This is a genomic window from Virgibacillus oceani, from assembly GCF_041521345.1.
Classification (GTDB): domain Bacteria; phylum Bacillota; class Bacilli; order Bacillales; family Amphibacillaceae; genus Virgibacillus_N; species Virgibacillus_N oceani_A.
The window spans coordinates 1-57671 of record NZ_JBGOHB010000001.1; the positions used below are offsets into that span (position 1 = coordinate 1).

Annotated in this window: 56 protein-coding genes (1 of these 56 running past the window's edge); 3 read left to right on the forward strand and 53 right to left on the reverse strand. The window is 38.8% G+C overall.

Going from position 1 to position 57671, the window contains the following annotated elements; genetic code table 11:
• Positions 1 to 273: 273 nt before the first annotated feature.
• The 26 genes from flgC to smc all read right to left on the reverse strand — a co-directional run bounded on the left by flgC (position 274) and on the right by smc (position 26054).
• Positions 274 to 723: a flagellar basal body rod protein FlgC gene (flgC, locus tag ACDX78_RS00005; RefSeq protein WP_486024289.1), complete on the reverse strand. Its 450-nt coding sequence runs from the start codon at positions 721 to 723 to the stop codon at positions 274 to 276.
• A 2-nt stretch (positions 724 to 725) separates the two neighbouring features.
• Positions 726 to 1121, reverse strand: a complete 396-nt coding sequence (gene flgB / locus ACDX78_RS00010) for a flagellar basal body rod protein FlgB (RefSeq protein ID WP_486024290.1) — start codon at positions 1119 to 1121, stop codon at positions 726 to 728.
• Between the two features lie 489 nt (positions 1122 to 1610).
• Positions 1611 to 2390 (reverse strand): GTP-sensing pleiotropic transcriptional regulator CodY, encoded by a 780-nt coding sequence (gene codY, locus ACDX78_RS00015; RefSeq protein WP_486024292.1) that lies wholly within the window; start codon positions 2388 to 2390, stop codon positions 1611 to 1613.
• 27 nt (positions 2391 to 2417) lie between these two features.
• Positions 2418 to 3812 (reverse strand): ATP-dependent protease ATPase subunit HslU, encoded by a 1395-nt coding sequence (hslU, locus tag ACDX78_RS00020; protein ID WP_486024294.1) that lies wholly within the window; start codon positions 3810 to 3812, stop codon positions 2418 to 2420.
• Between the two features lie 20 nt (positions 3813 to 3832).
• Positions 3833 to 4378 carry an ATP-dependent protease subunit HslV gene (gene hslV, locus ACDX78_RS00025; protein ID WP_486024295.1) on the reverse strand — a complete coding sequence of 182 codons (546 nt, stop codon included), beginning with the start codon at positions 4376 to 4378 and terminating at the stop codon, positions 3833 to 3835.
• Between the two features lie 16 nt (positions 4379 to 4394).
• A complete protein-coding gene (gene xerC / locus ACDX78_RS00030) occupies positions 4395 to 5303 on the reverse strand; it encodes a tyrosine recombinase XerC (protein WP_486024297.1) in 909 nt (302 codons plus the stop codon).
• Positions 5304 to 5584: 281 nt separating this feature from the next.
• Positions 5585 to 5896 (reverse strand): hypothetical protein, encoded by a 312-nt coding sequence (locus ACDX78_RS00035; RefSeq protein WP_486024299.1) that lies wholly within the window; start codon positions 5894 to 5896, stop codon positions 5585 to 5587.
• A 228-nt stretch (positions 5897 to 6124) separates the two neighbouring features.
• Positions 6125 to 8203 carry a type I DNA topoisomerase gene (gene topA / locus ACDX78_RS00040; protein ID WP_486024301.1) on the reverse strand — a complete coding sequence of 693 codons (2079 nt, stop codon included), beginning with the start codon at positions 8201 to 8203 and terminating at the stop codon, positions 6125 to 6127.
• A gap of 333 nt (positions 8204 to 8536) precedes the next feature.
• Entirely contained in the window at positions 8537 to 9427 is an 891-nt protein-coding gene (dprA, locus tag ACDX78_RS00045; RefSeq protein WP_486024302.1) for a DNA-processing protein DprA, read from the reverse strand.
• Positions 9428 to 9513: 86 nt separating this feature from the next.
• Positions 9514 to 10416 (reverse strand): succinate--CoA ligase subunit alpha, encoded by a 903-nt coding sequence (gene sucD, locus ACDX78_RS00050; RefSeq protein WP_486024303.1) that lies wholly within the window; start codon positions 10414 to 10416, stop codon positions 9514 to 9516.
• Positions 10417 to 10552: 136 nt separating this feature from the next.
• A complete protein-coding gene (gene sucC / locus ACDX78_RS00055) occupies positions 10553 to 11713 on the reverse strand; it encodes an ADP-forming succinate--CoA ligase subunit beta (RefSeq protein WP_486024304.1) in 1161 nt (386 codons plus the stop codon).
• A 219-nt stretch (positions 11714 to 11932) separates the two neighbouring features.
• The gene (locus ACDX78_RS00060; protein ID WP_486024306.1) at positions 11933 to 12202 is read right to left on the reverse strand and encodes an EscU/YscU/HrcU family type III secretion system export apparatus switch protein; all 270 of its coding nucleotides are present in this window, start codon (positions 12200 to 12202) and stop codon (positions 11933 to 11935) included.
• A complete protein-coding gene (locus ACDX78_RS00065) occupies positions 12199 to 13941 on the reverse strand; it encodes a hypothetical protein (RefSeq protein WP_486024308.1) in 1743 nt (580 codons plus the stop codon). Before ACDX78_RS00065 ends, ACDX78_RS00060 begins: the two co-directional genes overlap by 4 nt.
• A gap of 18 nt (positions 13942 to 13959) precedes the next feature.
• Positions 13960 to 14727 (reverse strand): ribonuclease HII, encoded by a 768-nt coding sequence (locus ACDX78_RS00070; protein ID WP_486024309.1) that lies wholly within the window; start codon positions 14725 to 14727, stop codon positions 13960 to 13962.
• Positions 14728 to 14995: 268 nt separating this feature from the next.
• Positions 14996 to 15844, reverse strand: a complete 849-nt coding sequence (gene ylqF, locus ACDX78_RS00075; protein ID WP_486024310.1) for a ribosome biogenesis GTPase YlqF — start codon at positions 15842 to 15844, stop codon at positions 14996 to 14998.
• Positions 15845 to 15851: 7 nt separating this feature from the next.
• Positions 15852 to 16409 (reverse strand): signal peptidase I, encoded by a 558-nt coding sequence (gene lepB, locus ACDX78_RS00080; protein WP_486024312.1) that lies wholly within the window; start codon positions 16407 to 16409, stop codon positions 15852 to 15854.
• Between the two features lie 292 nt (positions 16410 to 16701).
• Complete coding sequence (gene rplS / locus ACDX78_RS00085; RefSeq protein ID WP_486024313.1) at positions 16702 to 17046, reverse strand: 50S ribosomal protein L19; 345 nt, start codon at positions 17044 to 17046, stop codon at positions 16702 to 16704.
• A gap of 125 nt (positions 17047 to 17171) precedes the next feature.
• The gene (gene trmD, locus ACDX78_RS00090; protein ID WP_486024314.1) at positions 17172 to 17912 is read right to left on the reverse strand and encodes a tRNA (guanosine(37)-N1)-methyltransferase TrmD; all 741 of its coding nucleotides are present in this window, start codon (positions 17910 to 17912) and stop codon (positions 17172 to 17174) included.
• Entirely contained in the window at positions 17912 to 18427 is a 516-nt protein-coding gene (gene rimM / locus ACDX78_RS00095) for a ribosome maturation factor RimM (protein WP_486024315.1), read from the reverse strand. The genes trmD and rimM overlap by 1 nt, the downstream gene beginning before the upstream one ends.
• Positions 18428 to 18441: 14 nt before the next feature.
• On the reverse strand, positions 18442 to 18828 hold the full coding sequence (locus ACDX78_RS00100; protein WP_486024316.1) for a YlqD family protein: 387 nt from the start codon (positions 18826 to 18828) through the stop codon (positions 18442 to 18444).
• An 87-nt stretch (positions 18829 to 18915) separates the two neighbouring features.
• Positions 18916 to 19143 carry a KH domain-containing protein gene (locus ACDX78_RS00105; RefSeq protein WP_486024317.1) on the reverse strand — a complete coding sequence of 76 codons (228 nt, stop codon included), beginning with the start codon at positions 19141 to 19143 and terminating at the stop codon, positions 18916 to 18918.
• A 21-nt stretch (positions 19144 to 19164) separates the two neighbouring features.
• The gene (gene rpsP, locus ACDX78_RS00110) at positions 19165 to 19431 is read right to left on the reverse strand and encodes a 30S ribosomal protein S16 (protein ID WP_486024319.1); all 267 of its coding nucleotides are present in this window, start codon (positions 19429 to 19431) and stop codon (positions 19165 to 19167) included.
• A 281-nt stretch (positions 19432 to 19712) separates the two neighbouring features.
• On the reverse strand, positions 19713 to 21056 hold the full coding sequence (gene ffh / locus ACDX78_RS00115; protein WP_486024321.1) for a signal recognition particle protein: 1344 nt from the start codon (positions 21054 to 21056) through the stop codon (positions 19713 to 19715).
• A gap of 13 nt (positions 21057 to 21069) precedes the next feature.
• Positions 21070 to 21393: a putative DNA-binding protein gene (locus tag ACDX78_RS00120; RefSeq protein ID WP_486024323.1), complete on the reverse strand. Its 324-nt coding sequence runs from the start codon at positions 21391 to 21393 to the stop codon at positions 21070 to 21072.
• A gap of 78 nt (positions 21394 to 21471) precedes the next feature.
• Entirely contained in the window at positions 21472 to 22467 is a 996-nt protein-coding gene (gene ftsY / locus ACDX78_RS00125) for a signal recognition particle-docking protein FtsY (RefSeq protein ID WP_486024324.1), read from the reverse strand.
• A 17-nt stretch (positions 22468 to 22484) separates the two neighbouring features.
• Entirely contained in the window at positions 22485 to 26054 is a 3570-nt protein-coding gene (smc, locus tag ACDX78_RS00130; protein WP_486024325.1) for a chromosome segregation protein SMC, read from the reverse strand.
• Positions 26055 to 26322: 268 nt separating this feature from the next.
• On the opposite strand from smc, the gene ACDX78_RS00135 reads away from it, so the two are divergent.
• Entirely contained in the window at positions 26323 to 26544 is a 222-nt protein-coding gene (locus tag ACDX78_RS00135) for a DUF1128 domain-containing protein (RefSeq protein WP_486024326.1), read from the forward strand.
• A gap of 63 nt (positions 26545 to 26607) precedes the next feature.
• Here the strand turns inward: ACDX78_RS00135 and rnc are convergent, their stop codons facing one another.
• From rnc to ACDX78_RS00190, 11 genes are all read right to left on the reverse strand, one after another.
• Positions 26608 to 27300 (reverse strand): ribonuclease III, encoded by a 693-nt coding sequence (gene rnc / locus ACDX78_RS00140; protein WP_486024327.1) that lies wholly within the window; start codon positions 27298 to 27300, stop codon positions 26608 to 26610.
• A 63-nt stretch (positions 27301 to 27363) separates the two neighbouring features.
• Positions 27364 to 27600, reverse strand: coding sequence for an acyl carrier protein (gene acpP / locus ACDX78_RS00145; protein WP_486024328.1), 237 nt, complete (start codon positions 27598 to 27600; stop codon positions 27364 to 27366).
• Positions 27601 to 27671: 71 nt separating this feature from the next.
• Positions 27672 to 28412: a 3-oxoacyl-[acyl-carrier-protein] reductase gene (fabG, locus tag ACDX78_RS00150; RefSeq protein WP_486024330.1), complete on the reverse strand. Its 741-nt coding sequence runs from the start codon at positions 28410 to 28412 to the stop codon at positions 27672 to 27674.
• Complete coding sequence (gene fabD, locus ACDX78_RS00155; protein ID WP_486024331.1) at positions 28412 to 29350, reverse strand: ACP S-malonyltransferase; 939 nt, start codon at positions 29348 to 29350, stop codon at positions 28412 to 28414. The genes fabG and fabD overlap by 1 nt, the downstream gene beginning before the upstream one ends.
• Positions 29347 to 30348, reverse strand: a complete 1002-nt coding sequence (plsX, locus tag ACDX78_RS00160) for a phosphate acyltransferase PlsX (protein WP_486024333.1) — start codon at positions 30346 to 30348, stop codon at positions 29347 to 29349. The genes fabD and plsX overlap by 4 nt, the downstream gene beginning before the upstream one ends.
• Positions 30345 to 30926, reverse strand: a complete 582-nt coding sequence (gene fapR, locus ACDX78_RS00165; protein WP_486024334.1) for a transcription factor FapR — start codon at positions 30924 to 30926, stop codon at positions 30345 to 30347. Before fapR ends, plsX begins: the two co-directional genes overlap by 4 nt.
• A gap of 171 nt (positions 30927 to 31097) precedes the next feature.
• Complete coding sequence (gene recG / locus ACDX78_RS00170) at positions 31098 to 33131, reverse strand: ATP-dependent DNA helicase RecG (protein ID WP_486024335.1); 2034 nt, start codon at positions 33129 to 33131, stop codon at positions 31098 to 31100.
• Positions 33132 to 33145: 14 nt separating this feature from the next.
• Positions 33146 to 34021 carry an L-serine ammonia-lyase, iron-sulfur-dependent, subunit alpha gene (sdaAA, locus tag ACDX78_RS00175; RefSeq protein WP_486024337.1) on the reverse strand — a complete coding sequence of 292 codons (876 nt, stop codon included), beginning with the start codon at positions 34019 to 34021 and terminating at the stop codon, positions 33146 to 33148.
• 25 nt (positions 34022 to 34046) lie between these two features.
• On the reverse strand, positions 34047 to 34709 hold the full coding sequence (sdaAB, locus tag ACDX78_RS00180; RefSeq protein WP_486024338.1) for an L-serine ammonia-lyase, iron-sulfur-dependent subunit beta: 663 nt from the start codon (positions 34707 to 34709) through the stop codon (positions 34047 to 34049).
• A 260-nt stretch (positions 34710 to 34969) separates the two neighbouring features.
• On the reverse strand, positions 34970 to 36631 hold the full coding sequence (locus ACDX78_RS00185; protein ID WP_486024339.1) for a DAK2 domain-containing protein: 1662 nt from the start codon (positions 36629 to 36631) through the stop codon (positions 34970 to 34972).
• A 37-nt stretch (positions 36632 to 36668) separates the two neighbouring features.
• The gene (locus tag ACDX78_RS00190; protein WP_486024340.1) at positions 36669 to 37031 is read right to left on the reverse strand and encodes an Asp23/Gls24 family envelope stress response protein; all 363 of its coding nucleotides are present in this window, start codon (positions 37029 to 37031) and stop codon (positions 36669 to 36671) included.
• Between the two features lie 350 nt (positions 37032 to 37381).
• Between ACDX78_RS00190 and rpmB the strand changes: the two genes are divergently transcribed.
• Complete coding sequence (rpmB, locus tag ACDX78_RS00195; RefSeq protein WP_461181049.1) at positions 37382 to 37570, forward strand: 50S ribosomal protein L28; 189 nt, start codon at positions 37382 to 37384, stop codon at positions 37568 to 37570.
• A 183-nt stretch (positions 37571 to 37753) separates the two neighbouring features.
• Here rpmB and spoVM read toward each other — a convergent pair whose 3' ends face one another.
• The 15 genes from spoVM to ACDX78_RS00270 all read right to left on the reverse strand — a co-directional run bounded on the left by spoVM (position 37754) and on the right by ACDX78_RS00270 (position 55291).
• Positions 37754 to 37861, reverse strand: coding sequence for a stage V sporulation protein SpoVM (gene spoVM / locus ACDX78_RS00200; RefSeq protein WP_486024341.1), 108 nt, complete (start codon positions 37859 to 37861; stop codon positions 37754 to 37756).
• Positions 37862 to 37875: 14 nt separating this feature from the next.
• Complete coding sequence (locus ACDX78_RS00205; RefSeq protein WP_486024342.1) at positions 37876 to 38523, reverse strand: thiamine diphosphokinase; 648 nt, start codon at positions 38521 to 38523, stop codon at positions 37876 to 37878.
• Positions 38524 to 38531: 8 nt separating this feature from the next.
• Positions 38532 to 39191, reverse strand: coding sequence for a ribulose-phosphate 3-epimerase (rpe, locus tag ACDX78_RS00210; RefSeq protein WP_486024344.1), 660 nt, complete (start codon positions 39189 to 39191; stop codon positions 38532 to 38534).
• 4 nt (positions 39192 to 39195) lie between these two features.
• The gene (rsgA, locus tag ACDX78_RS00215; RefSeq protein ID WP_486024345.1) at positions 39196 to 40077 is read right to left on the reverse strand and encodes a ribosome small subunit-dependent GTPase A; all 882 of its coding nucleotides are present in this window, start codon (positions 40075 to 40077) and stop codon (positions 39196 to 39198) included.
• Positions 40078 to 42102 (reverse strand): Stk1 family PASTA domain-containing Ser/Thr kinase, encoded by a 2025-nt coding sequence (gene pknB / locus ACDX78_RS00220; RefSeq protein WP_486024346.1) that lies wholly within the window; start codon positions 42100 to 42102, stop codon positions 40078 to 40080.
• The gene (locus tag ACDX78_RS00225) at positions 42096 to 42857 is read right to left on the reverse strand and encodes a Stp1/IreP family PP2C-type Ser/Thr phosphatase (RefSeq protein WP_486024347.1); all 762 of its coding nucleotides are present in this window, start codon (positions 42855 to 42857) and stop codon (positions 42096 to 42098) included. The genes pknB and ACDX78_RS00225 overlap by 7 nt, the downstream gene beginning before the upstream one ends.
• Positions 42858 to 42933: 76 nt before the next feature.
• Positions 42934 to 44283: a 16S rRNA (cytosine(967)-C(5))-methyltransferase RsmB gene (gene rsmB / locus ACDX78_RS00230; protein WP_486024349.1), complete on the reverse strand. Its 1350-nt coding sequence runs from the start codon at positions 44281 to 44283 to the stop codon at positions 42934 to 42936.
• A complete protein-coding gene (gene fmt / locus ACDX78_RS00235; RefSeq protein WP_486024351.1) occupies positions 44284 to 45225 on the reverse strand; it encodes a methionyl-tRNA formyltransferase in 942 nt (313 codons plus the stop codon).
• A gap of 32 nt (positions 45226 to 45257) precedes the next feature.
• A complete protein-coding gene (gene priA / locus ACDX78_RS00240) occupies positions 45258 to 47666 on the reverse strand; it encodes a primosomal protein N' (RefSeq protein WP_486024353.1) in 2409 nt (802 codons plus the stop codon).
• The gene (coaBC, locus tag ACDX78_RS00245) at positions 47663 to 48877 is read right to left on the reverse strand and encodes a bifunctional phosphopantothenoylcysteine decarboxylase/phosphopantothenate--cysteine ligase CoaBC (RefSeq protein WP_486024354.1); all 1215 of its coding nucleotides are present in this window, start codon (positions 48875 to 48877) and stop codon (positions 47663 to 47665) included. Before coaBC ends, priA begins: the two co-directional genes overlap by 4 nt.
• Before the next feature lie 187 nt (positions 48878 to 49064).
• The gene (gene rpoZ / locus ACDX78_RS00250) at positions 49065 to 49265 is read right to left on the reverse strand and encodes a DNA-directed RNA polymerase subunit omega (RefSeq protein WP_486024356.1); all 201 of its coding nucleotides are present in this window, start codon (positions 49263 to 49265) and stop codon (positions 49065 to 49067) included.
• A gap of 127 nt (positions 49266 to 49392) precedes the next feature.
• Positions 49393 to 49656 carry an extracellular matrix/biofilm regulator RemA gene (gene remA, locus ACDX78_RS00255; RefSeq protein WP_486024357.1) on the reverse strand — a complete coding sequence of 88 codons (264 nt, stop codon included), beginning with the start codon at positions 49654 to 49656 and terminating at the stop codon, positions 49393 to 49395.
• 75 nt (positions 49657 to 49731) lie between these two features.
• Positions 49732 to 50613, reverse strand: coding sequence for a YicC/YloC family endoribonuclease (locus ACDX78_RS00260; protein WP_486024359.1), 882 nt, complete (start codon positions 50611 to 50613; stop codon positions 49732 to 49734).
• A 496-nt stretch (positions 50614 to 51109) separates the two neighbouring features.
• Positions 51110 to 52024 (reverse strand): nuclease-related domain-containing protein, encoded by a 915-nt coding sequence (locus ACDX78_RS00265; protein ID WP_486024360.1) that lies wholly within the window; start codon positions 52022 to 52024, stop codon positions 51110 to 51112.
• A 612-nt stretch (positions 52025 to 52636) separates the two neighbouring features.
• On the reverse strand, positions 52637 to 55291 hold the full coding sequence (locus tag ACDX78_RS00270; protein ID WP_486024362.1) for a calcium-translocating P-type ATPase, SERCA-type: 2655 nt from the start codon (positions 55289 to 55291) through the stop codon (positions 52637 to 52639).
• A gap of 142 nt (positions 55292 to 55433) precedes the next feature.
• Here ACDX78_RS00270 and ACDX78_RS00275 point away from each other — a divergent pair, with 142 nt between their 5' ends.
• The gene (locus tag ACDX78_RS00275) at positions 55434 to 57143 is read left to right on the forward strand and encodes an Rqc2 family fibronectin-binding protein (RefSeq protein ID WP_486024364.1); all 1710 of its coding nucleotides are present in this window, start codon (positions 55434 to 55436) and stop codon (positions 57141 to 57143) included.
• Positions 57144 to 57420: 277 nt separating this feature from the next.
• On the opposite strand, the gene ACDX78_RS00280 is transcribed toward ACDX78_RS00275, so the two are convergent.
• Positions 57421 to 57671, reverse strand: partial view of an organic hydroperoxide resistance protein gene (locus tag ACDX78_RS00280; protein ID WP_486024366.1) — the 3' portion only. Its footprint extends 181 nt past the window's final position; only the last 251 of its 432 coding nucleotides appear in the window; its start codon lies beyond the right edge, outside the window; it ends in the stop codon at positions 57421 to 57423.

The window sequence follows — 57671 nt, forward strand, 5'->3', positions numbered from 1 at the left end:
AACGATTTTTGAATATCTTTTTTGCCTGGTCTGAACATGGGATAACCTCCAACAAGTTATTCTATACCTATTATAACGAATTGTTCAGTCTAGTTGGTGGGATTTTTGACCTTTTTGGGTGAGAACCTTCTATTGCATTTTTTAACGTATTTGCAAATTTTTTCTGTGCCTCTCCGGGTGAAATTTCAGGTTTAAGATTTTCTTGTACGGGTATAGTTTGTTGAGGTATGGCATTTATTGAATTAATCATGTTTAAAAATACTCCTTGCTAAATTATTTTCCGATTTCCAATGCTTTCATCAGCATTCCTTTGCTGGCATTTAATGATGTTATATTTGCTTCATATGATCTAGTAGCACTCATTAAGTCGACCATTTCCTTTAAAGGATCTACATTTGGCAGCTGAACATAACCAGCTTCATCTGCATCGGGATGATTTGGGTTGTATACAGATTTAAAAGGGGTTTCATCCTCTTCAATCCCGGTAACTCGAACTCCCGATCCTGTAGTTTGACTGGACGCCTGCTGCAAAAAGGATTTAAATGAATTTTCGGTTGGCGATACAGCAACCATTTTTCTGCGATATGGTTCAAGCTCTCCTTCTTCATTCATGGTGGCTCGTGTCGTTTGTGCATTGGCAATATTAGATGACACCACATCCATCCGCAGCCGCTCAGCTGTTAAGGCACTTGCGCTGGAATTAATCGCGTTAAACATCGTCATATTTAGTTCCCTCCCCTAATCACTGTTTGGATACTGCCAAATTTCCCATTTATTCGGTCGACCAATGCCTGATAATGAACTTGATTCTTGGCCAGTTCTGCCATTTCCTTATCTATGTCCACATTATTTCCATTGTGGTTATAAGACATACTCTGCTGAGCACTTACGTGATACGGCGTGCTGGACGTACCCGAAAACGGAAGATGATTGTCATGGGTTCTTTTTGCTTCCCCGGTCTGAGCTATCTCATTATGTAATACGTCTTTAAACACTACCTCTTTCGCTTTATAATTTGGTGTATCCACGTTAGCAATATTGTTGGCTATCGTCTGATTTTTTGCTGATGCAAACGCCAGTGAATTTTCCAGCTTTTGTATCGTCCCACCGAACATGTTCATCGAAAACCTTCCCTCCTTTCTTTAATATTAGTTTACAATTGGTTTACAACGTTCAGTAAATAAAACACTCTACGAACATTCTATGTTAATTCACTAACAAAGTCTATTGTTTTTCGACACTTTTAACACAACGTTCAAATAACAGTTAAATAGTCCTAGGTCTTTAATACTATAAAAATAGCATTAAATGGATATACAAGCGGATTTCAACCAATTATTTTATGAAATTTGTAGACAAAAGTCGAAATAAAGCGATATGTAATTACAACTTACCAGGACAATATGCCCAGCATAAACCAATAAGAAAAGCCGGAACTAACCGGCTTTTCTTTTGCATAGATAATGTTATTTAGCCTCTTCGGTTTCCAGCGAACAGGGATAGCAGCCTTTGGTACATGAGAATACCTTACTATCCAGTTCTTTTATGTCAGGCTGCATGTTTAGCGCAGTTCATATGTCGCTAACCGGCGCTCACGGCTTTATTCTTATTTATCTTGAACGCAGCTTTTCGAGTTCCACTAGAAACTTATCATTTAGCACTTTAATGTACGTTCCCTTCATACCAAGTGAACGAGACTCGATTACGCCGGCACTTTCCAGTTTCCTTAATGCATTTACTATAACTGATCTGGTAATGCCGACTCTGTCTGCTATTTTACTTGCAACAAGAAGTCCTTCATGTCCATTTAGTTCTTCAAAAATATGATCGATCGCTTCCAACTCACTGTAGGACAGAGAGCTGATCGCCATTTGTACTACTGCTTTACTTCTTGCTTCCATTTCAATCTCTTGTGTTTTCTCGTTTAAAATTTCCATGCCCACTACTGTTGCACCATATTCCGCTAACAGCAGGTCATCATCATTAAAACTGTCCGCTACACGTCCCAATACGAGTGTGCCCAAGCGGTCACCTCCGCCGATGATTGGAACCACGGTAGTTAGAGCATCTTTAAACAAGTCGCGATTTTCAACCGGAAATACGGTGTGAGGGCTATCGATATCCAGATTCGCTGTCGTTTCATGGATATTAAATAGGCCTTCAATATATTCTTCAGGGAACTGCCTTTCCTCAAGCATCGCTTTCATTCGCTCATTTTCAATTTCCTGGTTGATGGCAAACCCTAATAATTTACCTCTTCTGCTCACAATATACACATTTCCGTCAATTACATCCCTGAGTGATGCAGACATATCATTAAAGTTCACCGATTTTCCTGTAGCTTTCTGAAGCATTGCGTTAATTTTTCTTGCACGAGTTAATAGTTCCATAAATAATCCTCCATTCAAATATTAAATTTAAAGTATAAAGTGACTTAAGTCTTTATTTGTAACAATACTGCTCAATTTATCATCTACATACTGGGGGGTAATTTCAATCATTTCCATATTAATGTCCGGTGCTTCAAAAGACAAATCTTCGAGCAGTTTTTCCAGAATGGTATGGAGTCTTCTTGCCCCGATATTATCCGTATCCTGGTTTACCTCATAAGCAATTTCTGCCAGCCTTTCTACAGCTTTGTCGGTAAAAACAACATTTATACCTTCTGTGTTTAACAATGCTTTATATTGTTTGATCAATGCATTAGACGGCTCATTCAATATCCGCTTGAAATCTTCCACTGATAACTTTTCCAATTCTACCCGAATCGGAAATCTCCCTTGCAGCTCCGGGATCAAATCGGATGGTTTTGCCATATGAAAAGCTCCGGCAGCGATAAAAAGCATATGATCCGTTTTAACAGAGCCATGTTTCGTAACAACAGTGGAGCCTTCCACAATAGGAAGAATATCCCGTTGCACGCCTTCTCTGGAAACATTTGCGCCCGAATCCTGCTTTCCAGCTACTTTGTCAATTTCATCAATAAAAAGGATTCCGGACTCTTCCGCCCTTTTTATTGCATCTTGTGACACTTCTTCCATATCCACCATTCTTGCCGCTTCTTGCTGTGTTAATACTTTTCTGGCTTCGCTGACCGCCAGTCTGCGTTCTTTTTTCTTCTTTGGCATAAACTGACCGAATGCATCCTGCATGTTCATTCCCATTTGTTCCATTCCTGAACCTTGCAGCATATCAAACATGGAAGGAGGGACTTCTTCAATTTCAATAGTAACCATGTGATCTTCCAGCTCTCCTAAAGCAAGCTGATGTTCCACACGTTTACGTTTGTTTTTTATTTCTTCATCTTTTTCCGTTTCTTTATCATTGCCTTCATCATCTGTTCCCTGTGGAAAAAGCATTTCAAAAGGATTTTTCATGGAAGTTTCTTTCTTTACCTGAGGTACAAGCAGCCGAACAAGCTTTTTATTCGCTTCAACCTCTGCTTTATGCATTACCTCGTTCATTTTTTCTTCCTTCACCATCCTTATTGACATTTCAACAAGATCACGAACCATTGACTCCACATCACGGCCAACGTATCCAACTTCAGTAAATTTTGTCGCTTCTACTTTGATAAACGGAGCTCGAACCAGCTTTGCCATCCTCCTGGCAATTTCTGTTTTACCTACCCCTGTCGGACCAATCATAAGTATGTTTTTCGGAACAATTTCATCCTTTAATGACTCATCCATCTGCATCCTGCGGTACCGATTTCTAAGTGCTACTGCCACTGATCGTTTCGCAGATTTTTGGCCAATGATATATTTGTCCAGCTGATTCACAATTTGTTTTGGTGTGTAATCCAATCCCATCTTCTGTTCAGGTCCCCCCTTTAATCAAGCGCCTCTAAAGTAATTTGGTCATTGGTGTAAACACATATTTCCCCTGCAATCTCTAATGCTGACTTGGCAATTTCCCTGGCAGATAAATCGTCAGTATGTTTAAGGAGCGCCCGTCCGGCACTTAATGCATAATTCCCTCCGGAACCAATTGCAAGTATGCCATCATCCGGTTCAATGACCTCCCCGGTTCCAGAAACCAAAAACATTTCATTTTTATTCATAACAATTAGCATCGCTTCTAATTTACGGAGTACTTTATCGCTTCTCCATTCCTTAGCTAACTCCACTGCAGCTCTGGCCAGATTACCATTATAAGTTTCAAGTTTCCCCTCAAATTTTTCAAACAGCGTAAATGCATCTGCAACAGAACCGGCAATCCCGGCGAGTACCTGACCTTTAAAAAGCGTCCGTACTTTCTTTGCCTTATGCTTCATCACAACAGCATTGCCAAGTGTCACCTGACCGTCCCCGCTCATAGCGCACTGTCCGTTGTGTTTAACAGCAAATATAGTTGTTGCATGCATCTCATTTGACATTACCATCACCTCTTTTTCATGATTTTGCTCTCGGATGGCTGTTCATATAAACATTTCGTAAATGGCTTTTGGTTACATGTGTATAAACTTGTGTAGTTGAAATGCTTTCATGACCCAGCAGCTCCTGTACGCTTCTGAGATCTGCACCTTCGTTCAGTAAATGGGTGGCAAAGGTGTGCCGCAGTTTATGTGGGTGGACGTTTACTGTCAATGCCGCTTTTTCAACAATCTTGTTTAAAATCAGCCGAATACCTCTAACGGATATGGGATCTCCTTTATAATTCAAAAAAACAGATACAGAAGTTTGATTGCTCTTTTCCAGCAGTTTTTTCCGCCCGTCATTTATGTAGGTATTTAATGCATTTTCCGCAAATTTTCCAAAAGGGATATACCTTTCCTTTTGCCCTTTACCTTTAACAAATACGGTACCAATGGAAAAATCAATATCATTCAATTGTAACCCCTGGCACTCACTAACCCGCATACCTGTCGCATAAAGTATTTCCAGCATCGCCTGATCCCGCTGACCTAATGGGTCAGTGAGATCATTAACACCGAAAAGCTCTTCCAGTTCTTCTTTGTATAAAAAGTTAGGTATGGATTTTTCAGTTTTCGGCAGTTTAATATGAAGAAATGGATTGTTCTCAATCATTTCTTCCCTCTCCAAAAATTTATAAAAGGTGCGTAACGTGGAGACCTTTCTGGATACAGACCGTCTACTGAGCTGCTGTTCATATAAATCAGTAAGATATACCCTTACTGTTTGCTGATCTATACTTTGTAACTCAGTAATGGTTTCCCGGGCTAAAAATTCGAAGTAATTATCCAAATCATTCAGATAATATTTAACAGTATAGGGCGAAGCGTTTTTTTCTATTTGTAAGTACTCTGTAAATGCTTCCCTGTACGAGCTGAAATTATTCAAATTTTCACCCCATTTAATTAGCGAATAAAGCATAACATATATAAAATTAAAATGCAATAAATTTAACTAAATTGCAACAAAATTCTAAATAGAAGGCTTCATCTCTATAACGAAATCATGCTTTTTGAATCAATGCATATTTTGTCAAGTGAATCTCTTTTCCAATGGGTAATTATAACCTTTATGAAATTCATTCGTCAACAGAATACAATTCGATTTGTTTAGAAGATTTTATACGGTGACTATTTTGTGAAATCATTATTGTTATGGTCAAATTTTCATTAAATTATTCCTAATTCTTCAATTTTAGATTTTGTGTCTGCTGTGCCTAATGCGTGTATCCTTTCATAAATACCAATTAAAAACTGATCATAACTTTCCCTTTCTTCATCTGCACCCCATTCATCAAATGGTTTACCAATATACTCAATAGCAGCCTCTGCATTTTTATCTTTTTTGCGAAATAATTCCTTTAATTCTTTAATTTCATTTTCACTCGCAGTAATTTCATATTCAATATACCCATCGGGCACGGATTCTTCTCGAATGTCCTGTGTATCTATAGTTACGAAATAATGTTTCTTATCTGCCAACATGAAAACCTCCTCTATCGACGTATGTTCCCCCTTATCTATTTATTCAAACATAAAAACGAAAGCAAAAATATGTCATATTAGTAAGAATCACTGCACCATTGCCGGCATTCATCGAGGCTATCACAATAAATGTGAGTAAATGGAATTAATCTGCTGGCTATGCCTTCTTATATTTTTGTCTAATAAAAAGGATGCAGTAAAAAACTGCCCTACGATCAGGCAGTTTTACGTTTGCGGATTTTCTTTATACTCACAGTTTATACATTCTACTTGCGTTTCTTTCTTTCTTTTCTTTTCTACAAGCAATGAATCACATTTAGGACACGGCCGAGATACGGGTTTATCCCATGAGACGAATTCACATTCTGGATACCGGTCACATCCGTAGAATTTGCGGTTCTTTTTGGACTTTCTTTCCACCACATTTCCTTCTTTGCAATTTGGGCATTTTACGCCAATTTCTTTTAGGATTGGCTTGGTATTTCTGCATTCAGGGAAATTGGAACAAGCCAAAAACTTTCCGTAACGTCCCATTTTATAAACCATTTCATGTCCGCAATTCTCACAATCAATACCTGCGGGTTCATCCCTTATTTCCACTTTTTCCATTTCTTCTTCTGCTGTTTCCAACCGTTTCTCAAAACCTTGATAAAAATCATCTATAATAGTGACCCATTCTGTTTTGCCTTCTTCTACAGCATCCAGGTCACCTTCCATTTTAGCAGTAAAATCAGCATCTATAATTTCAGGGAAAAACTCTTCCACCAATTCCAATACAACGTTTCCAAGTTCTGTAGGTGTAAACCGCTTGTTATCAATGGTTACGTAGCCTCTTCGCTGAATAGTATCCAAAGTTGGTGCATACGTAGACGGACGGCCGATTCCCAGTTCTTCAAGTGTTCTTACGAGCCGTGCTTCTGTATATCTCGGAGGCGGCTGTGTGAAATGCTGATTTGGGGTGATTTCATTTGCTTTCACCTCCATACCTTCCGCTAATTCAGGCAGCAGTTTATCATTTTCTTTTTTATTGTCATCGCTGCCTTCCACATACACCTTCATAAAACCTTTAAATTTAATTTTTGAGCCATTCGCCCGAAATTCCACATCGTTATTTACTAAATGAACAGTCATTGTATCCATGACAGCAGGTGCCATCTGACTTGCCATAAAGCGTTCCCAAATTAATTTGTACAATCTTAACTGATCTCGTGATAATACGTCTTTTAAAACTTTTGGCTCTCTCATTGCGGAAGTTGGACGAATTGCCTCATGCGCATCTTGTGTTCCTTCTTTTTTCTTTGATTTATTTTGGCCACCTAGATAATCTTTGCCATATTTTTCGGTAATAATTCCCCTTGCTTCCTCTTTTGCCGTTTCGGAAATACGAGTGGAATCTGTACGCATATAGGTGATTAAACCGGTAATACCTCCTGATTTTTTCCCTAAGTCAATTCCTTCATACAGCTGCTGTGCAATCATCATTGTTTTCCTTGCCCGGAAATTAAGTTTTCTTGCTGCTTCCTGTTGCAAAGAGGAGGTAATGAAAGGTAGCGCAGGATTTCGCTTACGTTCTCTTTTATTTACTTTTTGGACTTTAAAATCTTTGCCATGTAACTTATTTAATACTTTATTCACATCTTCTTCGGTTTGAAGTTCGTGTTTTTTTCCGTTTAAACCATAGAAACTGCCTTCAAATTCATCGTTTCCTTTTTGGAACTGTCCTTCGACCGACCAATATTCCTGAGGCTGAAAGTTTTCGATTTCTTTTTCCCTGTCGATGATCATTTTCACGGCTACGGATTGAACTCGTCCAGCACTTAAGCCTTTTTTAACTTTCTTCCATAGCAAAGGACTTATATTATAGCCGACAAGCCGGTCAAGTATCCTTCTTGCCTGCTGTGCATCTACAAGATCTTTATCTATGGAGCGTGGATGTTTAAACGATTCCTTAATCGCATCCTTGGTTATTTCATTAAAAACTACCCGGCATTCTGAATCTTCATCTATATTTAGGCTGTATGCTAAATGCCATGCGATTGCTTCTCCTTCTCTATCAGGGTCAGCCGCCAAATAGATCTTTTTTGCCTTTTTAGCTGCTGACCTGAGTTCTTTTAATACGTCACCTTTGCCTCGAATGGTAATATATTTTGGCTTATAGTTATTTTCAGTATCAACACCCGTTTGACTTTTTGGCAAGTCGCGTACATGACCCATAGAAGCTTTTACTTTATATTTTTTACCTAAATAACGTTCAATTGTTTTTGCTTTCGCAGGTGATTCTACGATTACTAGATAATCTGACATTCTTTTTGTCCTCCCAAAATGAGGTGGTCTGTATTTAATTCGGAAATCTTCACTAATATTAAATATATAATATCCTTTTGTCAAACATACTGTCATCATCATATGTTTAACAGATGGCGATATTCCTATAAGAATCGAATCTTTTTTCACCTTTATCGCAGTGTAACTGGCTGGCCGACAAAAGCGCCACGTCCTGGGACTACGGGACAGTAGTTCCTCGTCCCCTCATAAAGAATTGTGGCAACGTCTGCATGACCTACGTCCTGTAGGCATAAACCCCACTGCATGAAGTTTCACTTTATGACACGCTGAAGTTCTATCTTTCCCATTCGATTAGTTGACATGTATTTGACGAAAATAGACACCTCCTGCTTCCCAGTCCTCTACAATATCTGAGGCATGCTGAACGAGTTTGGCGCCTTCCTGAATCATATCATTGCAGCCGATGGTCTGGGGAATTAGCGGAGAGCCGGGAACAGCATAAACCTCCCTGCCCTGATCCAATGCCTGGTCCACGGTAATTAACGTGCCGCTCTTTTTTGTTGCTTCAATAACAAGGGTGCCAAAACTGAGACCGCTGATGATTCGATTCCTTTCGGGGAAATGGTGTCTTTTTGGAGGAAGAGATGGTGGGTATTCCGACATAGCAAGACCATTTTTCACAATTTCCTGGAAGAGCAATGTATTATCCGTCGGGTAAATATGATGAAACCCCCCTCCAAGAACGGCAATTGTCTTTCCTTCCCTCAGCAGCGATATTTGATGCGCATAACTGTCAATTCCACTGGCCATTCCGCTCACAATTACCCAATCTGTATCTGCCAATGGCTGTATAACATATTTTGTTTTTTCCATTGCTTCTTTGGATGGTTTTCGTGTACCAATCACGCTAAGCGAAGGGCTATGTGTTAAAAGACTGGTATCTCCCAGCATATATAAAACGATTGGCGGATCTTTAATTACTTTTAATTGGGGTGGATAATACTCGTCCATTAGGGTAATAATGGTATATTTTTTAGTATCTTCCATTACGCTTTGTATCAGCTGTTGATTTCGCAAATCATTATAAATGGATAAAGCAGTTTTCATGGGAATGGATAAGGTATTAGTAATTGTTTGCGGGGAAAAACTGTAGATTTTTTTTAATGAGGGATCTTGATGGATGACTTTTCGGAGCCTTTTGCGCGACATGCCTTGACATCTGGATAAATGAATTAATCGCATATGATTTTCCTGCAGTGTAATCACTTCCTTTATTTTATTGGGTATAAGAAACCTGGTACAGACCAGGAAACTTATACCCAAATTTATTAATGCGTTTTACACTTTTCTTTCAAACCGTGTTTTTCCAATGTTTTTATCATTGTTTCACCCATTACTGCCGGGGTTTCTGCAACATCAATGCCGCATTCTTTCATGATGCGTATTTTCTCTTCTGCTGTGCCTTTCCCACCAGAAATAATCGCACCGGCATGACCCATTCTTTTTCCTGGAGGCGCAGTAGCCCCCCCAATGAAGCCTACTACAGGTTTATTCATATTTGCTTTCACCCACTCAGCTGCTTCTTCTTCAGCAGTTCCGCCGATTTCCCCGATCATAATAACCGCTTCTGTTTCCGGATCTTCATTAAAAGCAGTAAGTGCATCGATAAAGTCTGTGCCGTTAACAGGGTCTCCGCCAATTCCCACAGCAGTTGTTTGCCCATATCCTGCCTCAGTCAGTTGATGTACTGCTTCATATGTTAATGTTCCGGAACGGGAAACAACACCAATATGACCTTTTTTATGAATATAACCAGGCATAATACCAATCTTACTTTCATCAGCTGTAATAACACCAGGGCAGTTAGGTCCTACCAGGCGAGTTTTCTTCCCTTCCATGTAACGCTTCACTTTGACCATATCCATGACAGGAATATGCTCTGTGATACAAATAGCGAGATCAAGCTCTGCATCTACTGCCTCCAATATGGCATCTGCTGCAAATGGTGCGGGTACATAGATAACAGACGCGGTTGCCCCGGTCTCCTCTACTGCATCTTTAACTGTATTAAATACCGGAACACCTTCTACTTCTGTCCCGCCTTTTTTCGGGGTTACCCCACCAACGATTTTCGTTCCGTATTCAAGCATTTGTTTTGTATGGAATCTGGCTGTACCGCCAGTGATACCCTGGACAATTACTTTTGTATCTTTATTTACATATACACTCATTGTCTACCGTCCTTTCCTCATGTAACTGCTAAACGAAAAGTCTGCAGTGTTCTGATTGTTCGGCTTGTATAAGCCAAACCTAGAGTTGTTTCAATCATGCATTCTTAGAATTCTGAAAGAGTTTTACAGAAAAGGATTACTTCACTAAGGAAACAATTTTTTCTGCACCATCAGCCATGGATCCGGCGGAAGTAATGTTTAATCCGGAGTCATCCAAAATCTTCTTCCCTAAATCAACGTTTGTTCCTTCAAGACGAACCACGAGCGGAATTTCCAATCCTACCTGTTTTGTTGCTTCCACAACACCTTCTGCAATAACATCACATTTCATAATTCCACCGAAAATATTAACAAATATGCCTTTTACATGGGAATCAGATAAAATGATTTTAAATGCTTCGGTAACTTTTTCAGCTGTCGCACCGCCGCCAACATCTAGAAAGTTAGCAGGATCCCCGCCATAATGCTTAATAATATCCATTGTGGACATAGCAAGACCAGCACCATTTACCATACAGCCGATATTACCATTTAGTGAAATATAGCTCAGGTCATGTTTTGATGCTTCAATTTCTTTCTCATCTTCTTCATCAAGGTCGCGCAATTCCATGACATCTTTTTGACGGAATAATGCGTTATCGTCAAAGTTTAATTTGGCATCCAATGCTAATACTTCTCCATCACCTGTTGTTACAAGCGGGTTAATTTCCGCAATGGAGCAATCTTTTTCGACAAAAGCCTGATACAGGCCAGTCATAAATTTAACTGCTTTACTTAATAGTTCATCAGGAATATTTATATTAAAAGCCAGTCTTCTTGCCTGATAACCGGATAGACCTACGACCGGATCGATTACTTCCTTGAAGATTTTCTCAGGGGTAGCTTCTGCCACCTCTTCAATTTCCGTTCCGCCTTCTTCAGAGGCCATCAGGACGACCCGGGAAGTAGCCCTGTCCAATACGAGTCCAACATAATATTCTTTTTGAATATCACACCCTTCTTCTATGAGTAGCCGTTTTACTTCTTTTCCTTCAGGCCCTGTTTGGTGTGTTACTAATGTTTTTCCTAGAATTTCTTCCGCGTATGTACGCACTTCATCAAGACTTTTCGCTATTTTTACTCCACCTGCATTACCGCGGCCGCCTGCATGAATTTGTGCTTTTACTACTGTAACCGAACTTCCCAATTTTTTTGCAGCCTCTACAGCTTCATCTACTGTATAGGCAACATAGCCATCAGGAACGTTTACGCCATAGCTTCTTAAAATATCTTTTCCTTGATATTCATGAATGTTCATCACTAGTCCTCCTAACAATTTTACTGCATATCCATTGTATTAAAAAAAAGCAAATACCACAAGAATAATAGAATTTCTCTCTCACATTATTGTCGAATTTTATTGTTTCAGCACCGAATTATGATTATTATCAAGGGTGTTCTTTTGGGGGAAATCAGCTTATCATATCCAGTTCCCATCTATCACATAGGATATATTACTTATCCGTGATTTCTCCTTTTACTTTTCCATTTGCTGGTCTGCCTGGTATATAAAAGCAAACACTTCAGCTACTGCCTGATATAATTCTTCAGGGATAGTTTCATTTATAGTTAATGCTGCCAGTAATTCAGCAAGGGATGCATCCTCTATCACTGGAATATCATTCTCGTTGGCCTTATCAAGTATATTATTAGCAGTCAATCCCGTGCCTTTTGCAGTTAAGCGCGGTGCTGCTTTACTTTTATGATCATACTTTAATGCTGCTGCTTTTTTACGTTTTTCCATCATATCCGGTAGTCCACTCCCTGGGAAATATGTTGGGTTATATTTTTATTTTCAACCGGGCTTTCCAGTTTTTGCAGTTCACGGTATTGCACGTTCGAAAGCTGATAGTTCAAATCCTCCAGCCCTTTTTTTAACTTATTTTTCAAGCCGTCGAATAGATCACCCGGGTTTTCAGTATTATTATATACTGTTACAGTAACAGCACGTTTTTGGATATTCATATCAACGACGGTTTCGTGCAAATTTTCCAAGTGTAAATAAAATAAAATGCGGCAATGTTCCGGGTTAATTTCACCTGAGTCCGTTTTTCTGCTTTCAAATTCGAGGCTAATATCCTTTAACAGGCCAAGCTTTTCACCGGGGATTTGCATGCTGATATGCAGAAAACCGTTCGTTTCATGAAGTGAATTAAGCTGTAAGCCGTTCATATATTGTACGAATTGGCCCGCCTGCTCCTGCGCTCTCCCGTTGCCTGAAGCCAATAATTGTAACAGCATCCCCTTTAAAGATGCCTCAGGCTGCAGGCGGTTATGGACAAGCTGGTTTTCGTAATCCATGCCGCTGGTCGTTAACCATTGTTTCAGATGCATCAGAAATTGTTCCTTTGAGGATGCCTGCAAAATGTTATTTCCAGCGTTTATTTGATTCAATAACCGGTCTGCATTTGTATAGCTGCTGTTACTGGATAACATGGTTAATACATTGAAAAGTCTTTCTAAATCAGCTGAGTTATTATTCAGATTTTTGAGGAAAGACTGTTGTGCTGTATTTAACAGAGAATAAAACGGTGTCAGCTGTTGTTTAATATTTTTAAATTCACGCTCAGCCAAACCGGTATGCTTTGTTATTGCTTCGGATAATTTATTGCCCCATAACTGCATCGTTTCTCTGGCGAAAGCGGATGTTTCATTTTTTTGCTGCGTTATTTGTTCCATGCCTTGTAAAGCAGATGGCAGTTTTATCGAAAAAGGTTGTTGAGTAGAACCGGAAGCGTGTTTATTCCAAGTTGATTTCCATGTTGAAAAATCCAAATTTTGACTGATGGCACCCGAAAATTGCAGCAATGAAAATAATTGCTGGTTATTGTTTTTAGCTTGTTTCATAATTTCAGCTGTCATTAATTCATTTTGAGCTGCAGGACGTGTATTCAACCCTTCCAGCAGCCGAATCAGTTTTGTATTATCTGATCCTTTTTCTGCAGCTGCCAGCATGGATTGAATTTGCTGCGTAAGATTTGATGTCTGTATCGAATGAATGGCCTGTAACACGGAAGGTGTAACCGGCAATTTATGTACGATCATTTGCTGAAGCAATGGCATAGTTGCTTTTTTATTTTTTGAATCATTCAGGAGTTGAAGCGCATTCGCAATATCCGTCTTTTCAAGTGGAATAGACTTATCCAAAAGGCCTTTTATTAATAGAATATTGCTTTTTGATTCACTGAACCCAAGCTGCTGCAGCAATGTTTTTGCATTCATTTCATTACCATTCTTCAATCGTTCTCCAAGCACCTGTAAATGAAGAAGACGGTCCGTGCTTTTCACTTGAAAATGGTATCTCGCTCCAATGGTGAGGGAGGCTTCCAATTGGGCGATCATTGATGTTGAGCCAAGTGTAATTTGCGCTTTATTATCCGGAAAAATTTTTATTATTTTTCCTTGCATAATTTGTCCCGGCTTTAATCTGCTCATTTGATTGTTCAAATGAGTCAGTCGCTCTCCGGATATTTGATATATACTCATAAGGAACAGCTCCTTCTGCTAAACTTGGTTCCTGATTGGAGCAAATGACTTTCGGTGGTAGGGACTTATTCCATGATCACTGATCGACTGTAAATGATGTTTTGTTCCATAGCCCATATTTGATTTAAAATCATATATAGGAAATTCATTATGTATTTGCTGCATTAACTGATCTCTTGTTACTTTGGCTAAAATGCTTGCAGCAGCAATGGATATGCTTTGTTCATCCCCTTTTATAACGGATTCCGACGTGCATGGTAAATGCGTTAAATTTACCGCATCAATTAATACATGATGTGGTGCAGGATTCAGCTGGTCTATCGCATCCCGCATTGCCAGTTTTGTAGCTTCATATATATTAAGCTCATCTATTCTTTGACTGGGGATAGCAGAAACCCCATAACTGACTGCTTCCTGTTTAATAATCGAAAAAAAATCATTTCTGATTTTTTCATTTAGCTGTTTAGAATCATTTAAACCGAGCAATCGAAAGTTCGAAGGCAGGATAACGGCTGCAGCAACAATTGGCCCCGCAAGCGGACCTCTGCCAGCCTCATCAATTCCAGCAATGTACTGACACCCATTAGCATATGCCGTGTTTTCGTAATGGCACATTTGTATAAATTGTTTTTCGAGTTCTATTTCTTTCTGTTTTCTTTTTTCATAGCTTTGAATGAGCAGCTGAACCCCTTTTCTTTTATCTTCTTTCAAAGCTGCTATTTCTTTTTCCTGAATCTTTTCTTCCTCCATCAATTGTTTTATTTGTGTGATCGTTTTATTGTTCATATAAACACCTGTCTCTCTATATATCGACATATCTATTCTTAATTATAACTTACTGTATGGATATATAATAAAATAAAAATCGTTTTTTGCATATTTTGTCGCTATTTTACCCACAACCAATCCACTTCGCTACCGCATGTAGGCATAAGTGCGATATAATCAATGGACCGAGTAATCGAAATCCCAACATTTTAGAAAACAGCCTAAATAAAAATCCCGTACACTTCTATAGTGACACGGGGTAATCGATCCCTGGCTTGAGCAGCCTTTAGCTTTCCGGGGATTCCATCGTTATTCTGCCGAGTTTACCTATCCGAAGATCTCGAAGCAGTAAATCGGAAACTTTGTCGAAATTGACATTACCACCGCTTTCCAGTGCGCCGCGTCTTTTTCCGATTGCAGTGAATACATCCCACATATCATTCATTTCCCGGTCCACTCCATATCTATTTTCTAGCACATCTGGATAATGGTTTTGTAAATGGGTGATGACAAAGGCCGCTACATCCTGTAATGGAAGTAATTGATCCTTTATTGTACCTATGGCAGCAAGACGATTGGCTGATAACTCATCCTCAAATTTGGGCCATAGTATACCAGGTGTATCCAATAATTCAAAATCATTTTTCACTTTTATCCATAGCTGTTGTCTTGTTATTCCCGGCCTATCCCCTGTTTTAGCAATTTTTTTGTTAGCTAACCGGTTGATTAAGGTAGATTTCCCAACATTAGGTATCCCGATAACCAAACCTCTGGCAGGTCTTGGCTGAATTCCTTTCTTTTTAAGCTGCTCCATTTTCTTTTGCCCCAGCTCTTTTGCCAATTGAATAACACTTTTAATATCCGTTTTATCGTTAACATTAATCACAACAGAATCGATGCCCTGATCAGAAAAATAAGAGAGCCATTCCCGGGTTATTTCAGGATCAGCCAGGTCTTTTTTCATCAAAACTTTCATTTTAGCTTTATTTGTTACAGTTTTCTCCAGCATTGGATTATGGGACGACAGAGGCGCTCTTGCGTCAATCAATTCCATCACAAAATCAACCAGCTTTAGTTTTTCTTCTATTTCTTTTTTTGCCTTGGCCATATGGCCCGGAAACCATTGTATCGTCATATGTCTCCTACTCTCTTACAATTTGTATGCGATCCAGCGGCCAATAAATTAAATTGGTTTTCCCTACTATTTCATCCATTGGAATAACCCCGATGGATCTGCTGTCTGTCGAGTTGCTTCTGTTATCACCTAAAACAAAAACATGATCTTCCGGAATTGCTTCATGGCCGCCCGGGAGTCTTTCCAGCGTAAAATCATTTGTTAGTTGATAAGGTACCAGGTGCTCTTTTGATTCTGCCAAAAACGGTTCCTCCACCCTTTCTCCATCAATGTACAGTACATTGTCCCTTACTTCAACATGCTCTCCCGGCAAGCCGATAATGCGTTTGATGAAATCCTTTTGAACAGAAGCATGAAAGACGACTATATCAAAACGTTCAGGCTCACTTATATTATATGCAAACTTATTGACAATCATTTGGTCACCATCATGCAGGTTCGGCAGCATTGATGGACCATCCACTATAATTGGAGCAAAAAAGAACATCCGGACAAAGAATGCCAACCCAAACGCTATTAATATTGCTTTAACCCAGTCCATCCATTCACTATTCCTTTTAGCCATGCCGTTTCCCCCGTATATGTATATCCTTTAACTAGTTTAAGCCGTTTCATGCTTCCATTCAACTAAATTGGCCTTATGAAAATAAAAAGCCAAGCACTCATTTAATGATCCACGGACTGCATGAGATCCTCGTTCCACCAAGATCATTTGCACCTCGGAGGAGAATAGGACTATATTCATATTAAAATTACCTACAGACACTAAATTTCATCATTGCCTCAGCAGCGAAGAAAAAAGAGCTTGTATCAAATACAAAGCTCCTTTCTCCATGAGTTATTTATTACTTATAATTTTATATTCTTTCTTTAATACGTGCTGCTTTACCACGCAGATTACGCAAGTAGTACAGTTTTGCACGTCTTACAATACCACGGCGTGTTACTTCAACTCTGTCAATTCGAGGTGAATGTACCGGAAATGTACGTTCAACACCTACACCGTAGGAAAGCTTTCTGACTGTAAATGTCTCACTGATTCCGCCACCCTGGCGCTTGATTACAACACCTTCAAACACCTGAATACGTTCACGTGATCCTTCAATAACTTTCACATGGACCTTGACGGTATCACCGGCACGAAAAGCGGGATGATCTGTACGAAGCTGTTCTTTTGTAACGTCTTCAATCAATTTTTGCACGATCGTTCACTCCTTCCAAACTAATGCTCTTATCTTTAAATGACAGCGGAACATCGTTTATCCGTGCTTATCACAAGTACTTTAAGCACAACAATAAATATACCATAATGCAGTTGTATGATCAACTACATATCCGTATTTTTTTTCATTTCTTCCAGTATTTTTTTCTCTTTTTCATTCAAATCCAATTCATTTAATAATTCAGGGCGCCGGTGTAATGTCCGTTTTAAAGACTCCCTTTTACGCCAGTCCTCAATTTTTTCATGGTTGCCGGATAATAATACATCAGGAACCTTCATACCGCGAAATTCCGATGGTCTAGTAAAGTGAGGATGTTCCAATAAACCCGTGGAAAAAGAATCTTCCTTTGCCGACTGCTCATTTCCCAGCGCTTCAGGCAATAGTCTCACTAGACTATCGATGACAACCATGGCACCCAATTCCCCTCCGGTTAATATATAATCACCGATGGATATCTCATCTGTTACGAGATTTTCCCTGATCCGTTCGTCATATCCTTCATAATGACCACAAATAAAAATAAGATGTTCTTCCGCAGCCAATGCTTCTGCTTTTTTTTGATTATAGGGGGCTCCCTGGGGAGACATTAAAATGATTTCAGGCTCTTTCGGCGCGCCCTTCTTCAAAGAGGCAACAGCATCAAATAGAGGCTGAGGGGTTAATACCATTCCCGCTCCTCCCCCATATGGATAATCGTCCACTTTTTGATGCTTGTTATCGGAGTAATCACGAAAGTTGACTAAATTGTAACTGAACCTTTCTTTCTCATGTGCTTTTTTTAAAATAGACGACTGAAATAAACCGGACATCATTTCAGGAAAAAGGGTTAAAACATCAATATGCATTAATCCAACAGTCCTTCCATCGGTTCAATAATTATTTTCTGCGTATTTATATGTATTTCCTTGACAACATCTTCAATATAAGGAATGAGGACTTCTTTTCCATTCGGCTGTTTTACGATCCAGACATCATTCGCACCGGGGGAGAGTATTTCCTTAACGGTACCTATTCTTTCATCATGGCGTGTAAACACTTCACAACCTATAATTTCATGGTAGTAATATTCATTCTTCTCGAGTTCTGTAAGCTGACTCTCTTCTATTTTTAAAAATAATCCTTTTAAATATTCTATATCATTTATATTATTGTAGTTATGGAATGTAAGCAGATCAAAACCTTTATGAAGGCGATGCGTTTTAATAGTCAGCTGAATGGGGGCTTCGTTTTTCATTTCTGCAAATACGATATTGCCGGGTTCAAAGCGTTCTTCAAAATCCGTAATCCGGATAACTTTTACTTCACCGCGAATCCCGTGTGTATTAACAATTTTTCCAACATTAAACATTCGGTTGTTCATCATTTCACCTGCCATTAATCAATTCGAATAACAACATCATCTTTTATTACGATGGCACCCTCTGTCATAATTTCCTTCCAGTCGGAACCGACGGAAATATCTACAAGGGCTTCCACCTCTTTTTCAATAATTTCACTTCCCATTTCCAGCATATCCAATTGCTCTATTTTAAAATCGGCAAGCTTTATTTTTTCTTTTCGTTTATTAATTTCCTGCTGAAAGCGATGTGCTATATCCTGTTTGGAAGTGGCTGATTTATTTTGCAGTTTTCTCTTTTCAAACAACAGCTGCTGACATTCTTGCTCAAGCCGTATTTTATGATTGTTAAAATTGCTTTTTAATTTTTGCTTGCTTTTTTCCGTGATAATTTGTTTAATTACAACCTTTTTAATTATCTTCATCTTTCTTCCTCACTCTCATATAGCTTCTTTATATAGAGCGGTCGTCACCCGATATGTGCAAAAAGGGAAAGGAAGAGTCCTTTCCCTTTACATAATATCCAAATAAATACGTTTATTTCCATCGGATTTTGTTGCGTACACAACGGTACGGATGGCCTTTGCAATTCGGCCATTTTTACCGATGACTTTCCCCACATCTTCCTGGTTTACTGTAAGATGATAAACGATTTTTGTTTCTTCTTCTTTTTCATCTACAACAATATCTTCCGGGTGATCAACTAATGAAGTGACAATGGTTTCAATTAAAGCTTTCATCTTATCACTCTACTTTTTCACTTAGTTTTTTTGCTCGTGGAATTTTTTCATGATACCTTCTTTTGAAAAAAGGTTACGCACAGTATCACTTGGCTTAGCGCCATGTTTCATCCAATCAAGTGCTTTTTCTTCATCTATTTTAACGTCAACCGGATTTACTACAGGATTATATGTGCCGATTTGTTCAATGGAACGACCATCACGCGGAGCACGCGAATCGGCTACAACAATACGATAGAATGGGTTTCTTTTTGATCCCATACGCTTTAAGCGGATTTTAACTGCCATGTTCTTACACCTCCAATAAATAATATTTCATTAATAAACTTGGCTTAACGCCAAGGTTTAATGGCGAAAGTATTCGTTCAGCGAAAAATACATTTTCCGTCTGCAATGTATCGCTAGTGCAATATTACTTGCACTCATGCAGGCATAAAGTTTTATACTTTCTTCCCTGCCAAGTTTAGATTTTAACAGAAACCGGGATGCCTGTAAAGGGTTTTTGCATTACAACATTAATCAAAGCCCTATTTTCTGTCTGCAGCTGCATTATATTATATTGCCAGTCCCTACATAAATGGCAAATTCATGCCTTTGCCTTTCTTGCCTTTTTGCATGTTTGTCATTTGTTTCATCATTTTCTTCATTTCATCGAATTGTTTTAATAAACGGTTAACCTGTGAAACGGATGTGCCTGAACCTTTAGCGATCCGCTTTTTGCGGCTGGCATTCATAATACTCGGGTCCTGGCGTTCGTTCTTTGTCATCGATTGAATGATCGCTTCAACATAAACGAGCTGCTTTTCATCAACTTGTGCATTTTTCAGCCCTTTCATTTTATTTGCACCTGGAATCATTGCCATTAAATCATCCAATGGTCCCATATTTTTCACCTGACCCATCTGCTCTAAAAAATCATCAAAGGTGAACGACATGGTACGCATTTTATCTTCCAGTTCCTTGGCTTTTTTCTCATCTACATTTGTTTGGGCTTTTTCAATTAATGATAGTACATCACCCATGCCAAGAATTCTAGATGCCATTCGTTCAGGATGGAAGGCTTCTAGCTGGTCCAATTTTTCACCCATACCTGCAAATTTAATCGGTTTATCTGTTACAGCTTTAATAGATAATGCTGCACCACCTCGGGTATCCCCATCAAGTTTAGTCAATACTACCCCAGAGATGTCCAGCTGTTCATTAAAACTTTCGGCAACATTTACCGCATCCTGACCTGTCATCGCATCGACAACGAGAAATATTTCATTTGGAATGACCGTGTTTTTCAGCTGTGTCAGTTCATCCATCAGTTCATTGTCAAGATGCAGGCGGCCAGCGGTATCAATAATAACATAATCATGATGCTCTTCTTTGGCTTTTTCCAACGCTTTCTTTGCAATATCCACCGGATTTGCATCAGTTCCCATGGAAAACACCGGCATATCAAGCTGCTGGCCAAGTGTTTCGAGCTGTTTGATTGCAGCTGGACGGTAAACATCACAGGCAACAAGCAGTGGAGAACGGTTATATTGCTTTCGTAATAAATTGGCGAGTTTGCCTGTAGTGGTCGTTTTACCTGCACCCTGAAGTCCGGCCATCATGATTACTGTAGGTGGGCGATCAGCCGTGGCAATTTTGCTGTTTTCCCCGCCCATCAGCTCAGTAAGCTCTTCTTTCACTACTTTAATAACCTGCTGGCCAGGTGTCAGACTTTCCATCACTTCTTGTCCCACAGCACGTTCCTTTATGCGCTTAATTAAATCTTTTACTACTTTAAAGTTGACATCAGCTTCCAGCAATGCAAGGCGAATTTCCCGGGTCATTTCCTTTACATCCTGCTCAGAAACCTTGCCTTTACCGGTGATTTTTTTAATTGTTCCTTGCAGGCGTTCGGCTAATCCTTCAAATGCCATAGAAGGTTTCCCCCTAATCCAATTCTTTTAATTGTTTCAATTTGTCCATTATAAAATGGTCTTCTTCTTTCACTACTTCTTCAAGCTGTTCGATCAATGACATTCGCTGCTGAAATTTATCATACATATATAGCTTTTCCTCGTAAGATTCAAGCATAGTTTCCGTTCTTTTTATATTATCATAAACCGCTTGCCGCGATACGGCGAGCAACTCTGATATTTCACCCAAAGAATAATCCTCTAAATAATACAGTTCCAGATAATTTCTTTGTTTAGGTGTAAGCAATGTCTGATAAAAATCAAACAAATAGTTCATTCTCGTTGTTTTTCCGAGCAATCTAATACACCCCTTGTTAAGTGAAATTACTTTACGTTCGATTTTAAAGATAAGAAGTTTCTTTGTCAAGCTACTCTTTTATTCTTTCGCTTCAAGCATATCTGCAAAAAGTCCGTATACAAAAGCATGTGCATCAAATTTTTGCAGATCAGTGAGCTTTTCCCCGAGACCGGCGTATTTAACAGGAATATTCATTTCGTTTCGGATAGCCAGAACTATGCCGCCTTTAGCGGATCCATCCAGTTTTGTTAATACAATTCCGGAAACATTTGTTGCCTCGGAAAATGTTTTGGCTTGATTTAAAGCATTTTGACCTGTTGTTGCATCCAAAACAAGCAACACTTCATGCGGCGCACCGGGGACTTCCTTTTCAATTACACGGTTTACTTTTGCAAGTTCATTCATCAAATTCACTTTATTTTGCAGTCTGCCTGCTGTATCGCAAATTAATACATCAGCTTTCCGGGACTTTGCAGCTTTTATTCCGTCAAATATAACAGCAGCCGGGTCGCTTCCGGCACCTTGCTTAATGACATCAACCCCGGCTCTCTCCCCCCATACTTCCAGCTGTTCAATGGCACCTGCACGGAAGGTATCACCAGCTGCAAGCATAATATCCTTGCCCTCCTGCTTTAATTGGCATGCCAGCTTTCCAATCGATGTAGTTTTACCGACGCCGTTAACGCCAACTACAAGGATGACAGATAATTGACCGTCCTGAATATTTAATTGCTCAATTTCCTCATCGTCATCACCGTAATATATCTCAACCAGTTTTTCCGAAATGACTTCCTTCACTTCTTTGGTATCCTTTATATTTTGCCGCTTTACTTCCATTTTTAGCTCATCAATTAAATCCATTACTGTCATCACACCGACATCCGCTGTTATTAGCACTTCTTCCAGCTCTTCAAAAAAATCCTCATCGACTTTGCGGTAGCGAGCAATTAAATCATTGATTTTTCCGGAGAAAGAATTTCTCGTCTTTTTCATCCCTTCTTTATATTTCTCGGATACTTCCTCGGTTTCTTCATTTTGCTTAAATCTATTTTTTAATTTATCTATAAAACCCATGAATTGTGTCCTCCTCATCAACTGCTGATTAAATCCTTCGTATCCTCGAGCCGTACGGATACAAGACGGGAAACACCGGCTTCCTGCATGGTAATCCCGTATAATACGTCTGCTTCCTCCATCGTCCCTTTTCTATGGGTGATGACAATAAATTGGGTATCTTCACTATGAAATTTAACATATTCTGCAAAACGCACGACATTTGCTTCATCCAGTGCTGCTTCTACTTCGTCCAATACACAGAAAGGCACAGGCCTTACACGCAAGATCGAAAACAACAATGCGATGGCAGTTAACGCCCGCTCTCCACCGGAAAGCAATCCAAGATGCTGCAGTTTTTTCCCCGGCGGCTGTGCAATAATTTCTACCCCTGTATCAAGTAAATTCGATGGCTCGGTCAATTTTAATTCGGCATGACCACCCCCGAACAGCTGATAAAAAACATTTTCAAATTCTTCTTTTATCTGTGTAAATGTCTTATCAAACCGTTTTTCCATTTCTTCATCCATTTCAGCAATAATTGCATACAATGTTTCTTTTGCTTCAACTAAATCTGTTTTTTGTTCCATTAAAAAAGTCAGTCTCTCTTTAATTCGTTCATATTCATCCATTGCGCCCAAGTTAACCGTTCCAAGCTGCTCTATTTTTTGTTTCAAGTTACTGACACTTGACTTGGCACTTTCTATGTCTTCTGCTTTCGCATAAGTCTGCTGTGCTTTTTCAAATGTAATGGTATATTCTGTTTGCAAGTGGGACAGGCGGTTTTCCAGATCGACGTCAAGCCTGTTTGTTTTTACTTCTTTTTGTTGAATATTCTTCTGGAAAGCCTGATAATGCTTATTTTCTTCTTTCAATTCCCTTTCTTGATCTTGCATCAATTTTGTTCGTTCTGATCGTTCGGAACGTTTATCCTGAATAGAGGACGTTAAATCGTGCTTCTCTTTTGTCTTTATGGAAATCCTATTTTCTATTTCTTCTATTGTTTCTACTTTTTCATGTACTCTACTTAGTTCTTCCAATTCGGAAGTGTAAATGTGGTACTGCTTATTAAGTTCATCCAATTGCGTTTGGTTTCCATCTGTTTTTTCCTGCTGGGCTTTTAACCTTTCTTCCAGTTCCGCAAGCGTCACCTGTTCCTTATGGAAATCCTGCTGAATCTGTTCATAATTCTTTTTGAATTCTTTTTCCTGACTTGACAGTGTATCGATATTTTTTTCAATAGATGTTAATTTATGTTTCATTTCTTCTAGATTATTTAATAATGCGTCATCTCTTGCATATAATTGTTTACTTTCTTCTTCAAGTTGTACTTTTTCCCGTTCATATAATTTTATGTTTTCCAGTAATGATTCTTTTTTCATTTTTATATCCGTATAGCTGGATTGTAATTCGTTTAATTTCTCTTTATCGGCAGAAACAGCTGATTCTTCCGACATAAGAAGGTTCTCCAATTCGGCTAAATATGATTTTCTTGTTTCCATTTTTCCTTCAAAGGAATTCATTTTTTGCTCATAGTCTGAAAGCGATTTTGTAATTTCATCCAAATCCTTTTCCCTGGTAAAAAGAGATGATTGATTTGATTTTTTTCTCGCTCCTCCGCTCATGGCTCCCCCCGGACTGACAACATCACCCTCAAGCGTAACAATACGGTACTTACGCATCACGATTTTGGCAATTTGATTTGCATCTTTTAACGATTTTGCAATGATCACATTACCTGCCAGGTGATTAATCGCCTTTTGAAAAACTTCATTTGATCGAACAAGCGTTGAAGCTATTCCTATAAAACCCGAAAGATGCTCTATTTTGGATATAATATGCTTTGGAATTCCCCGTTCCTGCAGAGAGGCAAGTGGAAGAAAAGTGGCCCTTCCATTATTCGTTCTTTTCAGCCAGGATATCGCTTGTCTTGCACTCTCATCATTATTTACAATGATATGCTGTGCCTGGCCTCCAAGTGTCGTTTCAATTGCTGAAAGATAAGCTTTCGGAACATCAATCAACTCTATAACTGCGCCGTGTATATTTTCCAGCTGTTTTTCATCTCTTGCTTTCAGTATTGCTTTAACACCCTGAAAATAACCTTGGAAATCTGCTTTCAATTCTTTTAACATTTCTTTCCTGGCACTTAGTTTTTCAATATATTGATAGCCCTCGTATAATTTAGTCTGTGCGGCTTGATACAGTTCTCTTTTTTCTTCCAGTTCCTCTTTCAACTTTTTGATCTGGGATTCCTTGTTTGAAAGAAGTTCTTCCTGCTTTTTAACGCTTTCTTTCAACCTGATTTCTTTTTTGCCAAAATCCGCTTTAGATCTGTCCAGTTCACTGAATTTTTTTGCTTGGCTTTCTTTTTTTCCTTTTAATTGTTCTATTTGCTGATTTATAGATTGTTTTTCATTTCGCATTGCTGCCTGCTGATTTAAATGCTCAATATATTCACTTTTTAAGTTCTCGATTTCATCCGAGATCTCATCTTCACTTAATGAAAGCCTTTTTTCAAGTTCTTTTACTTTATTATATGAATTTATCCGCATTTCTTGAAGATGATTCAGCTTCTCATTTTCCTTTTGTTTCACATGCTCAAGCTCTTTCAGTCTTATAGAACTTTCCTCTTGTTGTGATTGAAGCTTTTCCCTATTTTCAGCTAAATGCTTTGTTCGTTCATTAAACAGGTTCTTTTGACCCTCTGATTTTTCCAGTTCTTCTGTAATTGTTATCAGCTTAGACTGTAAACTTGAAATGTCATCGTCCATTTTCTGTATTTCATTGCGTTCCTGTTCTAAATCTGAATCTTTTCGCTGGATCTTTGATTTCCAATTCAATTCTTCCGTTTTTTCTTTTTCCAACTCACGCAATAGCCTTTTCCACTCACCATTAAGCAATTCTATTTCAGCAACGAGCAGGGCTATTTCCTGTTCTTTCAATTGATCTTTCAAATCAATATACTTTGCAGCTGTTTCTGCTTGCTGCTCCAATGGCTCTCTTTGCTGTTCAATTTCATAAATAATATCTTCTACCCGGTTCAAATTCTCCTGGGTTTCTTCCAATTTATATTCGGATTTCTTTTTTCTTTGTTTATATTTCAGAACACCTGCAGCTTCTTCAAAAATCATCCGACGTTCTTCCGCCTTGGAACTTAATATCTCCTCCACTTTCCCCTGGCTAATAATGGAAAATGCTTCCCGTCCAAGACCGGAATCCATAAATAAATCAATAATATCCTTTAACCGGCAAGCCTGATTATTTATAAAAAATTCACTTTCGCCTGAACGGTAAATTCTTCTTGTTACACTTACATCCGCATAATCCAAGGCTAATCTTCTATCATGATTATCAAGCGTCAATGTAACTTCAGCCACGTTTAACGGTTTTCTGGAATCACTTCCTTGGAATATAATGTCCTCCATTTTGGATCCGCGCAATGATTTTGCCGACTGTTCTCCAAGCACCCATCGGATTGCATCTGTTATATTGCTTTTCCCGCTGCCGTTTGGGCCAACGACTGCTGTTACGCCCGGTACAAAATCGACCCGGATACGTTCGGCAAAAGATTTAAAACCAACACTTTCCAATTGTTTAAGATACATATTCATTCTCCTACTGGAAAATCCAAATCTATTTATTTTCACTCATCGTCTCAATTTCTATGTATATACTGAATTATTTTATCATAAAGTACGCAAATACGTATACACATACTATACTGCGGGGAGATTTTACAAGAAGATTCCTCATTTGATGAAAGATTCTTTTTTTGCTATTTCTATTTCACTGTAGGGTAATGAAGAAATTTATGCTATCATAGCAATAAATATAATCCATATATATTATTAATGTAAAAGATGGGGTGCTTAAATGAATTTAGATCAGCCAACCGAACAAAATTTGAAAATAATACTGGATGAATTAGCAGATCGCTTGGAGGTAGCTAACCGAGCATTAATGGATCCTGAAGATTATGATTTGGAAAAGTACGATGAATTAAAACTCATGTATGATATGATCATAAATAAAGGAAGCTTAAGTGCTTCAGAAACGCAGGCATTTATCGAAGAATTGCGCTCAGTTCGGAAATAATTTATATTATTTTTTAAAAAAGCTTTGTACCTGAGAAGGAACAAAGCTTTTTTCACTGTTACTTTATTTTTGTTTGGAAAAAGCATTATCCAGCGCTATTTTTGCAGCGCGCTGTTCTGCCTCTTTTTTTGTTCTGCCTTCTCCTATACCTGAAACCTTATCCTTGATGATGACCTGGGCAATAAAGGTTTTATCGTGAGCAGGACCCTTTTCATCAACAATTCGATATTCTGCAAATTGGTTTCTCACTTGCTGCACTAACTCCTGAAGCTGGGTTTTATAATCCATCTCATGCGAAAAAGCACCGGCAGTTATTTTGGGAAATACATGTATTTTCATAAATTCCAGTACCTTATCGAAACCTTGATCCAAATAAATGGCTCCCAGAAAAGCTTCAAAAACATCAGCGAGTAAAGCAGGACGATTTCGTCCCCCCGTCTGTGCTTCTCCTTTTCCAAGTAAAATATATTCTCCTAAATGAAGAGAAAGAGCAAAATTATAAAGAGATGGCTCACACACAATTGCTGCCCGTAATTTAGTCATTTCCCCTTCAGGCATATCTTGATGTTTCCGGTACAGAAATTGGGATACCCCTAATTCCAGTACTGCATCTCCTAAAAATTCCAGGCGCTCATTATCTGAAAAGGATTTTCCGCGATGCTCATTCACATAAGATGAATGGGTAAAAGCCTGTTTGATCAATTCATGATCTTTAAATTTCATATTAAATTTTTTTTCCAATTGCTGCATGTTCATTTTACACACCTCCGTTCGGTAAAGATACAGAAAGTCTCGCTAGTTGCGAGACTTTTTCGACTGTTATCCCTGGGTGCTGTTTATGTAATCAACAGCGTCACCCACTGTATTTATTTTTTCTGCTTCTTCATCGGCAATTTCCATATCAAATTCGTCCTCTAGTTCCATGACAAGCTCTACTACATCTAAAGAATCAGCTTCCAAATCGTCTTTAAAAGACGCTTCCATTGTCACTTTTGTTTCTTCAACATCAAGACGATCAACAATAATAGCTTTTACACGATCAAATACATCTGCCATCATACTTCACCTCCCTTCAAGTAATATAAACTTTTTGTTTGTATCATACAAGCCATATAATAATATAATTATTACATAACCATGCCGCCATCAATGTGTATTGTTTGTCCGGTAATATAGTCTGCATCCTCTGATGCGAGAAAGCGAACTGTTTTCGCCACATCTTCCGGCTGACCGAATTTTTCCAGTGGAATCATGGCAAGCATACCTTCCTGCTGTTCATCTGAAAGGGCGTCTGTCATATCTGTTGATATAAATCCGGGTGCTACTGCATTGACATGAATATTACGAGTTGCAAACTCTTTTGCAGTAGTTTTTGTTAAGCCGATGACACCGGCTTTTGCGGCAACATAATTGGCTTGTCCCGGATTTCCGCTGACACCGACAATTGATGCGACATTTACAATTTTACCTGCTCTTTGTTTCATCATGTGCCTTGCCGCAGTTTTGGTACATAAAAATACCCCTTTAAGATTCGTATTTATAACTTGATCAAATTCATCCTCTTTCATTCTCATAAGCAGATTATCTTTATTGGTTCCTGCATTATTTACAAGAATATCAAGTGATCCAAAATCGTTAACCACTTCTTTTATCATTGCTTTGACATCTGCTTCATTGGCAACATCAGCTTGAATTGTAATCGCTTTTCGTCCTAATTGCTCAATTTCTTCAGCAACTTCCTGGGCTTTTTTTTCGTTACCCGCATAATTAACAGCAACATTGGCACCTTGTTTAGCTAATTCTAAAGCAATGGCTCTTCCAATACCGCGGGATGATCCTGTCACAAGTGCATTTTTACCTTTAAGCATTACGCTTCCTCCTTATACCAATGAAGAAAATCCTTCAAAGAATCAATGTCTTGAATAGCGAAGGTGTGATTTCGTCTATGAATTTTCTTTACTAAACCACTCAATACTTTTCCGTTTCCAATTTCTACAAACGCGTCTACGCCAATGTTCATCATATTCCGAATCGAATCCTCAAATCGAACTGGAGAATATAATTGTTTAATCAACAAGTCCTTGATCTGTTCACTATCTGTTACCGGTTGTGCGGATACATTCGCATATACAGGAATTACTGCATCTTTAATCTTTATCTCATTTAAATATTTGGCCATCCCTTCATTCGCCGATTTCATTAATCTCGAATGAAAAGGACCGCTTACGTTCAGCGGAAGAACACGTTTTGCGCCGGCTTCTTTCAGTAATGTTATTGCCTCTTCTATCCCTTCTTTGTCTCCGGATATGACTATTTGGCCTGGGCAATTGATGTTGGCAAGATCAACAATGCCACTTTCAACCTTGTCTATTACCATTTCAATTTCATCCTGTTTCATCCCCAATACAGCGGCCATCGTTCCTTGACCCTTGGGAAAAGCCGCTTCCATTAGCCTGCCTCTCTCTGCTACCAAAGGCAATGCTTCCTCCAGTGAGATAGCACCCGCTGCTACGAGTGCACTATATTCTCCCAGGCTGTGCCCCACTGTCATTACAGGCTGTATTCCCTCTTTTAGTAATAATCTATGTACTGCAATACTTGAGAGCAATAATGCAGGCTGTGCATTTTCAGTTTCTGTTAATTCCTCAGCAGGACCTTCAAACATCAACTTTGATATGTCTTTATTTAAAAGCTGATTTGCTTCATTGTAGATTTCTTTAATGGTGGCATCATGGTCGTAAATATGCTTCCCCATACCTACTTCCTGGGATCCCTGTCCTGGGAACATATAGGCTATTTTTTTCATTTGTCTCCCTCCACTTCCAATGACTCTACCTTACTCCGGATGGTTTCTGTCACATTATATTCCACCATATGCGACGCTTGCTTAATTGCATTGTACACTGCTCTTCTGTTTGAAGAACCGTGGGCTTTGATAACAGGTGCTGCGAGGCCGAACAGTCCGGCTCCCCCATATTCCGAATAATCCATTTTATTTTTTAATGTTTTTAAATCACCTTTTATCATACCAGCAGCAAGCTTTGTCTTAAGAGATGAAGTAAAGGTATCTTTTAATAAAGCAAACATGGTGGCTGCAGTACCCTCGATCGTTTTTAATGCAACATTTCCGCTGAATCCATCCGTGACCACGACATCTGCTGCACTGTTAAACAGATCTCTAGCTTCCACATTACCAATAAAATTAATCGGCGCTTGATTCATTAGCGTAAAAGCTCTTTTCGTTAACTCACTACCCTTTCCATCTTCCGCACCAACATTTAGAAGCGCGACAGTTGGATTGGCAATGGAACGGACTTTTTCTGTATAAATAGAACCCATTAAGCCATATTGAACCAAATGGTTAGGCTTCGCATCTACATTTGCTCCTACATCCAAAAGCAAAAAGCCCTTACCATCTATGGTAGGAAGCGTAGGGCTTAAAGCAGGACGTTCAATTCCTGCTATTCTGCCAACTACGAATAGACCAGCACTCATTAATGCGCCAGTGTTTCCTGCTGATATGCATGCATCTACCTTGTTTTCTTTTACAGCCTCTGCCATTAACACAAGGGACGCATTCTTTTTCCGTCGTACCGCTCTTACTGGCTCATCATCCGCTGTAATAACTTCATCCGTATGAATAATGTCAAGATTTTTGGCATCTGTTACATATTCATTTATTTTATTTTCATCCCCGTACAAAGTTATATGTAAATCATTCATGCTGGATATCGCATCCATAGCTCCCAAAACAATTTCTTTTGGGGCATGATCTCCTCCCATTGCGTCTATTGCCAACTTCATTTAACCTGCTCCTTTTTTTGTTCATTGGATTGATACATATGGAATAGCCCTGTAAAGACTTTTTCATTATCCACAAAACTGTTTACTTCCACAGTTGTTAACCTTTTTTCATTTTTTCCCTTCACCATTGCTTTGGCAACTACCCTTTCCCCTTCTGATACCTGCCTTGTAAATTTCAGCTCCGATTTTACTGTTAAAGCTAGTTCATCGTTAATGACAGCGACTGCAAGCGAATTTGCCTGGGCAAATAAATGATGACCACGGGCGATTTTATTACGGGAAAAAACATGCTCTTTCCCAATATCCAATATAGAAATAGCCCGCTTGTCCAGTTCCAGATCAATAACCTCCCCAATAACCTCTTCCAATGGGAGAGCTTTTACTGTTTCATTCCACTGATTTGTAGCAACTGATTTAATTCTCTGCCGTAATTCTGGAATCGATAATTCCATCCTGTCCAAACGAATGGTTTGGATACTCACATCATATTTATTTGCAAGTTCTTCATCCGTGATAAAAGGCATCTCTTCAATGGTAACCTTTAATAAACGCTGCCGTTCCGTTTTTGTTCTTTTCAATTCAGACACCATCCAACATGCGTGATATTCTATTTTTAATACGTGTACAAAAAGGAGGATAAAAACTAACGAAGAAATTCGACGTGTCATTTTTACCGGACCTTTTGTACACCATTAGGACTTGGTACTAACAGTAATATATAATACCACATTTATTTTTGCAAGTCCTCGTTAATCCAATTTTTCCGCAAGCGAGAGATCCTTCTCCATTATTTTCTTCAGTGCAAGTAAAGCTGCATCTTCTTCCAGCACATTTGACTCAATTATTTCTTCAGCATCTTTTCGCGCTTGTTCCAGCGCACGATAATCATGAATCATGTCAGCAACTTTAAATTCAGGTATTCCACTTTGTTTTTTTCCAAAAAAATCTCCAGGCCCTCTAAGCTGCAAATCTTTTTCAGCCAATTCAAATCCGTTATTGGTTTCTGTCATAATCCGCATACGTTCTTTTCCTACTTCACCTTTCGGATCGGAAATTAAAATACAATAACTCTTTTGATCGCCTCTTCCGACTCTCCCTCTCAGCTGGTGAAGCTGTGAGAGTCCAAATCTGTCAGCATCATAGATCACCATAACGGTGCTATTTGGCACATTAACCCCCACTTCCACCACTGTGGTTGAAACAAGGATTTGGATATCATTTTCCGCATATTGTTTCATGATTAATTCTTTTTCATCTGCCTGCAGTCGTCCATGCATGAGTCCAACATTTACATTGGATGGATAAAACCCTTTTAATTGCTCATATAAGTCTACTGCATTTTGAATATCCAATTTATCCGACTCCTCAATCAACGGACAAATAACATATGCTTGCTCCCCCGCTGATAACCTTATTTGAATAAATTGCAATACCCTTTCAAGCATATTATCCTTCACCCAATAGGTTTCTATTTCTTTTCTTCCTGCTGGCATCTCATCAATAACAGAAACATCCATATCTCCAAAAGCAGTAATCGCCAACGTACGCGGAATGGGTGTCGCTGTCATAAACAGTACGTCAGGGTTAAGTCCTTTATCTCTTAATTCTCTTCGCTGATTTACACCAAACCGATGTTGTTCATCCACAATGGCAATACCTAAATCATCGAAATAGACATCTTCCTGGATTAACGCATGTGTGCCTATAACAATATGTACGTCATGATTTTCGACCGATGTCAGTATTTCTTTTCTTTTTTTCCCTTTTACAGAGCCTGTTAACAGAACAATATTCGCTTTATCTGCAAACAGTTCTGTTAAGGACTGAAAATGCTGTTCTGCCAGAATCTCCGTAGGGACCATTAACGCCCCCTGTTTACCAGCAGTGACTGAAGCGTAAAGACAAATTGCGGCTACAGCCGTTTTGCCGGATCCCACATCACCCTGCAGCAGCCGGTTCATTCTGTACGGTGATTTCATATCATTTAAAATTTGTGATAAGGCTTTGTTCTGTGCCTCCGTTAAACGGAACGAAAAAAGACTGATAAATGTCTTAGTTTTCTCAGTGTCAAACAGCTGGGTATTTCCTTGTGTCGCTTCCCTGCTTTCTTTTTTTAATAGTTGCATTTTTAACTGAAAAAGCAGAAATTCTTCGTAAATATACCTTCTTCGGGCATGTTTCAAAAAAACTCTATCAGGAGGAAAATGCATGATTTGAATGGCATCTTGTCGATTTGGGAGTTTATACGCATTTAAATAATTGGCAGGAAGAAACTCGTCTATATTTTTACCATATTGGCTGATCGCACTTTTTATCACTTTTTTTAATTTAACATTTGAAATATTACCTTTGACTGAATAGACCGGATTAATTGTTTTATCACTGTCTGCATAACCCTTTTTATAGTTGCTTACCGTAATTTGCAGACGGTGGGCATCCCATTTTCCCGTCAAAGTAAATATATCATCCTTATGTATTTGTTTTTTTGCAAAAGCTCGATTAAACATGACTGCTTTAACAGCAATATTTTCAACCTCTAACGTGAAAGATAATCTTGATTTTTTTCGTCCATAAAAGGTAAGGGAAGGTTCTGAAACAATTCTTCCCTCTACGGTTACTTTATCTTCATGAATCAATTCGCTAAGCGGCTTTATTTCATAAATATCATATTTGTAAGGAAAATAATGCAGTAAGTCCTCTACTGTATAGATATGCATCGCAGCCAAATCTTCAGCGAATTTTTCTCCTATTCCCTTAACAGTTGACACAGCTTCACTTAGCAAGTAAATCCCTCTTTCTATACAGTCATTCCGAAGATCTTTTCCTTCAATAGCCGGCCAGTTGGTGTATCGGCAAGACCGCCTTCACCCGTTTCACGCAAGCTCGAAGGCATTTGCTTTCCAATTCTGTACATGGCTCCTATTACCTCATCACAAGGGATTCTGCTTGTAACACCGGCAAGCGCCAAGTCAGCAGAAACAATTGCCAAAGATGAACCTGCCGCATTTCGTTTTACACAAGGCACTTCCACTAAACCAGCAACAGGGTCACATACGAGTCCAAGCATGTTTTTTAATGTGATGGCAAATGCATCAGCCGATTGCTGCGGTGTGCCACCTGCCATCTCAACAATAGCAGCCGAAGCCATAGCCCCAGCCGAACCGACTTCTGCCTGACACCCTCCGGCGGCTCCAGAGATAAATGCGTTATTGGCTACGACAAACCCAAATGCGCCTGAAGTGAATAAGTAGCGAATCATTTGTTCACGGGTAGGGTTCAACTGATTTTTAACGGCAAATAACGTCCCGGGTACACAACCGGCACTGCCGGCAGTTGGGGTTGCACAAATAGTTCCCATTGCCGCATTCACCTCATTTGTACCCATTGCTTTGCTTACTGCATCCAGCAGTAAATTCCCTGAGAGCGGCGTTTTTTCTTGCATGTATTTTTGCACTAAAACAGCATCTCCTCCAGTTAAACCAGTTACGGAGTTTACGCCTTCCAGTGCGTCCTCAATTGCCTTCTCCATTACCTCCAGATTCTTTTCCATCTGGGCAAATACTTCTTCCCGTGTTGTATCTTTTACTTCCATTTCCTGACGTATCATTACTTCTGAGATGAATATATTTTCATTTTCTGCAATGGCTACTAATTCCTCTACAGTACGAAACATATAATTACTCCTTTCCCATTGAAGGTCAGCTGACAATTTTTGAGATTTGAATAATGTGATCCGCATTATCCAATTCTCTCATAATTGAATCGCCCACATTATGGTCTACTTCAATCACCATTAATGCTTCTTTTCCGATGTCTTTTCGATTTACTTCCATATGACCTATATTGATTTCATGTTTTGCGAGAATTTTTGTAACAGACGCAATCGCACCGAACCTGTCATTATGCATAATTAAAATTGCCGGATGATTGCCAGATAATCGCAGCACAAAACCATTTAATTCGGTAATTTCCACTTTCCCTCCTCCGATGGAAATACCGGTTAATTCAATAGAGTCAGCTTCAGTTCCGATTTGCAACCTTGCAGTATTCGGGTGATCTACTGCTGCGGAGTCCTCGATAAATTCAATGGAAATATTTTTTTCCTCCGCAATTTCCAACGCTTTGCTCATTCTCGGGTCATCTGTTTCAAAATTCATTAATCCGCCTGCTAAAGCAAAGTCGGTGCCATGCCCTTTATAAGTTTTGGCAAATGATTCATATAAATAAATTTTTGCCCATGTCGGCTCGACCCCTAAAAGATTTCGAGCGGCTTTTCCTATTCTTGCCGCACCCGCTGTATGTGAACTGGATGGTCCAATCATGACCGGCCCAATAATATCAAAAACGGAATTATATTTCATAAACGCCTCACCATCCTGCGATTCGATATTTTCCTATATCAATATAAGAATTATATCAAAAAACACGGAAATAAGCATTAAGCGCTGGTTACGAACCTAAATCGATATTGCCGCTTTTATATTTAATTGAGTACATTAGAAAATATTGCTTGATGTTACTGTTTATCATATAACCCTTAACGCAGAGCAGACATTTCTATAATTTTCTTTTAATGTTAAAAAACCGCCGTTAGAACGGCGGCGGTTTCATGTTTTCGACTTTATTCAACTGAAAATATATACGAATAGATTGGCTGGGCTCCATTGTGTATTTCTACTTCTATGTCTTCATAATTTTCTTCGACATAAGCAGCGAGTTCATTCACTTCTTTTTCTTCCACATCCTCACCATATAAAATAGTAAGGATTTCATCGCCATCTGTGATCATTTTACTTAAAAGTAATTTAACGGATTCCTGCTTATCCTGGTGTGTAGCTTTAATATCTCCATCCATAATACCCATAAAGTTGCCTTCTTTAATCAGCATGCCATCGATCTGGGTGTCACGAACTGCATATGTTACTTGTCCTGTCTTTACCTGTTGGCGTGCTTCGTCCATTTCGCTCCCGTTTGATTCCAAGTTGGCTTCTGGATGAAAAGCAAACATGGCACTTATCCCTTGTGGTATAGATGTAGTAGGGACAACCTTTACATTCTCTTCTGCCAGATCCGCAGCCTGTTCTGCTGCCATAACTATATTTTTGTTGTTAGGGAGGATAATCACATTTTTTGCATTAACTTCTTTTATTGCATCAGCAATATCCTGAGTACTTGGGTTCATGGTTTGTCCGCCTTCAATAACCTTTGATGTTCCAAGACTTTCAAACAGTTCTTTCAACCCTTTTCCCATAGCAACAGTTATAATTCCATATTCTGCTTTTTCTTTCGGTTTTTCTTCTTGTTTATTATCACCGACAAGTGCAGTATGCTGCTGCCGCATGTTTTCTATCTTCATATTGATCAAGCTTCCATAGCGCTGACCTAGTGTCATGCAGGTGCCTGGATACTCCGCATGGATATGAACTTTAACTAGTTCATCATCCGAAACCACTAATAAAGAATCCCCATGTTCACTTAATTCTTGACGAAAAGCATCTTCATCAAAGGAATTTTCACTTATTTTATCATCTTCAAATTTTACCATGAATTCAGTACAATATCCAAATTCAATCTCTGATGTATCCATAAAATCCTGTGTAACTTTATGATGTTCTGCGTTAATCATTTCCTCCATGGCAATTCCGTCGGTTTCTTCTGGCAGTGCTTCACCTTTTAACGCAGCTGCGAAGCCTTCATAAATAGTAACTAGACCTTGTCCCCCTGAATCGACTACGCCTACCTCTTTTAAAACCGGCAAAAGATCGGGAGTACGTTTCAAAGAAGCCTTTGCTCCTTTTATGACTTTATCGATAAGTACAATAATATCTTCTTCTGTTTCCGCTATTTTGACTGCTTCGTTTGCAGCATCTTTTGCAACGGTTAAAATGGTACCTTCTACAGGCTTCATTACGGCTTTATATGCCGTTGTTACACCATTTTCCAAAGCCGCTGCTATATCCTTTGTATTAACGTAGGACTTATTTGCGAGTCCTTTTGAAAACCCTCGGAAAATTTGCGACAGAATTACCCCTGAGTTGCCTCTCGCACCCATAAGCAGCCCCTTGGCAAAGGCATCAGCAACTTTGGATATATCATCACTTTCCTGTTTTTTTATTTCGTTTACACCTGAAGTTATTGTTAGATTCATGTTTGTTCCTGTGTCCCCGTCAGGCACCGGAAAAACATTAAGTGCGTCTATTTTCTTGGCGTTGGCCGATAAATGGTGTGCTCCGAGCTGAACCATTTGGGCAAACCTGACGCCATCTAATTCATGTACGTTCACTATTCTTCCTCCTCCATAGCTAAAGCAAATAGCAAAATCAGTCTTTTGCTACACGTACCCCTTGGATATATATATTTACAGAGTCAATGGACAACCCGAGTGACTGGCTAAGTGTATATTTAACCTGCGATTGTACATTATGGGCAACTTCCGATATTTTTGTTCCGTAGCTAACAATTATGTACATATCTATATGTAACTTTTCATCTTCCTGACGAACAACAATCCCTTTAGAAAAGTTTTCTTTCCGGAGAATTTCCGCAATGCCGTCTCTTATTTGGCTTTTTGAAGCCATACCTACAATGCCGTAACATTCCACGGCAGCACCGCCAGCTATTGTTGCAATAACATCATTCGTTATTGTTACATGGCCGTCATTTGTATTAAGTTCAATGGACATAATGCTCCCCCTTTTAAAACGTTCCCATTATATAAGCATATTTTACTACATATCGATGATGAATAAAAGCAGACTTCTTATTTTAGATAAAATTCCCTTATTACAATGGACGATTTTTCTTGTTCTGTCAAGTGTTTTTTCTTTATATCAGACTGCCAAAACTTGATATTATAAGAGCCGCAGAACTGGATGTATTAATCTTCTGATTTAGAAAGACAACTGTTTTTTTACTCTTGATAAAACTTTAAAGTAACCATCCAAACGCATCTTTAAAATCAATTGCATTATTCATTTACTTGTGGTAAATTATATAAGTATGAATTGACACATGGTAGATTAGGAGGGATAACATGGCTAGAAAATGTGTTATTACCGGACGGCAGACCCGCAGTGGAAACAAACGCTCACATGCTATGAACGCAAACAAACGTAATTGGAAAGCAAATGTTCAAAAAGTGCGAATTATGGTAGATGGAAAACCAAAAAAAGTTTACGTATCTGCACGTGCACTTAAATCTGGTAAAGTAGAGCGAGTATAATTATCAAGCGTCCGTACAGATTATAAATGAATATGACGTTTATAATAAAAGTATAGAGCTTTGTATTACAAATAGTCACCTGTAAATCACAGGTGACTATTATTCGTTTTTTTAACTTTCTCTATTTTAATTTCATTCCAACAAAAAAGCTTCCGCCAAATAAATTGACAAAAGCTCAAAAAATTATTTTTCTTTTTTAAAAACACCGATAATTACCCTGACAAATCCGCCGATTACTTTTGGAAGCCTAATGGTATAAAACTTCATGAGTTCTTCCTCCTCTTTTAACAAACAAAGCTTATCCTTTAAATTTCATCTCGACTCTTTATTAATAATAATATGCCTTCACTAAAGGAAAAAGTACCATTTTTTTTAATAAGCTTGTTTGATATACAAAGAGTTGACCCCCAAGAGATATGCTGATTTGATAAAGGGTAATAAAAACCTTTTAACGTAAGCGCCTCTACATGCTTACTGAATGGAATAAAAGAAATATAGGGATAATGATCATCCTGCGTAATTTGATATGTTCCGGGAAAGGTCAATTCCAAATAATTATTATCGTTAACAATCATTCCCTGAACTCCTTTTGCTGCAATAGAATACAACAATTGGATGTTCGAAAGTTCATGATCAAGTCTCCCGCCTGTTACCCCAAATAAATAAACCCGATCTGCTTCCAAATCCATCGCTTTCATCAACGCGATTTCCAAATCAGTTTCTGACTTTTCTGATGGGTATTCTTTCAAGGAGATGGCATATTCCTGAATTAACCTTTTTTCTGTATCATTTATCGAGTCAAAATCACCAACAGCATAATCAAGCTGAATTTGCTCATTAATTAATGTTAATGCTCCCCTGTCGGCGCCAATCCATATATCTATCTCTTTTTTATACATCGATAAATCCTTTAATGCATCAGGAGCGCTTCCCATTATTCCTACAGATAGCATATCGCTTACTACTTCCCTTCTGCTGCTTCACGGATGACATTTATTGCGGCTTTTCTGTCATCATGTTTAAAAACCGCGCTCCCTGCTACTAAAACATCTGCCCCTGCATCTGTACACTGTTTGGCTGTATCTTTATTTACTCCGCCATCTACTTCAATTTCAAACAGTAAACCCATTTCCTTTCTCCATGCAGCAATCTGCTCTATTTTTTCAACACAGTTTTCGATAAATTCCTGACCGCCAAAACCGGGATTAACCGTCATAACAAGCACAAGGTCTATATCTGGCAATATTGTGCGCAATACTTCTGCCGGGGTGGCTGGATTGATCACAACGCCTGTTTTTTTCCCTTGATCTTTTATCAGCTGAATTGTCCGGTGCAGATGAACGCATGCTTCCTGATGAACGGTAATGATATCTGCTCCTGCAGATGCAAAAGCCGGAATATAATCATTCGGATTTTCAATCATTAGATGAACATCCAAAGGGAGGGACGTGATAGGTTTAATCGCTTCAACAATTAATGGACCAATCGTTATATTTGGTACAAAATGTCCGTCCATCACATCAACATGGATGTAGTCTGCTCCCCCTTTTTCAACACCAGCAATTTCCTCTCCAAGTTTTGAAAAGTCTGCTGACAATATGGATGGCGCTATTTTAGTCATATCTTCAATACCTCGGCTTTCTTTGTTGTATTTCTTCATAAAAACTTAAATAGTGTTCATATCGATATAAAGCAATTTCACCGTCCGTTACGGCTTCCTTCACTGCACATTTGGGTTCCTTGTTATGAGAACATCCCCGGAATTTGCAATGATCACTTCTTTCCCTTATTTCCGGAAAACAGTCTGCAAGTTCCTCCAATGCTACCTCGGCAAAATCTAGAGAACTGAACCCAGGCGTGTCCCCTACAAGCCCATTGTTTACTTCAAGCAGTTCTACATGCCTTGTAGTATGTTTCCCCCGGCCAAGACTTTTGGAAATTTCCCCGGTCGGCAAAACTAATGATGGTTCTAAAGCGTTTAACAGTGAAGATTTTCCAACACCGGACTGGCCAGCGATTACGCTAACCCTGCCGGAAAAATAGTCTTTAAATTTTATTGCCTCCTTTACATCTTTAGTCGAAATTAACTCTACGTCATACCCGATCATTTCATAGTCTTCCTGATATTTTTTTAATTTTTCCTTTATAGATGAGGAAGCCAAGTCCATTTTAGTAATAAAGATAATCGGGTTAATATCCTTGGATTCAATCAAAACAAGAAACCTATCCAGTAACCTGGGATTAAAATCAGGCTTTACAGCAGCGTTGACAATGATTGCCTGATTGATATTCGCGACAGGGGGCCGGACTAATTGATTTTCTCGTTCTTCTATTTCGATAATGTACCCTTCACTTTCATCACTAATATCAAATTTGACAAAATCGCCAACTAAAGGGGAAATTTTTTGATTGCGGAAAACTCCCCTGCCTCTGCATTGATACAGCTTATCGCCTGCTTTCACATAATAAAATCCGCTTAATGCTTTCACTATTCTTCCTTCTGCCATTTATCCACCTTCCTCATAGGAAATTGTTTCATTGAATACGACATCGTCACCAAGCATGATGATATATTCACCTTCATCCCCTGGTGCGATTGTTAAAGCAAATTCAAATGGCGTATCCTCGGTAATGGCTTCTTCGATATATACTTCTGATAAATCATTATTCATATCACTGATATACACCCGGACTGTTTCCTCTTCAATTTCTTCGTCGGGCTCAAAAGGTACAGTATAATTTACAGCATGGGACACTGGCGGTAATTCTTCCGGCCCGATGGAAATATAGACATCAACTGTGGAACCCTCTTCCAGTTCCGTATTTGCAGCTGGCTCCTGTCTTGTTACTTCCCCTTCAGGTGAATCAGAATTTTCTTCGTGCAAATTCATTACCAGATTGTTTTCTTCCAAATAATCCCTTGCTTCCTGTTCCGTTACTCCTCTTAAATTACTTAAACTGACTAGATCCGGCCCTTCACTAACCTCAAAAATAACCCTTGTTTCACTTGGGACAACATCCGTGTTTGGATTAGGCTGAATTTGTGTAATAATTTCGCCGACCGGTCGGTCTGAAAACTCTTCATAGGCAATTACTTCAAACCCTTCGTCTTCCAAAAGCCTTCTCACTTGAGAATAATCCCTGCCGACATAATCAGAAAAATTAACCGTTTCTTTTCCCCTGCTTACATAAAGTGTTATGGTTGTGTTTTCCTTCACTGTCCTTCCTGCCCTCGGCTCAGACCTTGTTACCAACCCTTCCTCTATGTCTTCCGAGAAAATCAATTCTTCTTCTGCCATCAGGTTATGCATTTCCAGTTCCTCTACAGCTTCATCATACTCCATTTCTGAAACATCAGGTACCGTCACATCCTGTGGCTGTAAAATACCAGGAATGATAAATAAAGCAGCTGCCCCCGATGCAAGTAAAATAAACAGGACCAGAAAGATGATCCATTTCTTCTTTCCCTTTTTCTTTTTCTTTTTATTTTTATTTTTTTTCCCTTTTTTCTTTTTTGCAGGAGCTCCTCCAGCTTTTTCTATCGTTTCCTCATTTTCAGTTCCCTCGTTAAGATTTTTTGTTGTGCCATTTGAGTGATGGACAATTGTATCCTGATTGGCATCCTGAATATGATTATCCGTAATAATGGGAATTGCTTTAGTTTCCTCTCCGGCTTCAACCGGCGGTGTATATACTTCTTCATTTATTTTATCCGGATCCATTGCTGTCTTCAGTACTTGTTCAAGTTCGACCACCGTTTCATACCGATGAAAAGGGTCCTTTGCAGTTGCCTTTAATACAATGTTTTCCACACTCTGCGGTATATCCTGATTAAATCTGCGGACAGAAGGAGTATCATTTTGCAAATGCTTTAATGCTATCGAAACAGGAGATTCCCCGGAAAAAGGAAGCCTGCCCGTTAATAGTTCAAACAATACAATCCCGATCGAATAAATATCTGATTTCTTTGTCGCCATTCCTCCTCTGGCCTGCTCCGGTGATAAATAATGAACAGAACCAAGAATCGAATTCGTTTGTGTTAATGAAGTTGCACTTAATGCCATGGCTATTCCAAAATCCGTTACCTTCACCTGACCATGGGAATCCATTAAAATATTTTGCGGCTTAATATCCCGATGGACAATCCCATTTGCGTGTGCATGTGTAATTGCAGCAGTAATCTGCTTCATAATATCAAGTGCTTCATGATCCTTGAGTGGACCTCGTTGTAATATGTATTCTTTTAGTGTCATTCCATCCACATATTCCATCACCATGAATAAAATATGTTCTTCTTCCCCAACGTCATAGATATTAACGATATTTGGATGGGACAGGCTTGTGGCAGATTGTGCTTCCCTGTCAAATCTGGCAATAAACTCCTCATCATTGGCATATTCCAAGCGAAGAACTTTAATGGCGACCTCCCGATCCAATATGATATCCTTGGCTAAGTATACGTTAGCCATTCCACCTCCGCCGATAGTCTCCTTAATTTGATACCGTTCATTTAACAGGCGGCCATTCAGCATGCATTCTCACCCACTTTCGATGAAGAATTATAATGGATGATAATAAGCGATATATTATCCTCTCCACCCCTGTCATTTGCCAACTGAATCATCTCTTCCCCTATTTCCTGTAAATTTTTTTCAGCGGAAATTAATTTCTTCAGTTCCTCATCGGACACTTTATTTGTTAGCCCATCAGAACATAATAAAAGTTTATTTCCTGGTTCCCAGCTCATTGATTCCAAATCAGGCGTAATATGTTCCTCTGTCCCAAGTGCTTTTAAAAGGACGTTTTTTCTTGGATGCTGTTCGGCATCATCTTTGGAAATCTGACCGGACCGCACTAGTTCATTTACCAATGAATGGTCTTCTGTTACTTGATTAAACCGTGTTCCGCTTTGCATATAGCAGCGGCTATCACCAATATGCGCTATTGTAACAAATTCTTCGGTACAAATGGCAATGACAGCGGTAGTCCCCATGCCCTGGAATTCTTTTTTTTGAAAACCATGGGAATAAATCGAATGGTTTATCTCTGATATGACTGTGGAAAGCCAGCTTTCTGTTTCTTCCGGTGAATGCAGTTTTTCCTGTTGCTTCCAATGCTCCTCAATTAAAGAAATTGCCATTTGACTGGCAACATCACCTGCCTGGTGACCTCCCATCCCATCAGCAATAATGGCCAGAAATTGCTCCGAAAGATTATAATAAACGCCGCCTGCATCTTCATTGTGACTTCGCACTTTACCCTGATCAGTTAAAAATTGACCTTTCATCCTTTCACCCCTTTTTCACGACACGTACACTTTCTCTAAATTATGACATAATATTGTCCCAAAAAGAACAATATAATTAATTTTTTCTTGAAAATCGCGTAAGAAAGAAGCCATCTGTATCAAATAACTGAGGAAATAATTGCAGTCCGTAGTCTGATATCCCAATAGACGTTTGCAGCATGGAAGGCAATTCCTCAAAAAAGCTTTCATCGATAATAAATCCCGTGTTATTCTCCAAAAATTTCTTCACTACTTCTTCATTTTCTTCTTTATCAACGGTACAAGTACTGTACACTAATAATCCGTCTTGCTTAAGCAATGGAGCCGCTTCTTCCAAAATATCCAGTTGAATCTCCGCAAGACGACGAATATCTTTTTCTTCCTTATGGTATTTTATTTCCGGTTTTCCGCGGATAACGCCAAGCCCCGAGCAAGGCGCATCAACTAAAATACGATCGAAGCTCTTCTTTTGGTGCACTTCCTGCAGCTTTCTCGCATCCTTCGCTGCTGCATCTATTATATTTAATTGGAGTTCTTCCGCTTTCCGGTCAATTAAGTTTATTTTCTTTTTGTGCAGATCATAAGCATGGATTTTCCCTTTATCCCCCATTTTTTCTGCCATATGTGTAACTTTTCCTCCAGGGGCACTGCATGCATCAAGCACTTTCATATCCTGCGATAATTTAAGCATTTCTGCGACCAGCATGGAGCTTTGATCCTGTATCGTCAAAAACCCTTGTTTAAATAAACTACTATGTAAGATATTTCCTTTGTCTATGATCAGGCCCTGGTCGGAAAACGATGAAGGTCTTACCTGAAACTCTTGCTCTGCTAATTCATGAATGGCTTCTTCTCGGCTTATTCTTAATGGCTGTACACGGACAGACAATGGTTTGTGTTCCGTATTTGCCCTGCACATCTCTCTTGTTGTTTCATAACCGTAAGCTTTTATCCAGCGCCTGACGAGCCATTCCGGATGGCTCGTCTCAACAGCAAGCCGCTTCGTGTCATCTTCTATTACATTGATCGAAGGAACGCCTTGTCGCTGTACTGCTCGCAATACACCATTGACCATGGAAGCAATGCCTTTATGTCCTCTTGATTTCGCAATTTCGACAGCCTCATGAATAATCGCGTGATCTGGTATTCGATCCAAGAAAACCATTTGATACAGTGACATCCTTAACAATATTCTCACCCATTGATCCAACTTTTTTTTCTTATTTACAAAATGTTCAAGATAATAATCCAATCTTATTTTATGCTGCAGTGTTCCGTACACTATTTCTGTCAGTAATCCATGATCTTTAAGTGGAATATCACGCGTTTTTATTTCCTGATCAATAAGGAGGTGGCTATATCCTGTATCCTTTTCAATTCGGATTAATATTTCCAGAATGCTGTTTCTTAAATCGTATTTTCCCATTTAATCACCCATTACTGTACCAATTTTGATTCTGTCAGCTGCACCACGCAAATAATCTTCCACAGTCATTCTTTTTTTCCCTGCAGGCTGAATTTCCGTTATACGCAGCCCTTTCTGATTTCCACAAATAACAATAAACCCCTGATTATCCACCTTTTCCACAATTTCACCCGGATTGCCTGTGTAGGTTGTATCGTCCTTTTCAGCCCACCAGATTTTCATGTTTTTCTTATGATAGGTCGTATAAGCTACCGGCCATGGATGCATCCCCCGTATATGGTTATAGATCTCTCCATTACTTTTAGTCCAGTCAATTTTTTCTTCATTCCTTTTAATATTTGTCGCAAATGTTGCTTTTTCATTATTCTGCCTGGTCGGCTTAAGCCTATTTGCGAATAGATCTGGTAAAGTTTCTGTAAGCAAATCTGCACCAGCTGCTGACAGTTTATCATGTAGTGATCCAACATGATCGCTATCTTCAATTGGAACTGTCTTCTTGGACAAAATGTCACCTGCATCCAGCTGTTCCACCATATACATGATGGTTATTCCTGTTTCCTTTTTTCCCTGCAAAATAGCGTAATGAATCGGTGCTCCTCCTCTTAGCTCAGGGAGTAATGAAGCATGCACATTAATACAACCATATTCCGGCGCTTCCAATAATTCATTTGGCAGTATTTGTCCATAAGCAGCTGTAATAATAAGATCAGGCTGGTAGGAAAGTATCTCCTTGTATTGACTTTTTATTTTTTCGGGTTGAAAAACAGGAATACCATGTTTCTCCGCTTCCATTTTTACCGGTGTCGGCGTAATTACGCGTTTCCTCCCTTTTGGCCTGTCAGGCTGGGAAACAACGAGAATTACTTCATGACCCGTCTCTGTCAGTGCTTTTAAAATTGGCACCGAAAAATCAGGCGTTCCCATAAAAACAATTCTCTTCAAGCTAAAAACCTGCCTTTCATGTATTCTTTTGTTCACATTAGATGATACGGCTGCATATCAATCGATATCATTAAATCGTTTTTTCGCATGTCATCGCTGAAAGAGGCAAGAATATCGTTGATATACTTCCGTAACGATGGTTCATTTCTGTATTTTACCATGCATTGATAACGATATCTATCTTTCATCCGTGGGATTGGAGATGGGCTGGGGCCTAATACGGCCGTATTTCGGTTTACATTGTTCAACAGCTGCTGAACAATCTGCTGCGTTGTCTGAACAGTTTTTATCCGGTTTTCATGGGAAACAGTGATTAACACCAAAAAGACATATGGCGGGTACTGAAAAGTTTTCCTAACTGCCATCTCCTGCGTAAAGAATGTATTGAAATTATATTGGCTCGCTAATTGTACACTGTAATGATCCGGTGTATATGTCTGAACAATAACCTCACCGGTCAGCTCATGCCTGCCTGCTCTTCCGCTTACTTGTGTAAGTAACTGAAATGTTTTTTCCGATGCACGAAAATCAGGTAAATTAAGCATCGAGTCTGCTGTCAATACGCCGGCCAAAGTTACATTATCAAAATCAAGCCCCTTGGCAATCATTTGTGTCCCAAGCAGAATATCGGCTTCTTTATTTGAAAATTGATTTAATATTTTTTCATGCGCCCCTTTTCTTCTTGTCGTATCTACATCCATCCGGAGTACCCGAGCTTCCGGTATTAATTGTGTAAGTGCCTCTTCCACCCGCTGTGTTCCTGTCCCGAAATAGCGGATTAAATCACTTTCACATTCCGGGCAAACATTTGGCGTACTCTCTTCATAATTACAATAATGGCATTTTAATCTCCCGGAGTTCTTATGATAAGTTAAAGCGATATCGCAATGCGGGCATTCATTGACAAAACCGCAATCACGGCACATGACAAAGGTAGAATAGCCCCTTCGGTTCAGTAATAAAATAATTTGTTCTCCCTTTTGAATGCAGCTTTCTATCTTTTCTTTCAGGTAGTGAGAAAACATGGATCGGTTGCCAGCATGAAGTTCTTTTCTCATATCTACAATTTCCACAGACGGCATTTCTTTTTCATTTGTCCTTTTTGTTAATGCAGCCAACTTGTAAATTCCTTTTTTTGCTCTTGCATAGGATTCAAGTGTCGGTGTGGCACTTCCTAAAACAACAGGACATTGATGATACTCTCCCCGCCGAATTGCTACATCCCGTGCATGATAGCGCGGCTGATCTTCCTGTTTATAAGTAGTCTCATGCTCTTCATCAATAATAATTATCCCAATGTTTTCAAATGGTGCGAATACAGCAGAGCGTGCACCTACAACAACCTGTACTTCTTTATTATGAATACGGCGCCATTCATCGTATTTTTCACCTGCGGACAATCCGCTGTGCATAACAGCAACCTTTGAGCCGAACCGGGCCTTAAATCTGTTGACCATTTGGGGGGTGAGCGAGATTTCCGGAACTAGTACAATCGCCTCTTCTCCCTTATCCAGGACAGTTTGTATCGATTGCAAGTAAATTTCCGTCTTTCCGCTGCCTGTCACACCGTGAAGAAGAAAAACTTCATGTTCATTACTGGAAATATGCTCATTGATTGGTTTGATCGCTGATTGCTGCTCATCTGTCAGTGACATCGCTTCTGTTCTTGCTATCATTCTGTCATTATAAGGGTTTCTGTATACTTCCACCCTCTCCGTCTCTAGGATCTGTTTATCCACTAATGTTTTCACTGTACTGTCAGTAACATTCACCAGTTTTTTAAGTTTTGGTTTTTCAACCGGTTCCGGGTGTTCAATAAAATAAGAAATGAGCACATGCTGTTTTTTTGCTTGCTTTGATAGACCGACCAGGGCTTCTTCCAGTAAATAATCTGGTTTAGCCGGCTTTACCATCGATACATATTTTTTTGTAATCTTTGATTTGACGAGATAATCCATTGTAATATTGCCATCGTGGACCGCTTTTTGCAGCTGATAATAACTGATTGGCGAGCTTTCAAATTCTTCAAAGGGAATGCTGTCACGGCCTGTAAAAAGATGCTCCAGCTCTAACGAAAGTTCCTCATCTCCCAAGCGAACAATTTCTTTCTTATATTGGGCTTTTAATACCTGAGGGAGCATTGCCTGCAAGGCGGTAATATAAAAACTGATCGTTTCTTCGGCAATCCAGCCGCCTAGATCCACTAATTCTTTTGTGAGTACCGGTGTCAAATCCAGGATATTCAATATTTCTTTTAAGTTGTCATGGTTTGATTCATCTGTAAAATCAACAATAAATCCCATTACTTTTCTCGGGCCAAATGGTACGATCACGCGCATGCCAATCAGCAAAATTTCCTGGAATTTTGCAGGTATCCTATAATCAAAAGTCTGGTTGATCGAACTTGCCGGGACATCAACAATGATTTTTGCTACTTTCACTGACTGTCACCCTTTATATCACGGTCAATAAACGTGAGTATCTTTTGAGCCACCTCTTTTTTGGTTGCCAGTTCTATTTCTTCTTTATTAAACTCTTTATTTATATACGTTGCGATATTTGTATCCCCTTCAAATCCGGCTCCTTTTGCGGATACATTATTAATAACGATGGCATCCAGATTTTTCTTTTTTAACTTTCCTGTTCCATATTCGACAGGATTAGTTGTTTCAGCTGCAAAACCTACTAAAAATTGCTTGTCCTTTATATTGCCAAGCGACTGTAATATATCTTTCGTCCGTTCGAATTCTATTTGCAGGCTTCCTTCTTTTTTCTTCATCTTTTCCTCATGCTGCTGTTTGGGTCGATAGTCCGAAACTGCTGCTGCTTTGATCACAATATCACTAGATGGGAAAAAATGATGCATCTGTTCATACATTTCCTCTGCAGAAGTAACATCAACACGCTGTATAAATCTGTTTTCTGCTGTTTCATTTGAGGGACCTGACACGATTGTTACTTCGGCACCGGCTTCGGCTGCTGCTTCGGCTATGGCAAAACCCATCTTCCCTGAAGAACTGTTTGAAAAGAAACGGACGGGGTCTATAATCTCCCTTGTCGGACCGGCGGAAACCAGCACTTTCTTGCCTTTTAGCGGTTGATGGCTGTTTCTGTTTTGATGAGATTCAATTACTTCAATAATCGCTTCTGGTTCTTCCAGGCGGCCTTTTCCTACATAGCCGCACGCCAGGTATCCAGCACCTGGTTCAATAAAATGATAGCCCCATTCCTCCAGTTGATTCATATTCCGTATAACGGCAGGATGTGCATACATATGAACATTCATTGCCGGAGCAATATAGACACTTGCCCGGGTAGCAAGCAACACAGTTGACAGCATATCATCAGCAATGCCACTTGCCAGCTTGCCGATTATATTAGCGGTAGCGGGAGCGATTAAAGCTATATCCGCCCAATCCGCAACATCAATATGGGCAATTTTTTCAGGGTCTTTTTCATCAAATGTATCTGTATAAACGGGATTTCGTGACAACGCCTGGAAAGTTAATGGGGAAACAAATTCCATGGCACTCTCGGTCATAATTACTTTTACATTGGCCCCTGCCTGTGTGAGCTTACTTGTAATTGCGCAGGCTTTGTAGGCAGCAATTCCTCCTGAAACCCCTAATATGACATTTTTATTTTGAACCATTTTTAAGCCCCTCTCCGATCATTTCGCAATTCCATAGTCTATAATCTAATCATACAACTTTTAGCAGATAATGAAAATAAATAAAGCCCCTTTACCCATACTGTAAAGGAGCTTTGTTCATATTATATACTAGAAAACCTGGTTTAGTACCAGGCTTAAAATACACTTATACAGAGAAGGAGTTTTCTTAAACTTCCTTCTCTGCCAAAAATAGTTTTCCTGCCTTGACCTCTTCAAGCGCAATACCCACATATTTATGGGATTTCGGATTCTCAATCATTACATTTTGGGTTTCGCTCATTTCTCTTGCACGTCTAGCGGAAAGAATGACCAGGGTATATTTTGAATTAATTTTTTCCTGCAATGAATCAATTGATGGTTCCAGCATAAAGATTCAACCTCCGTATCAATGGTTTATTTTTTTGAAAACAATTTATTTTCATTTATCCCCAAATGATATAGTATGGATTATTTCTGTTTAGTCTGTAGGCCAAGCCCTTTAAGGACAAACAACCTTAATTATCATCTGCTACTTCTTCATGGCTGATTACACGCTGACCTACTGTTTCAGGCTGTACAGCTGATAGGATAACATGATCACTGTCTGCTATAATAACAGCTCTTGTTCGCCTTCCATATGTAGCATCTACTAGTTTATTTTCATCCCTTGCAATTGTAATGATCCGTTTTATCGGAGCTGATTCTGGAGATACTATAGAAATCACCCTATTTGCGGATACTACATTTCCAAATCCAATATTTATCAAACGTAAACTCAAGACCCTTTCCCCCTAGATAAAGCTTTTTCTTTAATAAATTCTATTATACGTTCAAATCCCGTCAAAAAACAACTATTATTCGATATTTTGCAGTTGTTCTTTAATTTTTTCAATCTCACTCTTTAATAATATCATTTTCTCGCTTAACGTGGCATCGGTCGATTTAGCTCCAATGGTATTTGCCTCCCGATGCATTTCCTGCACAATAAAATCCAGTTTGCGTCCAATTGGCGTCTGCTGCTGAAGCAAAGAAGAAAATTGCTTTAGATGACTGAATAAACGGGTTAATTCTTCTGTGATATCCCCTTTTTCCGCCAGTAATATAATTTCCTGCTGAATCCTGAATTCATCCAAATCAGCCATATTATCTGTGTGCAATGCTATTCTTTCGGCAATCCGATCTTTATATCCTTCTACTACTTTCGGACGCAGTTTTTCTATTTCTTCAGCTAATCTGGTAATCGTATTAATTCTTTCCAGTAAATCATTTTTCAGAAAAGCGCCTTCTTTTTCTCTCATTTCCAGTGCCATGGTCGAGGCTCGCTGCACACTTTTTATAATTGCATCTTTTACATTTCCCCGCTGTTGCTCATTTTCCTGCACAGCAATTATTTCAGGAATGGCGGAAATGAATGTAACCGGTATTTCTCCCGATAATCCATACCATTCTTTTGCCTGCTTCATTTCCTGTATATATTGCTCCAGCAAATCCCAATCTGTGTGCAGGCTCCTTTCAACAAATCCTTTTCCCTCTATGTTAATAAAAACTTCGATTCTGCCCCGTTGAAAATAAGATTGTACTTCTTTTTTTACCGTATCTTCCAGAAATAAAAAAGAATGCGATATTTTAGCTGTGAAATCAAAAAATCGATGGTTTACCGTCCTAATTTCCACCGTCAAAGTTGTATCATCCATATGTATTTTGTCAAGACCATAACCTGTCATACTTGCTACCATTTGATCACATCCATATTCGTATTATACGCCAAGTGAACGAAAATGAAAACCAGATATTTAGTAATGGTACATGATAAAGATAAAATCTCCTGATCATGTATCGTAAAGGTTTTTAATGATACATGATCTAACTATAATCATCCGATCATGTACTGTAACTAGTTTTAATGATACATGATCCAAACTATAATCATCCGATCATGTACTATAACTAGTTTTAATGGTACATGATCTAACTATAATCACACGATCATGTACTGTAACTAGTTTTAATGGTACATGATCTAACTAAAATTACCCGATCATGTACTGTAACTAGTTTTAATGGTACATGATCTAACTAAAATTACCCGATCATGTACTGTAACTAGTTTTAATGGTACATGATCTAACTAAAATTACCCGATCATGTACCATAGAAGAACCTTTAAGGGAGAAAAATATAAACAGTAAAAACTTCAAGTGATTTTATTTGAATTTTATTCCTATTAAACTATTATAGGTTATAATGAGTCCCACGATATTTACCTACGACCTTAAAATTCTGACTCAGTATGTTAATAATCGTTCTTTTAGATTTCACTACCTGGCACCAGTCATAAATGATATTGGTTGTAATCTTTTGCTCAGGGAAGAGCAGTTTAAATTCACTTACTGCCCGTAATACTGCGTCTGATATCTTTTCCTCATGTAAACATTTCTCACATACACATTTTGATTTTTTGATAAAAATGGAGAAAGATTTGCATTTCAGGCAAGCTATCCCTTTCCGCAACTGGTCATAACTATATGAAGGTATTTGCTTATAAGGCGAATTTTTCATATGAAGGGACGCTAATTTTTCTGCCAATAATAAATGATTTTTGTTTAATTGGGTGGATATGGAATTGAATTCTCTAAAATACCGTCTGAGCTGGGATGAAAAAATTATAGGTTTATCTGGAGGGATGTTGTATAGGGTAAATTCTTCATTTATGAATACAACGGAGCTTTCAATGGGGATTTTAAATCCATGCCTGAACAGCAATTGACTTAACAAGAATTCTCCTCTTGCCATTTGAGCCAATGGGTTCAAAATTTCACGTTGTGGCATTTTGTAAAATTTATCATATTGAGCGTCATATATATGGTCTCCCTCCAAATTTTTTACTTCATAGAGATAAATGCTATCCGCTGTTATGATGGTTGAGTCGATTTGAAAAGTGGTGTTATTTACTTTCAGCAGCAAGTCATTCAATATGAGGCAGTCACATTGGAGTTTTTCCGTCCAGCGGTCAAATTGCAGTTCTCCTTTATACCCTTTATCCAGATGTAAAAAATACTGCTTCTCACTGTGCGGCAAATTCGTTCGGTGGTTTAAATACCTCAAGGTCAGTAATTCAGAAGAAATTGTTCGGGGTTTATGTAACATGGTTCAAATCCTTTCTTTTAATGTTTCAAAACTATTATACTATAAAATTCTTAATATTCACATCTAATTTGCCTGTACAGTAATAAATATATTATGCGTATTATGAATGACAAACTCCACACTTGATAATATATCGTGAGGAGCTTTAATAGTACATGGATTTAGCTAAAGCTACACGATCATGTATCGTAACGAACCTTAATGACGCATGATGAAGATAATAATAACAAGACTATGTACTATAACAAGATTTAATGGGACATGATTAAGCTAAAATTACACGACCATGTACCATAACAAGATTTAATGGGACATGATTAAGCTAAAATCACACGACCATGTACTATAACGAGCTTTAATGACGCATGATGAAGATAAAATCACATGACTATGTACCGTAACCAACCTTAATGACACATGATTAAGCTAAAATCACACGACCATGTACTATAACGAGCTTTAATAGTACATGGTAGAGTACTCCTCCTCAGCTTTTGGTGCATTAATTCCATTTAATTCGTCAGGAAGCATTTTTTTAATAGAACACTTGACACTCCCTTATTTTACCAAAAAATCTCTCCGACGAAAGTTTAATCAGAGAGATTTTTTCTTCTACTTTTTCGTGAAGCCAAACAGTACAGTAGGAATTGCGCTCATTGCTCCAATAAATAACCAATCTTTTAAACTCAATGCCGTAGTATGGAATATTGGCTGCATCGGTTCCCAATAAATAACGACCAATAGTAATAACAATGAAGATAGCACCGCGAATACTAGATACATATTTTCAAAAGGGTTTCGGGCGAACACGGATTTTTCGCTCCGACAGTCAAATACATGGATTAATTGAGCCATAACCAATGTAGTGAATGCTACCGTTTGCCCATAAATCAGGTTGTCCGGATTATTTTGGTAAGCTGTCATGAATGCGATTAACGTAACAATTCCGATCAATAATCCGCGTGTAATAATCTTATATCCAAGTCCTCTGGCAAAGATGCCTTCCATAGGATTTCTCGGTTTCTTTTTCATTACATCGCCTTCTGATTTATCCAGTCCCAGCGCCATAGCAGGAAGCCCATCTGTTACCAGATTAACCCAAAGTATTTGGACAGGCACAAGTGGTAAAGGCATAGCCAGCATCATGGCAAATAACATCACCAATATTTCCCCGACATTGGAGGCTAGCAAATATCTAATAAACTTCCGAATATTTTCGTATATATTGCGTCCTTCCTTTATGGCTGATTTTATCGTAGCAAAATTATCGTCCATTAAAATGAGAGAAGACGCCTCTTTCGTTACGTCTGTACCATTAATTCCCATGCTGATCCCGATGTTGCTTGCTTTAATGGCTGGGGCATCATTTACGCCATCGCCAGTCATCGCAACGATATGTCCCTTGCTTTGAAAAGCTTTAACAATTTTTAACTTATGTTCAGGTGTTACCCTTGCAAAAACATACGTGTCATCAATTACATTCTCCAATTGCTCTGTTGACATTTCATTGAGCTGATACCCTTCCAGCACCATTCCATTGTCAGGCAGGAGGTTTAGGTTTTGGGCAATTGCTTGGGCCGTTTTCACATGATCCCCGGTGATCATTACCGTTTTTATACCTGCTTCATTACATTCTTCGATAGCCGATTTCACTTCTTTTCTTGGCGGATCAATCATTCCATACAATCCGACAAAGGTAAGGTCTTTTTCCAGAAAAGCAGTATTAAGGGAATCGTTTTTGGAGATCGGGCGCATTGCAATAGCTATTGTTCTTAATGCTTTAGCAGCCATGCTGTCAATGGCTTGTTCAATTTCACTTTTATCCGTATCCTGCATTATCTTTCGTTCATTTTCGCACATTAAATATGCCGATCTCGGGAGAAGCACATCGGGTGCACCCTTTGTAATTAAAAAACGCATTCCGTTCTCATCTTCCATAACGACACTCATCCGCTTTCGATCAGAATCAAACGGTATTTCCTTTATTATTTGATACCCTCCACTGGAATCCGCTGTTAAACCAAGTTTTCTGGCTGCAATTAATAGCGCACCCTCTGTCGGATCCCCATCAATGTTGTATTTTCCCTTCTTCACCATTAAAGAGGCATTATTACACATCATTCCATATAAAAGCATAGATTCCAGATTAGGGAAGTTTTCATCCAATTTTTTTCTTTCCAGAAAATAATCGCCCCGTAAATCATAACCATCGCCTGAAACATAGATTTTTTTCCTATTTAAATACAACTCTTTGACTGTCATTTGATTTTCTGTCATCGTTCCTGTTTTATCTGAACATATAACAGATGCACAACCAAGTGTTTCCACTGCCGACAGTTTACGAACGATCGCCTTTTTTCGGATCATTCGCTGGACACCCAATGATAATGCTACCGTAACAATTGCCGGAAGTCCTTCAGGTATGGCTGCAACGGCTAATGACACACCTGCTAAAAACATATTGTAAATTGAATGTCCCTGCAGTACACCAAGTACAACAACGAGAGCAGTCAATAATAAAGCAACACCGATTAGTATTTTTCCAAGTTCGGCCAATTTCCGCTCAAGTGGAGTTATGACTTTTTTGGTATTCACCATCAGCGAAGCGATTTGACCCATTACAGTATTCATACCCGTACCGACAACAATACCTACACCTGACCCCCGGGTGACCAACGTCCCCATGAATCCCATATTCACTTGGTCCTGTGCATCCAGATTATCTCTTGTTATGGCAGTTGCATGCTTCATGACCGGAAGTGATTCACCGGTTAAAGCGGATTCCTCTGTTTCCATGCTGTTTGATTGTATAATCCTTATATCAGCAGGAACTCGGTCTCCACTATTAACTTTTATAATGTCCCCGACGACCACTTCCTTGGACAATCGCTTTTCCCATTTTCCATTACGCAGTACATTGGCCATTGGCGCTGATAATTCTTTTAATTTTTCCATCGAATTTTCAGCTTTTTGTTCCTGGAAAAACCCGATAAATCCATTAATTAGAACAATCACCATGATGGCAATGGCATCAATATACTCTCCAAGGAGCCCAGCTATTAACGTTGCTGCCAACAAGACCAATACCATAAAATCCTGAAATTGCTTTAAAAATATTAACCATCTGGAAGGCTTCTTTTGTGCTATTAAAGTGTTTTCGCCGTATTGTTTTCGTCTTTGATTTACCTGTTTAGCATTCAGTCCTTTAGTTGAGGCTACATGCAACTTTTGTTCTATTCCTTCTACATCCAATTGATACCATTTCATCATACATTCCTCCAAATAAGCACTGTTACAGCATGATACATCCGGTTTTACTCCATTCCACAGCTAGGCTTGTAATAAGTTGTTTATAATATCTATGCAGACTTGTCCGGAAAAATGCTATAATTGCCGAAGAGGTGATTCTATGCCATTTGATGGTATCGTAACTCGGGCAATAACAGAGGAATTGAAGCAAGAACTTATACCGGGAAAAATTACAAAGATATATCAGCCAACATCAACAGAACTAATTTTTACAATTCGAAGCAAAGGGAAAAACCATTCATTGCTTTTTTCCATCCATCCAACCTATGCCCGTTTTCATATAACGGAAGAAAAGTTTAAAAACCCTAAAGAGGCACCAATGTTTTGTATGGTGCTCAGGAAACATTTGATGGGCGCTCAACTAATAGAAATAGAACAATATGGTATGGAACGAATCATTTCTTTTCATGTACAGGCGAGAAATGAAATTGGTGATATTTCCAATAAAACAATGATGGTGGAACTGATGGGAAAGCATAGTAATTTAATGCTTTTAAATGGTGATAATATGATCATCGACAGTTTAAAACATGTTTCCATGTCCCAGAATAGGCACCGGACCATATTACCTGGAAACACATATGTACTGCCGCCAATGCAAGAAAAACTGGATCCTTTGGATATTGACGGTGAACAATTCATTCGGAAGCTCGATTTCAATGCAGGTAAAATCGAAGGACAAATCGTAAGTCACTTTGTCGGTTTTTCTCCTTTTATTGCTAAAGAAATTGTCTACCGGGCGAAATTGGGGAATGCCACCGTGTACATGGATAAATTTATGGAATTACAGCATCTGATTAAAACAAATAACTATGAACCTGCTATTTACCGAAATGACAAAGAAAACTTTCACGTTATTCCTATGACATCGTTATCCGGTGAGACAGAAACTTTTTCTTCCGTCAGTATGATGCTGGATCAATTTTTCTCAGGAAAAGCAGAACGAGACCGGGTAAAACAGCAGACAAAAGATCTTTATCGTTTTATTAAAAATGAAAAAGATAAAAATATCCGTAAAATGAAAAAGCATCGGCAAACATTGAAGAAAGCGGAAAATAAAGATCATTATCAAAAAATGGGTGAACTATTGACCGCACATATGCACCTTGTCTCACATGGTGATTCACAGGTAATAGTAACTGACTATTATGACCCTGATCAAAATGAACTGACCATAGATTTAAATCCAAATAAGACACCAAGTGAAAATGCGCAAAACTATTACAAGACATATCAAAAATTAAAGACATCAAAAGCGATTATTGAGAAGGAAATAATTAAAACGAAAAGAGAAATTGCGTATTTCGAGCAGCTGGCGCAGCAAATAGAAGTGGCCAATATGGAAGACATTGAAGAAATTCGGGAAGAGCTTCGGGAAGAAGGATATTTGAAAAAACAAGTCAAACGCAAAAAAGGGAAAAACAAACCCTTAAAACCTGTACCGGAAAAATATACTGCGTCAGATGGAACAGCAATCCTGGTAGGGAAAAACAATAAGCAAAATGAATATGTCACAACAAAACTGGCACATAAAGAGGATATTTGGCTGCATACGAAGGATATCCCCGGGTCCCATGTAATTATACGGTCCGATGATCCTTCCGAAGAAACATTAATGGAAGCAGCCGTGATTGCCGCCTTTTACAGTAAATCACAGCAATCCTCCTCTGTTCCTGTAGACTATACGAAAGTAAAAAATGTAAAAAAACCAAATGGAGCAAAACCGGGTTATGTCATTTACGATAATCAAAAAACTGTCTTTGTAACACCGGATAAAAAGACAGTTGATTTATTAAAAGATGAAAAATGAATGGGCTCACACAAAAAAAGCATATGTTTTATCGTTACTTAGCGCTTTTTATGCTGTATTACCATTACAGAACAATTTGGATTTTGAACAACATAATGGGGCTTTTCACTTTCGAGGTACACGATCGCTAAAAACGCCAGCATCCTGGGACTGCGTTACAATGGTACCTCGCAGCCCCCGGATGTTGCGACTTAGCTAAACCGGTCCTTTGTACCCTCTTTATTGAACACGTATTTATATTTTTTCTTATAGTCATAAGAGATAATCCAACGAAGGATTATCCCCTGATTTCTACTGCTTTCGGATTTAATTTTACCTCTATATTTCCTCTTGTTGCTTTTGAATACGGGCAAACCTGATGTGCTTCTTCAGCTAGATCTCTGGCTTCCTCCGGGCTTACTCCATTTATTTGTATATTTAATTGAACACCAATTTTGGAACCACCGTCTTCTTCATCCTTCATAAAATCAACCTCTGCTGTTGTTTCCGAATCAATACTCTTTCTTTTCTTGGAAGCGACTAAATTCA

Excerpts from the sequence above, each read along its gene's own strand:
- flgB (WP_486024290.1), bottom strand. The coding sequence starts at position 1,121 with ATGAACATGTTCGGTGGGACGATACAAAAGCTGGAAAATTCACTGGCG.
- ffh (WP_486024321.1), bottom strand. The coding sequence starts at position 21,056 with ATGGCATTTGAAGGATTAGCCGAACGCCTGCAAGGAACAATTAAAAAA.
- rpe (WP_486024344.1), bottom strand. The coding sequence starts at position 39,191 with ATGACTAAAATAGCGCCATCCATATTGTCAGCAGACTTTTCAAAACTT.
- sdaAB (WP_486024338.1), bottom strand. The coding sequence starts at position 34,709 with ATGAAATATAATTCCGTTTTTGATATTATTGGGCCGGTCATGATTGGA.
- ACDX78_RS00205 (WP_486024342.1), bottom strand. The coding sequence starts at position 38,523 with ATGCTATCTGTAGGAATAATGGGAAGCGCTCCTGATGCATTAAAGGAT.
- sdaAA (WP_486024337.1), bottom strand. The coding sequence starts at position 34,021 with ATGTTTCGTACTGTAGAGGAATTAGTAGCCATTGCAGAAAATGAAAAT.
- lepB (WP_486024312.1), bottom strand. The coding sequence starts at position 16,409 with ATGGCTAAAAGGAATAGTGAATGGATGGACTGGGTTAAAGCAATATTA.
- topA (WP_486024301.1), bottom strand. The coding sequence starts at position 8,203 with ATGTCAGATTATCTAGTAATCGTAGAATCACCTGCGAAAGCAAAAACA.
- ACDX78_RS00135 (WP_486024326.1), top strand. The coding sequence starts at position 26,323 with ATGAATTTAGATCAGCCAACCGAACAAAATTTGAAAATAATACTGGAT.
- ylqF (WP_486024310.1), bottom strand. The coding sequence starts at position 15,844 with ATGACGATACAATGGTTTCCGGGCCATATGGCCAAGGCAAAAAAAGAA.
- ACDX78_RS00190 (WP_486024340.1), bottom strand. The coding sequence starts at position 37,031 with ATGTCCATTGAACTTAATACAAATGACGGCCATGTAACAATAACGAAT.
- rsmB (WP_486024349.1), bottom strand. The coding sequence starts at position 44,283 with ATGGGAAAATACGATTTAAGAAACAGCATTCTGGAAATATTAATCCGA.
- plsX (WP_486024333.1), bottom strand. The coding sequence starts at position 30,348 with ATGAAGTTGGCAATAGACGCAATGGGAGGAGATCATGCCCCAAAAGAA.
- sucD (WP_486024303.1), bottom strand. The coding sequence starts at position 10,416 with ATGAGTGTATATGTAAATAAAGATACAAAAGTAATTGTCCAGGGTATC.
- ACDX78_RS00275 (WP_486024364.1), top strand. The coding sequence starts at position 55,434 with ATGCCATTTGATGGTATCGTAACTCGGGCAATAACAGAGGAATTGAAG.
- ACDX78_RS00105 (WP_486024317.1), bottom strand. The coding sequence starts at position 19,143 with ATGAAAGCTTTAATTGAAACCATTGTCACTTCATTAGTTGATCACCCG.
- ACDX78_RS00065 (WP_486024308.1), bottom strand. The coding sequence starts at position 13,941 with ATGAGTATATATCAAATATCCGGAGAGCGACTGACTCATTTGAACAAT.
- fabG (WP_486024330.1), bottom strand. The coding sequence starts at position 28,412 with ATGCTTAAAGGTAAAAATGCACTTGTGACAGGATCATCCCGCGGTATT.
- dprA (WP_486024302.1), bottom strand. The coding sequence starts at position 9,427 with ATGCGATTAATTCATTTATCCAGATGTCAAGGCATGTCGCGCAAAAGG.
- fabD (WP_486024331.1), bottom strand. The coding sequence starts at position 29,350 with ATGAAAAAAATAGCCTATATGTTCCCAGGACAGGGATCCCAGGAAGTA.
- trmD (WP_486024314.1), bottom strand. The coding sequence starts at position 17,912 with ATGCATATTGATGTTTTAACCCTTTTTCCTGAAATGATGTCCGGTTTA.
- smc (WP_486024325.1), bottom strand. The coding sequence starts at position 26,054 with ATGTATCTTAAACAATTGGAAAGTGTTGGTTTTAAATCTTTTGCCGAA.
- rnc (WP_486024327.1), bottom strand. The coding sequence starts at position 27,300 with ATGAACATGCAGCAATTGGAAAAAAAATTTAATATGAAATTTAAAGAT.
- hslV (WP_486024295.1), bottom strand. The coding sequence starts at position 4,378 with ATGTCAAATGAGATGCATGCAACAACTATATTTGCTGTTAAACACAAC.
- sucC (WP_486024304.1), bottom strand. The coding sequence starts at position 11,713 with ATGAACATTCATGAATATCAAGGAAAAGATATTTTAAGAAGCTATGGC.
- pknB (WP_486024346.1), bottom strand. The coding sequence starts at position 42,102 with ATGCTGAATGGCCGCCTGTTAAATGAACGGTATCAAATTAAGGAGACT.
- ACDX78_RS00260 (WP_486024359.1), bottom strand. The coding sequence starts at position 50,613 with ATGGTAGCAAGTATGACAGGTTATGGTCTTGACAAAATACATATGGAT.
- rsgA (WP_486024345.1), bottom strand. The coding sequence starts at position 40,077 with ATGGCAGAAGGAAGAATAGTGAAAGCATTAAGCGGATTTTATTATGTG.
- ACDX78_RS00265 (WP_486024360.1), bottom strand. The coding sequence starts at position 52,024 with ATGTTACATAAACCCCGAACAATTTCTTCTGAATTACTGACCTTGAGG.
- coaBC (WP_486024354.1), bottom strand. The coding sequence starts at position 48,877 with ATGGTTCAAAATAAAAATGTCATATTAGGGGTTTCAGGAGGAATTGCT.
- ACDX78_RS00100 (WP_486024316.1), bottom strand. The coding sequence starts at position 18,828 with ATGAAGATAATTAAAAAGGTTGTAATTAAACAAATTATCACGGAAAAA.
- hslU (WP_486024294.1), bottom strand. The coding sequence starts at position 3,812 with ATGGGATTGGATTACACACCAAAACAAATTGTGAATCAGCTGGACAAA.
- codY (WP_486024292.1), bottom strand. The coding sequence starts at position 2,390 with ATGGAACTATTAACTCGTGCAAGAAAAATTAACGCAATGCTTCAGAAA.
- ACDX78_RS00070 (WP_486024309.1), bottom strand. The coding sequence starts at position 14,727 with ATGAACAATAAAACGATCACACAAATAAAACAATTGATGGAGGAAGAA.
- rpsP (WP_486024319.1), bottom strand. The coding sequence starts at position 19,431 with ATGGCAGTTAAAATCCGCTTAAAGCGTATGGGATCAAAAAGAAACCCA.
- rimM (WP_486024315.1), bottom strand. The coding sequence starts at position 18,427 with ATGAACAACCGAATGTTTAATGTTGGAAAAATTGTTAATACACACGGG.
- ACDX78_RS00270 (WP_486024362.1), bottom strand. The coding sequence starts at position 55,291 with ATGAAATGGTATCAATTGGATGTAGAAGGAATAGAACAAAAGTTGCAT.
- ACDX78_RS00060 (WP_486024306.1), bottom strand. The coding sequence starts at position 12,202 with ATGATGGAAAAACGTAAAAAAGCAGCAGCATTAAAGTATGATCATAAA.
- flgC (WP_486024289.1), bottom strand. The coding sequence starts at position 723 with ATGACGATGTTTAACGCGATTAATTCCAGCGCAAGTGCCTTAACAGCT.
- acpP (WP_486024328.1), bottom strand. The coding sequence starts at position 27,600 with ATGGCAGATGTATTTGATCGTGTAAAAGCTATTATTGTTGATCGTCTT.
- ftsY (WP_486024324.1), bottom strand. The coding sequence starts at position 22,467 with ATGGGTTTTATAGATAAATTAAAAAATAGATTTAAGCAAAATGAAGAA.
- rpmB (WP_461181049.1), top strand. The coding sequence starts at position 37,382 with ATGGCTAGAAAATGTGTTATTACCGGACGGCAGACCCGCAGTGGAAAC.
- ACDX78_RS00225 (WP_486024347.1), bottom strand. The coding sequence starts at position 42,857 with ATGAAAGGTCAATTTTTAACTGATCAGGGTAAAGTGCGAAGTCACAAT.
- rpoZ (WP_486024356.1), bottom strand. The coding sequence starts at position 49,265 with ATGCTGGAACCATCAATTGATTCATTGCAGGAAAAAATTAATTCAAAA.